The sequence below is a fragment of the Nonomuraea sp. AD125B genome (assembly GCF_041402765.1).
Classification (GTDB): domain Bacteria; phylum Actinomycetota; class Actinomycetes; order Streptosporangiales; family Streptosporangiaceae; genus Nonomuraea; species Nonomuraea bangladeshensis.
In genome coordinates this window covers 168,687-224,799 of the sequence record NZ_JBGLOU010000017.1, presented here as the reverse complement: position 1 = coordinate 224,799, position 56,113 = coordinate 168,687, and the positions used below count along the sequence as shown (strand labels likewise).

48 protein-coding genes and 3 tRNA genes (2 of these 51 only partly in view) are annotated in these 56,113 nt (G+C 73.1%); 30 read left to right on the top strand and 21 right to left on the bottom strand.

Annotated elements, in window-relative coordinates:
* Window positions 1-6,495: the 3' portion of a CHAT domain-containing protein gene (locus tag ACBR40_RS37495; RefSeq protein WP_371251772.1), read on the top strand. The gene continues 90 nt to the left of window position 1, outside the view; only the last 6,495 of its 6,585 coding nucleotides appear in the window; the start codon falls outside the window, past its left edge; the stop codon is at window positions 6,493-6,495.
* 176 nt (window positions 6,496-6,671) lie between these two features.
* Here the strand turns inward: ACBR40_RS37495 and ACBR40_RS37490 are convergent, their stop codons facing one another.
* From ACBR40_RS37490 to ACBR40_RS37480, 3 genes are all read right to left on the bottom strand, one after another.
* Complete coding sequence (locus tag ACBR40_RS37490; protein WP_344218273.1) at window positions 6,672-7,097, bottom strand: hypothetical protein; 426 nt, start codon at window positions 7,095-7,097, stop codon at window positions 6,672-6,674.
* A 144-nt stretch (window positions 7,098-7,241) separates the two neighbouring features.
* Window positions 7,242-7,790, bottom strand: a complete 549-nt coding sequence (locus tag ACBR40_RS37485; RefSeq protein WP_344218271.1) for a GNAT family protein — start codon at window positions 7,788-7,790, stop codon at window positions 7,242-7,244.
* A 43-nt stretch (window positions 7,791-7,833) separates the two neighbouring features.
* Window positions 7,834-8,541, bottom strand: a complete 708-nt coding sequence (locus tag ACBR40_RS37480) for a hypothetical protein (protein ID WP_364444929.1) — start codon at window positions 8,539-8,541, stop codon at window positions 7,834-7,836.
* 219 nt (window positions 8,542-8,760) lie between these two features.
* Between ACBR40_RS37480 and ACBR40_RS37475 the strand changes: the two genes are divergently transcribed.
* On the top strand, window positions 8,761-10,095 hold the full coding sequence (locus ACBR40_RS37475; protein ID WP_371251771.1) for an MFS transporter: 1,335 nt from the start codon (window positions 8,761-8,763) through the stop codon (window positions 10,093-10,095).
* A gap of 92 nt (window positions 10,096-10,187) precedes the next feature.
* Here the strand turns inward: ACBR40_RS37475 and ACBR40_RS37470 are convergent, their stop codons facing one another.
* A complete protein-coding gene (locus ACBR40_RS37470) occupies window positions 10,188-11,507 on the bottom strand; it encodes an MFS transporter (protein WP_344218265.1) in 1,320 nt (439 codons plus the stop codon).
* An 81-nt stretch (window positions 11,508-11,588) separates the two neighbouring features.
* Here ACBR40_RS37470 and ACBR40_RS37465 point away from each other — a divergent pair, with 81 nt between their 5' ends.
* From ACBR40_RS37465 to ACBR40_RS37430, 8 genes are all read left to right on the top strand, one after another.
* Window positions 11,589-12,275: a GntR family transcriptional regulator gene (locus ACBR40_RS37465; protein WP_371251770.1), complete on the top strand. Its 687-nt coding sequence runs from the start codon at window positions 11,589-11,591 to the stop codon at window positions 12,273-12,275.
* 10 nt (window positions 12,276-12,285) lie between these two features.
* On the top strand, window positions 12,286-12,645 hold the full coding sequence (locus ACBR40_RS37460; RefSeq protein WP_344218261.1) for a DUF2203 domain-containing protein: 360 nt from the start codon (window positions 12,286-12,288) through the stop codon (window positions 12,643-12,645).
* Between the two features lie 80 nt (window positions 12,646-12,725).
* Window positions 12,726-13,478: an SDR family NAD(P)-dependent oxidoreductase gene (locus ACBR40_RS37455; protein ID WP_371251769.1), complete on the top strand. Its 753-nt coding sequence runs from the start codon at window positions 12,726-12,728 to the stop codon at window positions 13,476-13,478.
* A 52-nt stretch (window positions 13,479-13,530) separates the two neighbouring features.
* Window positions 13,531-13,872: a metalloregulator ArsR/SmtB family transcription factor gene (locus ACBR40_RS37450; RefSeq protein WP_329574625.1), complete on the top strand. Its 342-nt coding sequence runs from the start codon at window positions 13,531-13,533 to the stop codon at window positions 13,870-13,872.
* Window positions 13,865-14,338, top strand: coding sequence for an SRPBCC family protein (locus ACBR40_RS37445; RefSeq protein ID WP_371251768.1), 474 nt, complete (start codon window positions 13,865-13,867; stop codon window positions 14,336-14,338). The genes ACBR40_RS37450 and ACBR40_RS37445 overlap by 8 nt, the downstream gene beginning before the upstream one ends.
* 81 nt (window positions 14,339-14,419) lie before the next feature.
* Window positions 14,420-15,424, top strand: coding sequence for a hypothetical protein (locus ACBR40_RS37440; RefSeq protein ID WP_371251767.1), 1,005 nt, complete (start codon window positions 14,420-14,422; stop codon window positions 15,422-15,424).
* A 5-nt stretch (window positions 15,425-15,429) separates the two neighbouring features.
* Entirely contained in the window at window positions 15,430-16,398 is a 969-nt protein-coding gene (locus tag ACBR40_RS37435; protein WP_371251766.1) for a hypothetical protein, read from the top strand.
* 88 nt (window positions 16,399-16,486) lie between these two features.
* Entirely contained in the window at window positions 16,487-17,041 is a 555-nt protein-coding gene (locus tag ACBR40_RS37430; protein WP_371251765.1) for a CGNR zinc finger domain-containing protein, read from the top strand.
* Here the strand turns inward: ACBR40_RS37430 and ACBR40_RS37425 are convergent.
* Entirely contained in the window at window positions 17,024-18,226 is a 1,203-nt protein-coding gene (locus tag ACBR40_RS37425; RefSeq protein ID WP_371251764.1) for an MFS transporter, read from the bottom strand. The genes ACBR40_RS37430 and ACBR40_RS37425 overlap by 18 nt on opposite strands.
* A 78-nt stretch (window positions 18,227-18,304) precedes the next feature.
* Between ACBR40_RS37425 and ACBR40_RS37420 the strand changes: the two genes are divergently transcribed.
* Entirely contained in the window at window positions 18,305-18,934 is a 630-nt protein-coding gene (locus ACBR40_RS37420) for an alpha-ketoglutarate-dependent dioxygenase AlkB (RefSeq protein ID WP_364444943.1), read from the top strand.
* Window positions 18,935-18,944: 10 nt separating this feature from the next.
* On the opposite strand, the gene ACBR40_RS37415 is transcribed toward ACBR40_RS37420, so the two are convergent.
* From ACBR40_RS37415 to ACBR40_RS37395, 5 genes are all read right to left on the bottom strand, one after another.
* The gene (locus ACBR40_RS37415; protein ID WP_344218243.1) at window positions 18,945-20,012 is read right to left on the bottom strand and encodes an oxidoreductase; all 1,068 of its coding nucleotides are present in this window, start codon (window positions 20,010-20,012) and stop codon (window positions 18,945-18,947) included.
* 49 nt (window positions 20,013-20,061) lie between these two features.
* Complete coding sequence (locus tag ACBR40_RS37410; protein ID WP_371251763.1) at window positions 20,062-20,955, bottom strand: D-alanyl-D-alanine carboxypeptidase family protein; 894 nt, start codon at window positions 20,953-20,955, stop codon at window positions 20,062-20,064.
* 108 nt (window positions 20,956-21,063) lie between these two features.
* Complete coding sequence (locus ACBR40_RS37405) at window positions 21,064-21,897, bottom strand: carbohydrate ABC transporter permease (protein WP_344218239.1); 834 nt, start codon at window positions 21,895-21,897, stop codon at window positions 21,064-21,066.
* A complete protein-coding gene (locus tag ACBR40_RS37400; RefSeq protein WP_344218237.1) occupies window positions 21,894-22,811 on the bottom strand; it encodes a sugar ABC transporter permease in 918 nt (305 codons plus the stop codon). Before ACBR40_RS37400 ends, ACBR40_RS37405 begins: the two co-directional genes overlap by 4 nt.
* A complete protein-coding gene (locus tag ACBR40_RS37395; protein WP_371251762.1) occupies window positions 22,811-24,145 on the bottom strand; it encodes an extracellular solute-binding protein in 1,335 nt (444 codons plus the stop codon). Before ACBR40_RS37395 ends, ACBR40_RS37400 begins: the two co-directional genes overlap by 1 nt.
* Before the next feature lie 229 nt (window positions 24,146-24,374).
* Between ACBR40_RS37395 and ACBR40_RS37390 the strand changes: the two genes are divergently transcribed.
* Complete coding sequence (locus tag ACBR40_RS37390) at window positions 24,375-25,865, top strand: alpha-N-arabinofuranosidase (protein ID WP_371251761.1); 1,491 nt, start codon at window positions 24,375-24,377, stop codon at window positions 25,863-25,865.
* On the opposite strand, the gene ACBR40_RS37385 is transcribed toward ACBR40_RS37390, so the two are convergent.
* From ACBR40_RS37385 to ACBR40_RS37365, 5 genes are all read right to left on the bottom strand, one after another.
* The gene (locus ACBR40_RS37385; RefSeq protein WP_344218231.1) at window positions 25,852-26,880 is read right to left on the bottom strand and encodes a LacI family DNA-binding transcriptional regulator; all 1,029 of its coding nucleotides are present in this window, start codon (window positions 26,878-26,880) and stop codon (window positions 25,852-25,854) included. The two genes, ACBR40_RS37390 and ACBR40_RS37385, sit on opposite strands and share 14 nt — an antisense overlap.
* 141 nt (window positions 26,881-27,021) lie before the next feature.
* Window positions 27,022-27,096 (bottom strand) — tRNA-Val (locus tag ACBR40_RS37380).
* 5 nt (window positions 27,097-27,101) lie between these two features.
* A tRNA-Cys gene (locus ACBR40_RS37375) sits at window positions 27,102-27,172 on the bottom strand.
* A 19-nt stretch (window positions 27,173-27,191) separates the two neighbouring features.
* A tRNA-Gly gene (locus ACBR40_RS37370) sits at window positions 27,192-27,263 on the bottom strand.
* Between the two features lie 42 nt (window positions 27,264-27,305).
* A complete protein-coding gene (locus ACBR40_RS37365) occupies window positions 27,306-27,941 on the bottom strand; it encodes an ACT domain-containing protein (RefSeq protein ID WP_344218229.1) in 636 nt (211 codons plus the stop codon).
* An 81-nt stretch (window positions 27,942-28,022) separates the two neighbouring features.
* Here ACBR40_RS37365 and dusB point away from each other — a divergent pair, with 81 nt between their 5' ends.
* Window positions 28,023-29,132: a tRNA dihydrouridine synthase DusB gene (gene dusB, locus ACBR40_RS37360; protein ID WP_371251760.1), complete on the top strand. Its 1,110-nt coding sequence runs from the start codon at window positions 28,023-28,025 to the stop codon at window positions 29,130-29,132.
* 13 nt (window positions 29,133-29,145) lie between these two features.
* Here dusB and ACBR40_RS37355 read toward each other — a convergent pair whose 3' ends face one another.
* Window positions 29,146-30,300: an ROK family protein gene (locus ACBR40_RS37355; RefSeq protein ID WP_371251759.1), complete on the bottom strand. Its 1,155-nt coding sequence runs from the start codon at window positions 30,298-30,300 to the stop codon at window positions 29,146-29,148.
* Between the two features lie 128 nt (window positions 30,301-30,428).
* On the opposite strand from ACBR40_RS37355, the gene ACBR40_RS37350 reads away from it, so the two are divergent.
* From ACBR40_RS37350 to ACBR40_RS37320, 7 genes are read left to right on the top strand one after another with little or no spacing between them, the layout of a single operon-like run.
* Window positions 30,429-31,742: a glycoside hydrolase family 36 protein gene (locus tag ACBR40_RS37350; protein WP_371251758.1), complete on the top strand. Its 1,314-nt coding sequence runs from the start codon at window positions 30,429-30,431 to the stop codon at window positions 31,740-31,742.
* Window positions 31,739-32,620: a sugar ABC transporter permease gene (locus tag ACBR40_RS37345; RefSeq protein WP_344218221.1), complete on the top strand. Its 882-nt coding sequence runs from the start codon at window positions 31,739-31,741 to the stop codon at window positions 32,618-32,620. Before ACBR40_RS37350 ends, ACBR40_RS37345 begins: the two co-directional genes overlap by 4 nt.
* Before the next feature lie 6 nt (window positions 32,621-32,626).
* On the top strand, window positions 32,627-33,436 hold the full coding sequence (locus ACBR40_RS37340; protein WP_364444954.1) for a carbohydrate ABC transporter permease: 810 nt from the start codon (window positions 32,627-32,629) through the stop codon (window positions 33,434-33,436).
* Between the two features lie 25 nt (window positions 33,437-33,461).
* Window positions 33,462-34,760 carry a sugar ABC transporter substrate-binding protein gene (locus tag ACBR40_RS37335; RefSeq protein WP_371251757.1) on the top strand — a complete coding sequence of 433 codons (1,299 nt, stop codon included), beginning with the start codon at window positions 33,462-33,464 and terminating at the stop codon, window positions 34,758-34,760.
* Window positions 34,761-34,769: 9 nt separating this feature from the next.
* Window positions 34,770-36,314, top strand: coding sequence for an alkaline phosphatase (locus ACBR40_RS37330; protein ID WP_371251756.1), 1,545 nt, complete (start codon window positions 34,770-34,772; stop codon window positions 36,312-36,314).
* Window positions 36,315-36,326: 12 nt separating this feature from the next.
* A complete protein-coding gene (locus ACBR40_RS37325; protein WP_371251755.1) occupies window positions 36,327-38,267 on the top strand; it encodes an NPCBM/NEW2 domain-containing protein in 1,941 nt (646 codons plus the stop codon).
* Window positions 38,268-38,281: 14 nt separating this feature from the next.
* Window positions 38,282-39,889, top strand: a complete 1,608-nt coding sequence (locus ACBR40_RS37320; RefSeq protein WP_371251754.1) for a beta-N-acetylhexosaminidase — start codon at window positions 38,282-38,284, stop codon at window positions 39,887-39,889.
* On the opposite strand, the gene ACBR40_RS37315 is transcribed toward ACBR40_RS37320, so the two are convergent.
* The 3 genes from ACBR40_RS37315 to ACBR40_RS37305 all read right to left on the bottom strand — a co-directional run bounded on the left by ACBR40_RS37315 (window position 39,874) and on the right by ACBR40_RS37305 (window position 44,360).
* A complete protein-coding gene (locus tag ACBR40_RS37315) occupies window positions 39,874-40,368 on the bottom strand; it encodes a DUF2087 domain-containing protein (protein ID WP_371251753.1) in 495 nt (164 codons plus the stop codon). The genes ACBR40_RS37320 and ACBR40_RS37315 overlap by 16 nt on opposite strands.
* A gap of 142 nt (window positions 40,369-40,510) precedes the next feature.
* On the bottom strand, window positions 40,511-43,018 hold the full coding sequence (locus ACBR40_RS37310) for a DUF3516 domain-containing protein (RefSeq protein WP_344218380.1): 2,508 nt from the start codon (window positions 43,016-43,018) through the stop codon (window positions 40,511-40,513).
* 58 nt (window positions 43,019-43,076) lie between these two features.
* Window positions 43,077-44,360 (bottom strand): acyltransferase, encoded by a 1,284-nt coding sequence (locus tag ACBR40_RS37305; protein WP_371251752.1) that lies wholly within the window; start codon window positions 44,358-44,360, stop codon window positions 43,077-43,079.
* Between the two features lie 198 nt (window positions 44,361-44,558).
* Between ACBR40_RS37305 and ACBR40_RS37300 the strand changes: the two genes are divergently transcribed.
* The gene (locus tag ACBR40_RS37300; protein ID WP_344218205.1) at window positions 44,559-45,794 is read left to right on the top strand and encodes a sensor domain-containing protein; all 1,236 of its coding nucleotides are present in this window, start codon (window positions 44,559-44,561) and stop codon (window positions 45,792-45,794) included.
* The gene (locus ACBR40_RS37295; protein ID WP_091082631.1) at window positions 45,785-46,432 is read left to right on the top strand and encodes a response regulator transcription factor; all 648 of its coding nucleotides are present in this window, start codon (window positions 45,785-45,787) and stop codon (window positions 46,430-46,432) included. Before ACBR40_RS37300 ends, ACBR40_RS37295 begins: the two co-directional genes overlap by 10 nt.
* A gap of 152 nt (window positions 46,433-46,584) precedes the next feature.
* On the opposite strand, the gene mihF is transcribed toward ACBR40_RS37295, so the two are convergent.
* Window positions 46,585-46,890, bottom strand: a complete 306-nt coding sequence (gene mihF / locus ACBR40_RS37290; RefSeq protein ID WP_020547234.1) for an integration host factor, actinobacterial type — start codon at window positions 46,888-46,890, stop codon at window positions 46,585-46,587.
* Between the two features lie 621 nt (window positions 46,891-47,511).
* Window positions 47,512-48,699, bottom strand: a complete 1,188-nt coding sequence (locus ACBR40_RS37285; protein ID WP_371251751.1) for an ROK family protein — start codon at window positions 48,697-48,699, stop codon at window positions 47,512-47,514.
* A 62-nt stretch (window positions 48,700-48,761) separates the two neighbouring features.
* Here ACBR40_RS37285 and ACBR40_RS37280 point away from each other — a divergent pair, with 62 nt between their 5' ends.
* The 8 genes from ACBR40_RS37280 to ACBR40_RS37245 all read left to right on the top strand — a co-directional run.
* Window positions 48,762-50,192 (top strand): MFS transporter, encoded by a 1,431-nt coding sequence (locus tag ACBR40_RS37280; RefSeq protein ID WP_371251750.1) that lies wholly within the window; start codon window positions 48,762-48,764, stop codon window positions 50,190-50,192.
* 38 nt (window positions 50,193-50,230) lie between these two features.
* Complete coding sequence (locus ACBR40_RS37275) at window positions 50,231-50,563, top strand: helix-turn-helix transcriptional regulator (RefSeq protein ID WP_344218197.1); 333 nt, start codon at window positions 50,231-50,233, stop codon at window positions 50,561-50,563.
* Window positions 50,560-51,483 carry a hypothetical protein gene (locus tag ACBR40_RS37270; protein ID WP_371251749.1) on the top strand — a complete coding sequence of 308 codons (924 nt, stop codon included), beginning with the start codon at window positions 50,560-50,562 and terminating at the stop codon, window positions 51,481-51,483. The genes ACBR40_RS37275 and ACBR40_RS37270 overlap by 4 nt, the downstream gene beginning before the upstream one ends.
* 149 nt (window positions 51,484-51,632) lie before the next feature.
* Window positions 51,633-52,709 carry a LacI family DNA-binding transcriptional regulator gene (locus ACBR40_RS37265; RefSeq protein ID WP_371251748.1) on the top strand — a complete coding sequence of 359 codons (1,077 nt, stop codon included), beginning with the start codon at window positions 51,633-51,635 and terminating at the stop codon, window positions 52,707-52,709.
* Window positions 52,706-53,620 (top strand): sugar ABC transporter permease, encoded by a 915-nt coding sequence (locus ACBR40_RS37260; RefSeq protein WP_364444975.1) that lies wholly within the window; start codon window positions 52,706-52,708, stop codon window positions 53,618-53,620. Before ACBR40_RS37265 ends, ACBR40_RS37260 begins: the two co-directional genes overlap by 4 nt.
* Complete coding sequence (locus ACBR40_RS37255; RefSeq protein ID WP_344218189.1) at window positions 53,617-54,435, top strand: carbohydrate ABC transporter permease; 819 nt, start codon at window positions 53,617-53,619, stop codon at window positions 54,433-54,435. Before ACBR40_RS37260 ends, ACBR40_RS37255 begins: the two co-directional genes overlap by 4 nt.
* Window positions 54,436-54,444: 9 nt before the next feature.
* Window positions 54,445-55,761, top strand: a complete 1,317-nt coding sequence (locus ACBR40_RS37250; protein WP_344218187.1) for a sugar ABC transporter substrate-binding protein — start codon at window positions 54,445-54,447, stop codon at window positions 55,759-55,761.
* Window positions 55,758-56,113, top strand: the 5' end (the start) of a protein-coding gene (locus tag ACBR40_RS37245; protein ID WP_371251747.1) for an ADP-ribosylglycohydrolase family protein. The gene runs 643 nt beyond the window's last position; only the first 356 of its 999 coding nucleotides appear in the window; its start codon is at window positions 55,758-55,760; its stop codon lies off the right edge, out of view. Before ACBR40_RS37250 ends, ACBR40_RS37245 begins: the two co-directional genes overlap by 4 nt.

The window sequence follows — 56,113 nt, the reverse complement described above, 5'->3', positions numbered from 1 at the left end:
ATCGAGGCCGAGCAGGCGATGCTGGCCTGCGCCGGCGACCGCTCCGACGCCGCCACCTGGCGGCTGATCGGCGTGCTCCACCTCGCCCGGTACCGCCTCGACCCGCGTACCAACCAGGACGCCGCCGTCGCGGGCGCCTTCTTCGCCGCCGTGGCCGTGCTCGACCCCGCGCGGCTGCCGGAGAAGCTGCGCGGGGCCCACGTGCCGTCCGCCGACGCGGCCGGCACCTGGGCGGGGCTGGTCGAGGAGGTGTTCAGGCACGTGGACCCGGCGGCGTACCGGCACGTCGGGCTGCTCGTGCACGCCCTCGTCGGGCGGGCCGCCGCCCAGCTCACCGCCGACGCCGCCGACCGGCTCGGCGAGCTGCTGCTCCAGCAGGCCATGCGCTCCGCCGACCCGTCCTGGGCGCCCGGCGCGCTGGCCCTGCTCGGCGGCGGGCTCGTCCGGCTGCACGGGCGGACGGGGGAGCGGGAACTGCTCGACGACGCCGTGCACGTGCTGTTCCGGGCCGCGCTCGCCGCCCCCGGCGAGGCCGCCCACCTGGCGGAGCTGGCCGCCGCGCTCGCCCTGGCCGTGCCCGACGACGAGGACCTGGTACGGGCGTACCTGTCGGCCGCCGAGTCCGAGCCCGGCACCCGCGAACGCTCCCGCGCGCTGCTCAGCCTCGTCGGCCTCGCCCAGGCCCGCGCCGCCCGCTCCTGCCTGGACGACGACCTGCTCGCCTTCATCCGGGTGGGGCAGTGCGCGCTCGACTTCTGGCACGAGCGGTGGGCGCATCCCGGGGTGCTGGGGCCGTACGCGGTGGGGCTGGTCGAGTGGTACGTGGTGACGGGGGACGAACGGTCGCTGGAGGCCGGCCACGAGATGTTCCAGGCCCTCGGGCTCCCCGCTCCCGCTGCGGACTTCCCACCCGGCACCGCGACCTGGGACGGCCCCGCCTCCTCGGCCGATCCCGACGCCACGGTCGGCCCCGACACCACAGGCGTGCCCGCCGCACCCGGTACTCCCGCCAAACGGGAGGCCGGCCAGGGCGGGGCGCTGCCGCCCATTGTCAGGGAAGCCGACCAGGACGGGGGCCTGCCGCCCGTCGCCGGGGACGTCCACCGAGGGGAGGCCCCGCAGCCTGTCATCCGGGACGCCGGCCAGGGCGGAGCCTTGCCGCCCGTCCCCTCATCGAACGCTTCTCCCGCGACCCCCCTACCCCTCACCGGCGAGCGGGTCGCCTACCGCGCCACCTTCGAGCTGGCCCGGCGGCTCTCCGCGGACCCGCTCGCCCGCCTCGCCCTGCTCGGTGAGCGGCGCCGGCGCCGCTACGAGGCGACCGGCGCGCAGCAGGACCTCGACGTCGCCGTCGAAACCCTCCGCGAGGCCACCCGGGAGGTCCCGCCCGGCCACCCCGACCGCCCGAGGCTCCTCACCGACCTCGCCGCCACCATCCTCGAACGCACCCTGACCACAGGCGGCGACCCCGCCGCCCCGGTCACCGCCGCCCGTACCGCCCTGGCCGCCCACGCCGTGGACGACCCGGCCCGCCCCGACGCGCTGCTCCTGCTCGCCCGCGCCCTGCGCCTCCGGCTCACCCCGTCCACCGCCGCCGAGGCGATCGCCGCCCTGCGCGAGTCCCTGGCCACCGGCGACCGGCTGACGGCGCGGCTGGAGGCGTACACGCTGCTCTCCGAGCTGCTCCGCTGGCGCGCCACCCACCAGGACACCGCGCCGCACCGTGCCGAGGACCTCGACGGCGCGGTGCTGACCGCCCGCCAGGCCGCCGAGCTGGCCGTGAAGAGCTCCCGCGACCAGACCCCCGCCCACCGCCTGCTCTCCCGGGCCCTGCTCGCCCGCTTCTCCCACGGCGGCGACCCGCGCGACCTCGGCGAGGCCCTGGCCCTCGCCAGGGACGGCGCCCCCGACCTGCTGGCGCAGCTCGACGTCCTGCTCACCGACCCCGCCCGGCTGCCCGTCGACGAACACCTCGCCAGGGCCGCCGCCGACCTCGCCGTTCAGACGTCCGACGAGTCCCTGACGCTCAAACTCCTCGCGTACGCCGAACGCCGCCCCACGGCGAGCGCCCCCGGCCCGCACGGGGACGCCGGCCGTGGCGCGTTCCTCCTGGAGACCGGGCTCCGGCTGGCCGACGCCGGCCGCCGCCGCACCGCCGGCGCCGTGCTCGCCCGCGCCGCCGCCGCCTTCGACGAGGAGGGCGACCGGGCCCGTACCGCGCATGCCCTGTCCCTCCAGGGCGTCAACCACGACCACCTGAACGACCCCGCCCGCGCCGCCGAGGCGTTCGACCGCGCCGCCGCCGTCCACCGCACGCTCGGCGACCTCCCGGCCGAGGCGGAGCAACTGGGCCACCTGGGCGACGTCCTGCTGCGCGCGGGCGACCCCGAGGGGGCCGTCGAGCAGCACCTGCGGGCGATCGCCCTGTGCGCGGGAGCCGGGCTGAGCGCCGGCGAGGCGGCCCACCAGCTGCGCGCCGCCGAGGCGTACCTGGCCGCCGCGGACCCCGCCGCCGCCCTGGCCTGCGCGGCCCGCGCCCGCGAGCTGTACCTGGCGTTGGGGGAGCCGAGGGAGGCGGCCCTGGTGCTGGTCCCGGCCGCTCGCGCCGCCGTCGACCAGGGCGACCTCACCGCCGCCGGGGAACGCATCGCCGCCTGCGCCATCGAGCTGGAGGCGGCCGGCGCCTGGGAGGACGCCTGCCGCGCGCTGGACGCGCACGCCGTCCTGCTGTCCGTACGCGGCCACCACGAGCGGGCCGCCGCCTGCGAGGCCCGCCTGATCGAGGTCGTACGACGCCGGGGCAGTCGGCGCGAGCCCGCCGACGAGTGGTACCGCGTCGCCCAGCGCCGCCGCGCCACCGGCGACCCGGTGGCGGCGCGGGCGGCGTTCGAGCTGGCCGAGCAGGAGTACCAGGCGATCGGGCACCTCGACGGCTCGGCCGCCGTCCGCTACAACCTCGGCGCGCTCGCCTACGGGCAGGGGGAGGCCGGGCGGGCGCTGGAGGAGTTCGGGGCGGCGGCCGAGGCGTTCGCCCGGCTGCGCGCCCCCGGCAAGGAAGCCACCGCCCTGACCATGCGCGCCGCCGCCCTGTCCGCCCTCGACCTGCCCGAGGACGCGGCCACGGAGCTGGACCGCGCCCTCGACCTGGCCGCCGCCGACGGCGACCTGAACGCCCTCTTCCTCGCCACCCTGCACCGGGCGGTTTTGGACGAACGCCTGGGGGAGTTCCTGGCCGCCGGGGAACGCCTGCGCGCCGCCCTCGGCCTGGCCGCCGCCGACCCGCTGAAGGAAGCCGTCGTACGAGACCGCCTGGCCTCGCTCGCCGCCCGCCTCGGCGACCTGCCCGCCCAGATCGACGCCCTGGAACAGGCGGTCACCGGCTTCCGCACCGCCGCCCAGCCCCGCCTCGCCGCCCTCGCCTCCCTCCGGCTCGGCTTCGCCTTGGAGGAACGCGGCGAACACCGCCGCGCCCGCACGGCCTTGGAATCCGGCCTCACCGCCCTCACCCCCTCTCTCCAACCCTCCTCCGGAGCGCCTTCCGACCCGTCGCCTCCCGCGCCACCGCCTCTCACCGCATCGCCGCCCGGACAGGAGCCCACCTCTCTGCCGTCTGCCTCATCGCCCTCGGGGCAGGAGGCCCGGTGGGCGGGGGCGGCGCCGTTCGAGATCGTGGCGGCCCTGGCGGCGTCGGGCGGACTGGACGCGGACGTCCTCGCCCGGGTGGCCGCCGTCCAGCTCGCTCTCGGCGACCTCGCGCACGGCCGGGCCACCCTGGCCGAGGCCGTCACCACGCTCCGGGCCGGCCGCGACCGCGTGCAGGCGATCGGCCCGGCCGCCGCCGAACGCCTGGAGACGTGGTTGCGCCTGGAGGAGGCCGAGTCCACGGGCGATCTCCCACTGGCCCGCGCCATGGCCGAGCAGGCCCTGGCCCAGGCCCGCCCCGAAGCTCCCGCTGGCGACCTCCGGCGGCATGAGGGCAGGCTGGGCCGCCCGCCCGGCTGGGGCGACGACGACCACGGTGCCGCCGCCCCGCTCCTTCCGCAGGATCGTTCCCACCTTCTCGCCAAGCTGTCCCCGTACTGCCTGGCTCTCGGCGACCTCACCGCCGCCTACAGCTACGCCGCCGAGGGCTGCGAGCTGCGCGACGCCCGTAGGATCGAGCACCTGCGCAACCTGGGGGCCGCCGCGCACGCCCTCGGCCGTCCCGACGAGGCCATCGGCCATCTGACCCGCGCCGTACAACTGGCCCGCGACGACGCCGGCCCGGCCCTCCCCGCGCCCCTGGTCCACGCCCTGACCGCGCTGGCCCGCGCCCTCGCCGACCAGGCCCGCTGGACGGACGCCGCCCGCGCGTACGACGAGGGTCTGACGCTCACGACGGCTCCGGTCTGGCGCGCCCTTCGCGCTCCTCTGTTGTCCGGCCGCGCCTCCCTGCACCTCGAGCTCGGCGAGCTGGACGCCGCGGCCGCCCGCTACCGGGACGCCATCACGCTCCGCGAGGAGCTGACCGAGCGGACGGGCCTCGGGGACGACTGCGCCGACCTGGCCCTCGTACACGTCCTGTGTGGCGAGCCGGCCCAGGCCGGTCCTCTGCTGGAACGCGCGCTGGCCGTCCACCGCGAGACGGGCGACGACCGGGGCACGGTCCTGACCCTGATCGCCCTCGGCACCCTGCCGTCGGCGTCGGCGTCGTCCTCTGGTCCCGCTGCGGCGTCCTCACCGGCTGCCGCCGACCAGCTGGAGGAGGCGGCCGAGCTGGCGCGACGGATCGGGTTCGGCGGCGGGGAGGGGCTCGCGCTGGCCGCTCTCGGCGCGCTGGACCTCGCCGCCGGCGACCCGGGCCGGGCGCACGAGCGGCTGTCCCGGTCCGTCGAACTGCTGGAGGACCTGGGGCACGACCCGGCGTTGGTCTTCGCCCTCGAACGCCGAGCGGACGCGGCCACCCGGCTCGGCGACCTCGCCGCCGCCCTCACGGACGCCGAACACGCCTCCGACCTCGCCACCCTGCCGCCCACCAGCACCCACCTCGCCCCTTCCGCCGGCCCAGTACCTGGCACGCCCGACCTGCTCCCCTTCAGTGGCTCGGTGCCTGCCACGCCCCACCCCGCCCTCGCCGCGACCCACTCCACCCCCTTCGCCGGCTCACCGCGTTCTGGCCGGGACGGGCAGGGGGGCGTGCTCGACCGTGCCGTCTCCCTCGCCGTACGCCTGGGTCGTGGCGGGGCGGCGTGGGCGCGGGCCGAGCAGGTCAAGGCCCGGTCGCTGGCCGTGCAACTGGGCGACGGGCGGTGGCCGGCGCCGCCCGGCGTCCCCCCGGAGTCGCTGGAGCGCGAGGAGCGTGACCTCGGCCGGGCCCGCGCCCTGATGGCGGCGGCCGGGCGTGCCCGGGACCCCGACCGGGCCGCCACGCTCGTGCGTCGCGCCCACGCCGTACGTGAGGAGCTGGAGACGACGTCGTGGCGGCACCTGGAGCCCCTCGCTCCCGGGCACGTGGCCGCGCGGCGGGCCGCCCCGCTGACGGGGGCCGAGCTGGACGCGCTGGTCGCGCGGGGCGAGCCGGCCGGGCTTCTCGGGTTCCACATGGGCGCGGGCGGCGTCACCGTGCTCGCGCACCGCACCGGCTGGGCCGAGCCGCGCGCGTTCGGGTCCGCCGTCGAGGCGTCGCTGCTGGCCGAGTTCGTGGCCGGGATCGACGGCGGGCGTCCCGGGCTGCTCGACCTCGCCGCCCGCAGGCGCCGGCTCGACCTGTGGCGCCGCCTGGCGGATCTGCTGCTGGGGGACGCGCTCCGGGAGCTCGGCGACGACCTGTCCATGCTGCACCTGCTGCCGCACCGCGAGCTGCACCGCGTGCCGCTGCACGCCCTCGCCCCCGGCGGCGGCCCACCGCTGATCGAGCGCTGCCCGGTGACGTACGCCCCTTCCGCCGCCGTCCTGGCCCGGCTGGCCCGCGACGTCCCGGTCCGCGCGGGCGGTCCGTCGTTGGTGATGGCTCACGGCACGGACGCGGACGCCGGGACCGCCGCCCTGCTCGGCGCCGAGCCGCGCACCGGCCGCGCCGCCACCTCCGCTCACCTTGCCGGGAGCTGGGACGTCGTGGACCTGGCCGCCGCCGTGGTGAGCGATCCGCGCGACCCGCTGGGCGCGGGTGTGCGGCTGGCCGACGGGGTGCTGACCGCCAGGCGGCTCATGAGCCTGCGTGTACGGGCCCGCCTCGTCGTCCTCACCGGCTGCGAGGGCGGCCCCGGCGCGGGTGACGGGCTTGCGGCGCTCGGGCAGGCGTTCCTGCACGCGGGCGCCCGCGCCGTGCTCCTCACCCTGTGGCCGCCCGCCGCCGAGATCACGCGAGCGCTCCTACGCGACCTGCACGCCCGTACGGGAGCGGGCGCCGACCCGGCCCAGGCGCTGCGCGATGGGGTGCTGGCGCTACGCGAACTGTACGGGGCCACCGAGCCCGAGCTGTGGGCGCCGTACGTGCTGCTCGGCCTGCCCCACTGACGCGCACGCACCTGCTCCTGGCTGCGATGACGCGTGCAGTCGGCCTGTTGCCGGCCCGCATGCGCGGCGGGCTGCGTGACCTTCCCGCAGACGCCTCGGCACGCCCGACTCAACCGGTGTTGACGCGCATGCGTGGCTCAGCCTGGGCCGACCTGTGGGCGCGTTGCCCGGCCCACCTACAGGTGGGAAAGCGTTGAGGTCGCAGTGTGGAGTGGGAGGGCGGTGTCGGGGGTGCGTTCGCGGACGTCCTGGTCGCGAATGGCGAAGACGGCCGGTGCGACGCCGACGTCGCCGTAGCGGGCGGTCACGGCGGCGCCGACCGCGCGCCGGACGTCGCCGACCACCTCGCGCACGGTGTGGCCGGGCCCGGTGGCGGTGAGGTGGCCCAGCATGCCGGCGAAGCGGAGCTCGCCCTCGGCGGCGGGCCGCTGCTCGGGCAGCACGGGGCGGTCGAGCCAGAACACCCGGCCGGCGAGGGATCCCGGGTAGCCGTCGCCCAGCTCACGCACCGTCTCGGCGAGCAGCTCGCCGAACCCGGCCAGGTCGGCGTCAGGCGGCAGGTCCGTGGTGACGAACAACGGCACGATCAGCGAGTCGAGCATCAGGCCATCCCTCCGTGAGGAGGCTCATCGTAGGATGCCGCACCGACAATTCCGCGGGGACTTGACCGGTGCCGGGAAAGGGCCAGGGAATGGACGGGCCTTCCTTGACAGAAGGCGAAACAACAGGCCGCTCTCGAAAAGCCGCTAGCGTTCGGTCCATTCGTCTTCCAGCACCGAGTGCACGACGGAATCCCGCCACCCGGCGGGCGTACGCATATGGTGCCGGATGCGGCCCTCCTCAACCATGCCGGCGGTCAGCATGGCGAGCTGCGCGGGCAGGTTGGAGGGGGAGCGGGCGCCCCAGATGCGGTGCAGCCCGAGCTGCTTGAACCCGAACGACAGCAGCAGCCGCACCAGGTCGGTGCCGATGCCGCGCCCCCACTGGTGCGGGTGGAGGCCGAAGCCGATCTCGGCGCTGTGCGGGTGCTCGGGCTCGATGCGCAGCCGGGCCACGCCGATCACGTCGCGGTGCTCGGCGTCCACCACGGCGAGCACGTACAGCAGGCGTGGCTCGGCGCGGGCGGCCTCCATCGCCTGCCCGACGAGATCGGCGACCTCCCGCGGCGAACGGGGCGCGAACGGCATGTGCTGGGTGGCGGCGGGGTCGCCGTAGACGGCGTGCAAGGCGGGGACGTCGGCCTCCGTGACATCACGAAGGCCGAGTCGCAAACCGTTGCATACCACGCGCCGCATGCGCAGACGGTAACGCGATTCCCGCGATCTTCACAAGCCCTTGTCAAGTGGCGAGTTGACTACCGTAAGCTCGGGCGACAAGTTCGGCGACCGCGCCGTGCGCGCCGAGCGGCTCGGCGTGCCCGGCGTCGATCTGCTCGGCGGCGCGTTCGACGATCCCGGCGGGCGCCTCGTGGCCGATCATGCAGGGAGCGATCGCCAGCCGCTCGGCGCCGGCCGCGCGCAGCCGCTGGGCGGCCACGCTCACGCCGGGCTCGGTGTCGAGCGAGGCGGCGACGACCGGGAGGGTGAGCCGGGAGGCCAGCAGCACCGCGGTGGCCTGCACGGCCCGCACCGCGCGCTCGCCGCCGACGGTGCCGAGGATGACGGCGTCGACGGGGCTGGAGATGTTGAGCAGGCGCACCCGGTCGGCGCGGGCGAGCCCGCGCTCGGCCAGCCGGATGTGCAGGGCCTCGGCCAGCAGCGGGTGGGGGCCGAGCGCGTCGGTCACCACGGCGCCGCTGCCGGTGGCGGCGACGGCCTTGCCGATCTCGGCCATGACGACGGGGTCTTCCCAGGTGAGCAGCGGCACCACGACGGCCTCGCGTCCGCCGGGCAGCGCGTCCGCCAGGTCGGCGACGCTCGTCAGCCGTACCTCGATCTGCGGGTTGTCGACGCGCACGACGGCGGCGATCTCCTCCGCCACGCCGGAGGTGTCGCCGGGGGTGGCGAGCACGAGCATGGGCGCGTCCGGCGGCAGGGACGTGGGCACGGGACGGCGGTGGCGACCGCCGCCCGGGCGAGGGGAACGTTCACGTACAGGCAGGCTCACAGGCGCGCAGTTTATGCCTATTCCATGCGCCGTGTTCCGTGAATAGATGGCGATTCCGTCACGACGCCGGGGCAGTGATCGAGATCACATCGTGATCGCGCCGCTCGTTGACTTGGGCGGGCGAAACGGAAGGCTGGAAACCACCGCCGGAGGCCGGGAATGAAGCCGTTCCGTGTCCGTCACAAGCCGTTCTACGTCCGCGAGCTGAGTGTCTATCCGGTGGGCCGCCGCCGGATCTTCCTGCTGTCCGTCGCGGTGCTGGCGAGCCTGGTCGCCAACTTCGAGACGACGATCGCCACCATCCTGCCGCTGCTCATGCAGGACCTGGACATGTCGCTGACCGTCTACGGCCAGATCGCCGCGCTGTCGGTGCTGGTGGGCGGACTGTCGGCGGGGTTCGGCGGCATCCTGTCCGACCGGTGGGGCCGGGTCACGATCCTGGTGCCTACCCTGACGATCACGGCCGCCTGCAACTTCCTGCTCGCCACCGTTGACAGCGTCGCCGGGCTGTTCTGGGTGCGCTGCCTCATGCTGTTCATCGAGGGCGCGGGCATCACGATCACCGCCTCCCTGGTACGCGACTTCTCGCCCCGCATGGGACGGGCCCAGGCGTTCGCGTTCTGGACGTGGGGACCGGTCGGGGCGTCCTTCCTGGCCTCCGCCATCGCGGGTTTCACGCTCCCGCTGTTCGGCAACTCCTGGCGCTCGCAGGCGATCATCATGGGCGTCGTGTCGCTGAGCCTGTGCGCGGTCATCATCTGGAAGATCGCCGAGCCGTCGGCGGCGCTGCGGGCCGAGGTGATGCACCACGAGGCCCAGGCCAGAACCCAGGCCGAGGAGGGGGACCCCGCCTACCGCGCCCGCCTCGCCGAGCTGTTCCGCCATCCGCACCTGTGGGCGCACGTCCTCGGCAACACGGGCTGGCAGGTCCTCTACTGGACGTTCGCGATCTTCGGGCAGACGATACTCAGCGGCGGCTTCGGCATGGACCCGGCCGCCGCCAACCGCGTCGTCGCGTTCGGCATCGTGCTCAACGCCGTCGCGGTGGTCGTCGTCGGCCGGCTGTCCGACCGGCTGCAGCTGCGCAAGCCGTTCATCGCCGCCGGGACCGTGCTGACCGTGGCGGCGCTCGGCTACTTCATCGCGCTGATCGGGCCCGGCGTCCCCGCCGGCCAGGTCACCGCCGTCTACGCGCTGCTCTACCTGTTCATGGGCATCGCGTACGTGCCGTGGATGGCCAACTTCTCCGAGAACGCCGAGGACGTCGAGTCCCGGCTGCAGGGCTCCGCGCTCGGCATCTGGGGCATGGTCGTCCGCGTCATGATCGTGGCGTTGCTGGTGGTCTCGCCGATGGTGGTCGAGGCGTCCGGCTGGCAGACCTGGCTCGGGGCGGCGCTCGCCGGGCAGGTGCTGTTCCTGGCGTCGATGGCGGCGTTCAAGGGACGGTGGCGGGCCCGCCGGCCGGTGGACGTGCCCGCCGTCCCGCCCCCGTAAGGGCTCCGCCCTGGCCGCCCGCGCGGGCGGCGTTGGCAGCCGCCGCCCGCGCTCTCGCGGCAGAAGGCAGAAGACAGAAGGAAGAAGGAAGGTCAGGCGAGCGGTCCCACCGGCCGGGAGCCGGGCTCCGGCGCGGCGGCGAGGTCCAGGTCGCGGGTCTCCGGCGCGATGGCCAGGCCCACGGCGGTGACCGCCAGGGCGGCGACCACGTACAACGACACCGCCACCGTGCTCCCGTACGCCTCGAAGAGCTGCAGCGCGATGATCGGCGCCAGCGCGCCGCCGACGATCCCGGCCACCTGGTAGCCCATGGACGCACCGCTGTAGCGCAGCCGGGTGCTGAACAGCTCGGCGATGAAGGCCGCCTGCGGCCCGTACATGGCGGCGTGCGTCACCAGCGCCACCACCGCGGCCAGCGCGATCAGCGGGAACGATTTCGTGTCCAGCAGCGGGAAGAACGCGAAGGCCCACACCGCCGCCGCGACGACGCCCGCGAGGTACACCGGCCGCCGCCCCAGCCGGTCCGACAGCGCGCCGAACAGCGGGATCAGCGCGAGCTGCAGCGCCGAGCCGATGAGCACGGCGTTCAGCGCGTACGAGCGCGGCAGGCCGAGCTGCCCGGTCAGGTAGACGATGATGTACGCGGTGAAGGTGTAGAACGCCACGTCCACCCCGATGCGGGCGGTGAAGGCCGACAGCAGCGCGCGCGGGTGCGTGCGCAGCACCTCGACCAGCGGCATCCGCGCCTTGGCCCCGCTCTGCTCGACCTCGGCGAACAGCGGCGACTCGGTGACCTTCAGCCGCACCCACAGGCCGACGAACACCAGCGCCCCTGACAGCAGGAACGGCACCCGCCACCCCCACGACAGGAACGCCGCGTCCGACTGGACGAAGGACAGCAGCGTCAGCAGGCCGGTGGCGAGGACGTACCCGGCGGGGACGCCGACCTGCGGCCAGCTCGCGTTGAAGCCGCGCCGCCGCCCGTCGCCGTGCTCCAGCGACATGATCACCGCGCCGCCCCACTCGCCGCCGAGCCCGAGGCCCTGGACGAAGCGCAGCAGCGCCAGCAGAATCGGCGCCGCGATCCCCACGCTCGCGTACCCGGGGAGCACGCCGATGAGGAACGTCGAGACGCCCATCACCAGCAACGTCACGACCAGCACGGTCTTGCGGCCCACCCGGTCGCCGAAGTGACCGAAGACGACCCCGCCGAGCGGCCGGGCCACGAAGGCCACCGCGTTGGTGGTCAGCGAGGCCAGCGTCGCGTTGAACGGATCGAGGGACGGGAAGAACAGCTGCGGGAAGACCAGCGTCGCGGCCGTGGTGTAGAGGAAGAAGTCGTACCACTCCAGCGAGGTGCCGATCAGGCTGGCGAGGATCACCCGCCGGGTCTGTTGCGTGGAGCCTGCCATCCGTTGCTCCTTCATCAGGGGGATGATTTCAACGTAAGGATCGTTCAACAATTCGACAAGAGTTTTGTCCCATGATTTCCTGTGAAGGTGGACGACCTCGTCGCCGATCTCTCCCAGGACCGGCCGCGCCTGGGGCGCAGCAGCACGGCCGAGCGGGTGGCCGACATCCTGCGCGAGCGCATCAGCGAGGGCTTCTTCCAGCCGGGCCAGCGGCTCTCCGAGGAGGCCATCTCCGAGGCCCTGCGGGTCTCGCGCAACACGCTGCGCGAGGCGTTCCGGCTGCTCGGGCACGAGCGGCTGCTCGATCACCAGCTCAACCGCGGCGTGTTCGTCCGCCTCCCGTCCGTCGAGGACGTGCTCGACCTCTACCGGGTGCGGCGCGTGCTGGAGGGCTCGGCCGTGCGCCGGCCGCCGTCGCCGCAGACCCTCGCGCTGGTCAAGGAGGCCGTGCGCGACGCCGAGCGGGCCGCCGCCGAGGACGACTGGCAGCGGGTCGGCACCGCCAACATCCGCTTCCACCAGGCCCTCGTCTCGCTCAACGACAGCCCCAGGATCGACGAGCTCATGCGCCAGCTCCTGGCCGAGCTGCGGCTGGTCTTCCACGTGATGGACAACCCGCGGGCCTTCCACGAGCCGTTCGTCGAGCGCAACCGGGTGCTGCTCGGGCTCGTCGAGTCCGGGCGGCGCGAGGAGGCCGCCGCCTATCTCGACGACTACCTCGACCACGCGGAGAAGCTGCTCGTCCACGCCTACGAGCCCAACCGGTAACGTGGGCGCGATGAACCGCCTCTTCACCGTCGACGAGGCCCGCGCCCTGCTGCCGGAGATCATCGACGACGCCGGGCTGATCGTCGCCGCCCGCGCCGACCTCGCCGAGATCGCCCACGACCGGCAGACGCTCGGCCACTCCGCGCTCGGCGGCATCCCCGAGATCAAGGCGCTGGAGGCCCGCATCGAGGACGTCCTCGGCGGATGGGCCGAGCGGGGCATCGAGGTGAAGGGCGTCGCGCCCGTCCTGGTGGACTTCCCCGCGGTGCTCGACGGCGTGTCCGTACGCCTCTGCTGGATCGAGGGCGAGCCCGAGCTGGCCTGGTACCACCGCACCGACCTGGGGTTCGCCGGCCGCCGCCCGCTCTGATCTCCTGCCCGTCTTGACGGCGGCGCCGTGCGCGTGCCTATATTCAACCTGACGGTTGATTAACCGAAAGGTTGAATACCATGCTCCTTCAGGACAAGACCGCGATCGTGTACGGCGGCGGCGGACCGATCGGCGGCGCCGCCGCCCGCGCCTTCGCCCGCGAGGGCGCGAGGGTCGTGCTGGCCGGCCGCACCCGGGCCGCGCTCGACCCGGTGGCCGCCGCCATCGGCGCAGCCGGCGGCACGGCCGAGGTCGCCGAGGTGGACGCGCTCGACGAGGCCGCCGTGGACGCGCTCGTGGACGGGGTCGCCGCCCGGCACGGCCGCGTCGACGTCTCGTTCAACGCCATCGGCGTCGGGGACGTGCAGAAGCCGCTGCTGGAGATCACCGCCGAGGAGTTCGCCCGCCCGATCGTCACCGCCGTACGGACGCAGTTCCTCACCATCAGGGCCGCCGTCCGGCACATGATCCCGCAGAAGTCCGGGGTGATCCTCATGTTCGGCGGCGGCGGGCCGCAGACGCTGCCGGGGCTCGGCGGGTTCAAGGTCGCGCTCGACGCCATGGAGGGCGTACGGAGGCAGTGGGCGTGCGAGGCCGGCCCGCACGGCGTCCGCGTGGTCACGATGGTGACCGGCGGCGTGCCCGAGAGCATCCCGGACGGCTTCGACCCCAAGGGGGAGATCACCGCGTCCCTCGTCGAGGCCACCCTGCTCGGGCGGGCGGCGACGCTCGCCGACGTGGGGGACGTGGCCGCGTTCGTCGCCTCCGACCGCGCCAGGACCATGACCTCGGCCACCGTGAACATCTCCTGCGGCGCGATCGTGGACCACTGACGCCGGGGATCACCGACACCGGGGACCATCGACACCGTGGATCATTGATCTCGTGCCCGACGACCCGCTCAGCCTGACCTTCGCCGCCCTGGCCGACCCGACCCGGCGCGCCATCCTCGCCCGCCTGGCCGAGGGGGAGGCGACGGTCAACGAGCTCGCCGAGCCGTTCGACATGAGCCTCCAGGCCGTCTCCAAGCACCTCAAGGTGCTGGAGCGGGCCGGGCTGATCAGCCGGGGCCGCGACGCCCAGTGGCGTCCGTGCCGGCTGGAGACCGCGCCGCTGGACGGCGCATCGGAATGGATCCGCCGCTACCGCGACCGGTGGGACGACCGCTTCGACCGCCTCGACCGCGAGATCCGGCGCATGCGACCAGGGAGTGACACCGATGGGTGAGACCGCGTTCGTCATCGAGCCCGGACGGCACGACATCGTCATGATCCGCCACTTCGCCGCACCCAGGGAGGTCGTCTTCCGCGCCGTCACCGATCCGGAGCTGGTGCCCCGGTGGTGGGGGCCGCACTCCCTGGCCACGCGGGTGGACCGCATGGAGGTCCGGCCCGGCGGCCACTGGCGCTACGTCAACATCGACGCCGAGGGCCGCGAGTACGCCTTCCGCGGCGTCTACCACGACGTGGTGACGCCCGAGCGGTACGTACGGACCTGGCAGTACGAAGGCACGCCCGAGGACGTCGCCCTGGAGACGGTCACGCTGACGGAGGCGGACGGCGGCACCCGCTACGTCGCCCAGACCGTGCACCAGTCCGTCGAGGCCCGCGACGCCGTCGTGCGCGCCGACGCCGCGCGGGGCGGGCGCGAGTCCATGGACCGCCTCGCCGAGCTCCTGCCCGCCCTCCTGTGAACGGCCTGGTGCCGTGGCCGATCCGTGACGAACCCGCCGCCCTCCCGCACTGTCTAAGCGGGTGAGCGAAAGGACCACCCTATGAGGCACCCTTCGGCCACCGCCGCCCTCCTGACCGCGGCGGTCCTCGGCGGAGCGGGTCTCGCGCCCGCCGCCGCCCACGCCGGTGCGGGGCCGGCGCCCGTGCGCGCCGCCTGGCTCCCGTCCTGCGTCGATCGCGAACACGACAACGACGGAGATCCCTGCGGCCCCTGGCGGCTGCTCCTGCGCGACGGCAGGCGGCTGACCGTCCGCGACGCCGCCATCGGCAAGATCGACGCCGCGGGCGTCGAGAGCCGCATCCAGAGCACGTTCGTCGTCAGCGCCGACGGCCGCGTGATCGCCTACGAACGCGCCCGCGACCACCGCCTCGTCGTCCGCCGCGTCGGCGGCCCGGCCACGGTGCTGCCCGCCGGGCTCCGGCCCAAGGGCGTCGGCACCGACGACCTGCAGCTCGAGCTGTCGCCCACCGGCGACAAGCTGCTCATTGACTACGAGGACCAGCCTTCCCGCCTGCCCACCAAGGTGGTCACCGTCGCGACCGGCGCGGTCGCCGAGCTGCCCGCCCGCGACGACGCGCTCGGCTTCAGCGGCGACGGCGGCGCGGTGCTGGCCTTCCGCTACCGCGCCGACCACACCACGGCGCTGCGGGCGTACCCGCTCGGCGGCGGGTCCCCGGTCGCCGGCACCCCGCCCCAGGCCGTCGCCAACGCCATGCTCCACGCCCTCGCCCCGGACGGCAGGACGGTCGCCTACCTCGTGACCGGCGACGAGACCGCGAAGCGGCCCGACCGGGTGCGCCTGTACGACCTCGACACCGGCGACGTCTCCCCGGCCCTGGACCTGCCGCTGGCGCGCGGCGAGTCGCCGTACGCGCTCCACTACGTCCCCGACGGGACGCTGCGCGTGCTCACCCAGCGCGGCGACGACGGGAAACCGGCGGTGATACGGGTGCTGACCGCCGACCCGCGCGCCGGCGAGGCCCGGCAGATCGACCGCTACACCATCAGCAAGAACGCGTACGCCTACTTCGCGGCGGGGGAGTGACCGGCATGAGAACGACGATCCTCGCGGCCCTCACGGCGGCGGCCCTCGCCTGGCCCGCCGCCCTCCCGGCGCACGCGGCTCCCCACCACGGGGCCGACAGCATCAGGTACGCCTCCATCAAGAGCTGCGCCACCCGCGACGGGGAGGCCCGGCCGTGCGGCGACTGGCGGCTCGTCCTGCACAGCGGCAAGGTCACCACCCTGCCGGACGCCCAGGGGGTCGCCCGCGACGCCAAGGGCAGGGAGCTGACCTACTTCCCCGCCCCGATCGCGGTGAGCGGCGACGGCCGGAAGGTCGCGTACTTCACCAAGGCGAACCGGCTCGCCGTACGCACCCTGGGCGGCGGCGTCCGGCTGCTGCCCGCCACGGCGCTGCCCCGCGTGCGCCAGGACGCGCTGCTGCTGCGGCTCTCGGACGACGGCGCCCGGCTGGCCGTCTCCATCGACGGCGACAAGCCGCGGAGCACCCGTGTCTTCGACACCGCCACCGGCGCCCGCGTCGGAACCGTCCCCGCCGGCCGGAACGTGCTGGGCTTCAGCTACGACGGCGACGAGCTGCTCGCGACCGCCGACGGCGAGGACAACGCCACCGACCTGGTCGTCCACGACGAGACCGGCGAGGAGCTGCTGCGCGCCACGCCGCCCCAGGTCGTCGCCGCGAACGGGCCGCAGGCGCTGGCCGCCGACGGGCGGACCGTCGCCGCCGTGGTGCAGGGCGGCAAGCCGGAGCTGGTGACGTACGACATGGAGACCGACCAGGTCGTCGAGCGCAGGCGGATCGGCCTGCCCCGGGCGCCCGTCCAGATGGTGGACTGGACGGGCGCCGCCCAGGTGACGGCACACCTGGCCGCCTCAGGCTCCAAGGGCACCACGATGACCATCGTCAGGATCGACACCGAGACGGGCGCGGTCACCGTCAGGGACCGCTACACCGTGCTGAAGGACAGCTTCGTCTTCGCCGCGTGCGGCGGTTGACCGGCTGAGCCGGACGGGCGGGTGGGTCTACGCTGCTGCTGTGCGGGCTGACTCGACCAAGGTTCACTCGGCCAAGGTTCACTCGACCGTGGTTCACTCGACCAGGGCGATGGCCGCGCGGGCCGTCGACCTCTGCGTGGCGCTGCTGCACCGGCAGGCGTCGGTCGAGTCCGTGTCGCGCGTCCTGCGCGAGCACGGCGAGACCGGAGACCTCGACCTCGGCGAGGCGGACGTCGCCGCCATGCGCGCGGCGGCGGCCCGCCTGCGCGAGGTGCTGGCCGCCCCCGACACCGGCCGGGCGGCCGCGCTGCTCAACCGGCTGCTCGCCGACGCGGCCCGCGCGCCCCGGCTGACCGACCACGGGGGCTCGACGAGCTGGCACGTGCACGTGGACGACGCCGACGACGCGCCCTGGGCCGAGTGGTTCCTGGCGTCGTCGGCGATGGCGTTCGCCGTGCTCCTGGCCGATCATCAGCGGGTGCCGGGCGGGCTGTGCGCGTCGGCGGGCTGCCGGCGGCCGTACCTCGACCTGGGCGGGGGCAGCCCGCGCCGCTTCTGCAGCGCCCGCTGCGCGACCCGCGAGCGCGTCGCCGCCCACCGCTCGCGCGCGGCCTCCTCAGAAGTGTCAGACGTCCCGGACTGACCGCCGGCGGCCTGCCGTCAGCACGGCCACCGCCACCGCCTGGGCCGCCGCGCCCGCCAGAAGGGCCGCCACCACCGAGTACGCGGCCAGCGGCCCGGCCACCGCGGACCCGACCGCGAACGAGGTGATCTTCAGGCTGGCGCCCGTGGTGAACACCTGGGCGCGCAGCCGCGTGGGGGCCTCGCGGTGGCGTACCGAGAACAGGGCGGTGAGCTGCGGCCCTTCGCCCAGGCCCACGACGCCCGCCGCCACCACCGCGACCCAGTAGGCCCCGGACACCCCCGCTGCGGCGGCCAGCATCATCCCCACGCCCGCCACCGCCGTCCCCCATACCAGCAGGGCGTCCCAGCGTCGCGGCCCGCGCGCCCTGGCGACGAGCGCGTTCGCGGCCAGGCCGCACGCGGCGGTCACGGCGAGCAGCAGCGCGCCCAGGCCGGTCGAGCCGGTGAGCCGTTCGCCGAGGACCGGGGCCGACACGACCAGCATCGCCGTCCCCGCGCACGAGATCATCGACCCGGCCGTGGCCCGCAGCAGCACCGGGTTGCCCAGGATCGCGCCGAACCCCTCCCGCAACTCCTCGCCGACGCCGCGCCGCGCCTTCACCCCCGCCGAGGCGGGCAGAGTCCAGGCCGCGGGCAGGGCGGCGACCAGCAGGACGACGCAGACGAGGACGGCGACCGGCCCCCCGGCGATCATCCCCGCGAGCGCCGGCCCCGCCAGCCCCGCCACGTTGTACGTCATCGCGTCCAGCGCGTTGGCCCGCCCCAGCCGGTCCGCATCGGAGCCGGACGGGTCGCCCGCCCGTCCGGACCGGGCCGCTACGGCGACGGCGGGGATCTGGGACGTCCAGCCGCCGGTCAGGGCGGGCCCCACGAGCCCGGCCGCGACCGCCACCGCGACCAGCGCGGCCTCCGGCAGCCGTCCCAGCCCGGAGACGATGACCAGCAGCCCGCCCGCGTACGCCACGAGGCACCCGGCGAGCAGCCGTCCCCGCCGCCGCGCCCGGTCCAGCAGCACCCCGAGCAGCGGCCCGCCCGCCGCGGCGGACACCGTCAGCCCGGCCAGCAGCCAGGACGCCACCACCGGCGACCCGGTCACGGCCAGCCCGGCGATCAGCAGCGCGGGGCCCGACATCTCGTCCGCGGTGCGGGCCGTCGCCGCCCCCGCCAGGTAACGCCATAACACGAAGGAGACGTTACACCGGAAACCGCACCCGCAAGATCACTCGAAAACGTGTTTGAAGGATCGCGTAGACTGGACAGCATGACAGTCGCGTTCCAAGCATCTTTGCTGGGCCTCGACGAGGAGCTGGGGCTCGGGCCGCTCGGCGCGTCGGTGCGCCGCACGCACCTCGACCACGGCGCCTGGATCGACCTCCGGCCCGGCTGGCTGACGGGCGCAGACACGCTGTTCGAGCGCCTGGCCGCCGAGGTGCCGTGGCGCGCCGAGCGGCGGCGCATGTACGACCGGTTCGTGGACGTCCCCCGCCTGCTGAAGTTCTACGGCGAGGACGAGCCGCTGCCCGACCCGATCCTCGACGAGGCCCGGCGCGCGCTCGACGCCCACTACGGCGCCGAGCTGGGCGAGCCGTTCCGCACGGCGGGGCTCTGCTTCTACCGCGACGGGCGCGACAGCGTGGCCTGGCACGGCGACACCATCGGCAGGGGCTCCACCGAGGACACCATGGTCGCCATCCTCTCGGTCGGCGACCCGCGCCCGCTGCTGCTCCGCCCCAGGGGCGGCGGGCCGTCGATCCGCCACGAGCTCGGGCACGGCGACCTCATCGTCATGGGCGGGAGCTGCCAGCGCACCTGGGAGCACGCCATCCCCAAGACGTCCCGGCCCGCGGGGCCGCGCATCAGCGTCCAGTTCCGCCCGCGCGGCGTCCGCTGACCCCTGTTCATCACTCCAGGCGCAGGCGGGCGAGGCGGCCCTGCTCGCCGGAGGCCCAGCAGGAGCCGTCCCGCGCGCACGACACCGTGTCGAACGAGCCGTCGTCGAACGTCCGCCACGTCCGCCCGCCGTTCCACGTCACGTCACTGCCGCCCGGCCCCACCGCGACCGCCGCGAGCGACGGGAACGGCAGCCACGTCACCCCCGACCGGTAGCCCGGCGGCGGCGTCGCGGCCGGCCGCCAGGTGACGCCGCCGTCCCTGGTGACCGCGGCGGCGCTGGGCGACCGCTGATCCGGCCGGTAGTCGCCGCCGACCGCGAGGCCGTGCCGCGGATCACGGAAGGCGAGCCCGAACACGCCCCGCGCCGGGTCCCCGGCCGGCAGGGGCGTGTTGGCGACGGTCCACGTACGGCCGCGGTCGGCCGAGTGGAACACCCGCGCCCGTTCGGCCCCGCCGGCGGCCAGCCAGGCGTCCCGGCCGCCCGCCGTCACCAGGCACTGCCCGCTCGCCGCGAACCCGGCCTCGCCCGGCAGCGCCTCCGGCATGCCCTCGGCGGGCAGCACCCGCCAGCTCCGGCCGCCGTCCTGGGTGGCCAGAATGCGGAACCTGCCGTCCACGGGGTCGCTCATCGCCAGGCCGTGCCGGTCGTCGAAGAAGGCCAGGCAGTCGTAGAAGGCGCGCGGCTCGTCGTTCCTGAACGTCTCCGCCCACGTACGTCCGCCGTCCTCGGTGCGGTAGACGCGCGAGTCCGTGCCCTCGCCGATGGACAACGCCACCGCCTGGCGGGCGTCGAACGCCTCGATGTCGCGGAACTGCAGCTCGGACGTGCCGGGCGGGGGGACGTTCTGCCAGCTCCGGCCGCCGTCCGTGGTGCGCAGCACGGTGCCTTCCGAGCCGGACGCCCAGGCCACGTGGCGGCTGACGGGGGACAGGCCGCGCAGGCGCGCGCTCACCCCGGTCTCCTTCAGCTCCCAGCCGAGCCGCGGCATCTCGTCGGCCGCGGGGGAGAAGGAGGGGAAGCCCGTCGTGATGACGGTGGCCGCTGACAGCATGCCCAACGCGATGTGAAGCATCATGTCGGGAAAACTAATCCAAAAGGATCATCCAGTCCATGCGGCCTACAGGTCAGGCCGCGGTACGGTCAGCCCCCCAAGAGTGCCCCCAGGAGAGCAGGGATTCCGCGGTCGAGAAGCGCCGGGAGGAGACGGATTCGCCGAGGATCACGCCCACGAGCGTGCGCCCGTCCCGCTCGCCCGCGAAGGCCAGGCAGTACCCGGCGGCGCGGGTGAAGCCCGTCTTCAGCCCGATCGCGCCCGGCGTGCCCAGCAGCCGGTTGGTGTTGCGCCAGCCGTACGCGCGGTGCTCGGCGGTGGCGTCCAGCTCGTGGTAGCGGGTGCCGGCGGCCTGCTTGATCAGCGGGTTGCGCAGCGCCTCGGCGGCCAGGACGGCCTGGTCGCGGGCCGTGGAGTAACCGTTGCCCCGGGGGCTGGGCAGGCCGTCGGCGTTGACGTACTCGGTGTCGTTCATGCCGAGCTCGCGGGCGGTCGCGTTCATCCTGGCGACGAAGCCGCTCACGCCCGGCCCGTACGTACGCGCCAGCGCGTGCGCCGCGTCGGCCCCGGACGGCAGCATGAGGCCGTAGAGCAGCTCGCCCACGGTGAGGCGGTCGCCGGCCCGCAGGTCGGCGGTGGTGCCGCCGCCGTCCTCCGCGTACGCGACGTCGGCACGCGTGATCTCGACCACGTCCGTCGGCTTGGCGAGCTTCAGCACCACGTAGGCGGTCATCGTCTTGGTGAGGCTGGCGACCGGCATCCGCTCCCCGCCGTGGTCGTCGAGGAGCGGCTTGCCGGTGGAGGCGTCGAGCAGGTACGCCGCCCGCCCGTACAGCACGGGAGCGTCGAGTGCCGCGTGCGCGGCGGTGAGAGGGGCGGGGACGGCCGCGTGCGCGGGGGCCACGACCCCCGTGGCCAGGGCCAGGGCGCCGGCCACGGCGGCCAGGCGGGCTTTCCGGTTACGCATTACCCCAGGTTGCCGCCTGCTTTGAGGTGAATTTGACAACGATTCGGACACGCAGTCCGGAACCGCCGACAGCGTCGGCGTTCCCGTACGGGTAGATCTTTCTCCCGGTCACTGCCCGGCGAGGCCGGTGTGCGCGACGCCGCGCACGATCTGCCGCTGGAACAGCACGAACACCACCAGCAGCGGCAGCCCCGCGAGCACCACCGACGCCATGATCTGCGCGTACCGGAGGCCGAAGGTGCCCTGCACCACGTTGGCGAGCCCCACGGGCAGCGTCATGGTGTTCGGGTCGGTGGAGACCAGGAAGGGCCACAGGAAGTTGTTCCACGTCGTGATGAAGGTGAAGATCGACACCGCGGCGAGCACCGGCCGCGACAGCGGCAGCACGATCGTGAAGAACACCCGCCAGCGCCCCGCCCCGTCCACGAACGCGGCCTGCTCCAGCTCCGGCGGCACGTCCTGGAAGAACTTGAACAGGACGTACACGATGAGCGGCGCGGCCACCTGCGGCAGGATGATCGCCCACCAGGTGTCCACCAGGCCGAGCGCCACCATCTCGGCGAACAGCGGCGCCATCAGCACCTGCGGCGGCACCATGATCCCGGCCAGGATCAGCGCCAGCAGCGCCCGCCGGCCGCGGAAGTGCGTGCGCGCGAAGCCGTAGGCGGCCATCGCCGACAGCAGCACGGTCAGGAACGTGACGAGCACCGCCGTGACCGTGGAGTTGATCGCCCAGGTGAGGATGTCGCCGGTGCCGAGCACCAGCCGGTAGGCGTCCAGCGTGAGCTCGCTGCCGAACCACTGGAGCGGCAGCTTGGTCGTCTCCGTCTCCGGCTTGAGCGAGGTCGCCACCGCCCAGGCGATGGGCGCGAGCCACAAGGCCGCCAGCACCAGCGCCACCAGCAGCAGCACGAGCTGACCGGGGCGGAACCGCTTGGTCATGAGTCCTCCGCGCGCTTGCGGAACAGCCGCAGCTGTGCCAGGGAGACGACGACGATGATGGCGAACAGGATGTACGAGACCGCCGAGGCGTAGCCGATCCGGTAGCCGGTGAAGCCGACGTCGTAGGCGTACTCGATGATGGGCCGGGTGGCGTCCTGGGGGCCGCCGGCGGTCATGAGGTAGATCTGGTCGAAGACCTTCAGCGAGGCCAGCAGCTGCAGCACCACGATGAGCGCGGTGGTGCGGCCGAGCATCGGCAGCGTGATCGAGCGCAGCCGGGCCCAGGCGCCGGCGCCGTCGAGGGCGGCGGCCTCGTACAGGTGGTGGGGGATCGACTGGAGCGCGGCCAGGTAGAGCAGGAAGTTGAAGCCGACCGTCCACCAGACCGTGGTCAGCACCATGGACCACATGGCGACGGACGGATCGCCCAGCCACAGCACGTCGAGGCCGAGCGTGCCGTTGATCAGGCCGTAGTCCGGCGGGTAGATCATCTGCAGCCACAGCAGCGACACCACGGCCGACGGCAGCAGGAACGGCCCGAAGAACGACAGCCGCCACAGCCACTGCACGAACCGCAGGTGGTGCACCAGCAGCGCGAGGACCAGCCCGAGCAGCACCAGCGGCACCGTGCTGAGCGCGGTGAAGACGAGGGTGTTCCACAGCGAGCGCCACATGCGCGGGTCGCCGAACGCCTCGGCGTAGTTGGCGAAGCCGACGAAGGTGTCGTTGGTGCCGGCGATGTTGACGCTGGACAGGCTCATCCGCACGCCCAGCACCACGGGCCAGACCAGGAACGCCACATAGACGGCCAGGAAGGGCAGGACGAACAGCAGCCCGTGCTGCGTCCAGGCGTGCCTGACCTTGGCCTTGGCGGCGGGCGGGGCGGCCGCGGGGGCCGCGACGACGGTCGTCATCAGCGCTCCTGCCTTGGGAAGGGGTTCGGGGCGGCGAGCAGCCGGGTCAGCGACGCCTTGGCGGCGGCCAGGCCGTCCTCCGGCGAACGCTCCCCGCTGATCACCGGCGAGAACGCCTCGCCGAACTCGATCCACATCCGCGACGCCGAGCCGGCGAACCACACCTGCGGGTCGAGCGCGACCTCGGTGACGACGGAGCGGTATTCCGACTGCGGCTGCAGCGCGAGGTAGTCGGGCTGCTCCAGCGCCGGCAGGTACGCGGGCACGTGACCCGCCACCGCCCACTGGGCGCTGTTCTTCACGATGTGGGCGATGAAGCGGTAGGTGGCCCGCTCCACCTCGGGATCGCGGTCACGCTGGTGCGGCAGCACGAACGAGTGACAGTCGGCCTGCGCCGCGCCGGTGCCGAAGACGCTGGGGAAGCGGGACATGCTGAACGGCGTCCCGCGCTCCTTGAGCCCGGTCACCTCCCAGTCGCCGTTCCAGAGGAACGCGGCCTCGCCGTTGGTGAACTTCGCGACCGAGGCGCCGTAGTCGGTGCGCCAGTCACACAGCCCTTCCTTGCCGAGCCGGGCCATGAGGCGCAGCGCGGCGAGGGCCTTGGCGTCGTCGATGGCGATGGCGGAGCCGTCAGGCGACAGCAGCGTGCCACCCGACTGCGGGTAGAGCGATCCCCAGACCCGCCAGGGGCCGACCGTGCCGAGGCCGAGCGCGTCGAAGGCGAGCGGCGGCCGGCCGCCCATCGCGTCCTTGGCCTTGCGCAGCATGGCGATCAGGCCGTCCTCGCCCTGGGCGGGCCGCAGCTTGCCGCCCGAGTCGAGCAGGCCGGCCTTGGCGCAGATGTCGGTGTTGTAGTACTGCACCATGGGGTGGGCGTCGAACGGGATCGCGTACAGCACGCCGTCGAGGTGGGCGCGCTCCCAGATCGGCGGGGAGAAGTCCGCGCCGCGCAGGCCCGCCTCCTCCAGCAGCCGCACGTTGATCGGGTCGAGGATGGCGCCCGCGCCGATGCCGGCCAGCCGGGCCAGGTGGAAGGTGGCGAGGTCGGGGGAGCGGCCGCCCGAGCCGGCCATCGCGACCTTCGTGTAGTACGGCTCGCCCCAGGCCAGCACGTTCTCCTCGACGAAGACGTCCGGGTTGGCCTGGCCGAACGCCTGGACCATCCGGTTCATGATGATGCCGTCACTGGCACCGAGGAAGTGCCAGTACTGGACGCGGGTGCGGGACGAGCCGAGCCCCACGGGGAGGGCACAGCTCGCGGCGGCGGCGCCGGCGAGCGCGAGGCTGCCGCCGAGCAGGCTCCGGCGGGTGAGGGGGGAGGGAGGACCTTGCACGGTGGCCTCTTCCTTCACCGGGCTGCCGCCCGGCGGTTGATCGAGGTCGTTCTAGGTGTTACGGCGGAGTTACCCGAGTGTTAGCGGTAACAACAAAGCGTGTCAAGGCCCATGTAGCAACCGTTTTCCACGGCCGGGCCCGCTCGCTCCGAGCCCTTGACCGGCCACCCTGATAGCGCTAACAATGCCTCCGTGACGTAACGCCCGCGAAACCTGAGGAGCCCCCTTCGTGCACCAGGCCGCACTCACGCTCGATCCCGCCTTCCGCGTGGCCCCGGTCCAGCGGCGCACCTTCGGCACGTTCGTCGAACACCTGGGCCGCTGCGTCTACACCGGCATCTACGAACCCGGCCATCCCACCGCCGACGAGGACGGCTTCCGGGCCGACGTCCTGGAGCTGACCCGCGAGCTCGGCGTCTCCACGGTGCGCTACCCCGGCGGCAACTTCGTCTCCGGCTACCGCTGGGAGGACGGCGTCGGCCCGAAGGAGCTCCGGCCGCGCCGGCTCGACCTGGCCTGGCACAGCACCGAGACCAACGAGGTCGGGGTGGACGAGTTCGTCCGCTGGTGCCGCAAGGCCGGGGTGGAGCCGATGATGGCGGTCAACCTCGGCACCCGCGGCATCGAGGCCGCGCTGGACCTGCTGGAGTACTGCAACCACCCCTCCGGCACCGCGCTCTCCGACCGGCGGATCGCGGGCGGGGCCAAGGAGCCGCACGACGTACGGATGTGGTGCCTCGGCAACGAGATGGACGGCCCCTGGCAGACCGGCCACAAGACCGCCGCCGAGTACGGCCGGCTGGCCGCCGAGACCGCCCGCGCCATGCGGATGATCGACCCCAAGCTGGAGCTGGTCGCCTGCGGCAGCTCCAGCTCGTCGATGCCGACCTTCGGCGCGTGGGAGGCCGAGGTGCTCGCCCACACCTACGACGTCGTCGACTACATCTCCTGCCACGCCTACTACGAGGAGAAGGACGGCGACCTCGGCAGCTTCCTCGCCTGCGCCACCGACATGGAGTTCTTCATCCGCTCGGTGGCCGCCACCGCCGACCACGTCGGCGCGAAGCTGAAGTCGCGCAAGCGGATCGACATCTCCTTCGACGAGTGGAACGTGTGGTACCTGTCCCGCTTCCAGAACGCCGACCCCCCGTCGGACTGGCCGGTCGCGCCGCGCCTGCTGGAGGACCACTACCACCTGGCCGACGCGGTCGCCGTGGGCGGCCTGCTGATCACGCTGCTGCGGCACAGCGACCGGGTGCGCGCCGCGTCGCTGGCGCAACTGGTCAACGTCATCGCCCCGATCATGACCGAGCCGGGCGGGCGGGCCTGGAAGCAGACCACGTTCCACCCGTTCGCCCAGGCCAGCAGGTACGCGAGCGGCGACGTGCTGCGCGTGGAGCCGGTCTGCCCGAGCTACGAGACGGCCGCGTACGGACAGGTGCCGCTGCTGCACGCGGTCGCCACCCACGACGAGCGCTCCACCACCGTCTTCGCCATCAACCGCGCCACCGACCGGCCGATGGAGCTGCGCATCGACGCCCGCGCCCTCGGCGGGGCGCGCGTCGTGGAGGCGAGCACGCTGAGCGGCCCGGACGTCTATGCCCGCAACACCGCCGACGACCCCGGCCGCGTCGCGCCCCGCCCCAACCCGGACGTGCGGCACGACCCGGAGACCGTGGTGCTGCCCCCGGTCTCCTGGAACGTCATCAGGCTCGGTTGAGCCCCGGCGCGGCGCCGGTGCTCTCGCGCACGACCAGCTCCGGCTCCACCAGGCGCCGGGCCTCGGGCTCGGTGCCCGCCATGCGGTCGAGCAGCATGTGGAAGGCGTGCCGGCCCACCTCGCCGAAGTCCTGCCTGACGGTGGTGAGCGGCGGCCAGAAGTACGCGGCCTCGGGGATGTCGTCGAACCCGACCACGCTGACGTCCTCGGGCACCCGCCGCCCCGCCTCGCGCAGCGCCCGCAGCACCCCGAGCGCCATCTGGTCGTTGGCCACGAACACCGCGCTGACCTCGGGATCGGCGGCCAGCCGGCGGCCGAGCTGGTATCCCGAGCGCGAGCTCCAGTCACCGCGCAGCACGTCGGGCACCGGCCGCCCGGCGGCCTCCAGCACCCCGCGCCAGCCCTGGATGCGGCCGTTGGCGTCGAGCCAGTCGGCCGGGCCGCCGACGTGCCAGACGCTCTGATGGCCGAGGCTGAGCAGGTGACGGGTGGCCCTGATGGCCCCGGCGCGCTGGTCGACCTTGGCCACCGGCACGGGGATGTCGTCACCGGCGTCCACCGCGACCACCGGCATCTCCGGCGGCAGGTGGCGCAGCCCGTCGGCGGCCGACTCGTGCGGCGCCACGATGATCACCCCGTCCACCGCCTGCGCGCGCAGCCGCTCGACGCCCTCGCGGATGGAGGTGCGGTGCAGCGAGCTCAGGCTGGCGATGCTGACGTTGTAGCCGGCGTGCCTGGCGGCCTGCTCGACGCTGTAGAGCGTGGAGGCGGGACCGTAGAGCGTGGTGTCGATGCTGACCACGCCGAGCACCCCGGACCGCCCGGTCACGAGCTGGCGCGCGGCGTGATTGGGCCGGTAGTCGAGCTCCTTGACGGCGGCGAGCACCCGTTCCCTGGTCTCGGCCCTGACCCGCTCGGGCGCGTTGAGCACCCGCGAGACGGTCATCGTGGAAACCCCCGCGAGAACGGCCACGTCCATGAGCACCGCAGGCCGCCCCGTCTTGGCTTTGACCACAGCTCACCCCCTGCCAGGTAAACGCTAACAGGCGAAAGGGGCAGACGCGCGCATCATTTCAGGGCAGATGTTCAGCACGGGCAGGGGCCGGAGGACGCGAAAAAGCCCCGGCCTGGGCGACCGGGGCTCTCGGCGGGGTGGTGGTGGACGATACTGGGATTGAACCAGTGACCTCTTCCGTGTCAGGGAAGCGCTCTCCCGCTGAGCTAATCGTCCTTGTGAGGTGGCGACGGGATTTGAACCCGTGTGGACGGCTTTGCAGGCCGCTGCCTCGCCTCTCGGCCACGCCACCGCGTCAACATCCCACTCCGAGCGGAAGACGGGATTCGAACCCGCGACCCTCACCTTGGCAAGGTGATGCTCTACCACTGAGCCACTTCCGCGTTGCTGCTTTCACAACTCTAGCGGGTTTTCGGCGTTGATGCTTACTTGCGGAGCTGCCGGGCCACGCTCCGCTCGGTCGCGGGCAGGCTGAGGAAGATCTCCAGGATGCGGGTGAGGCGGTGGACCTCGATGCGGTGGAAGGCCGGGCCCTCGGAGCGGGCCAGGACGAGGGTCAGCGCCAGCGGCGGCAGCGGGGCGTGGATGATGTGCAGCCCGTCGGCCAGGGTCGTGGCGGCCGGGCGGGACGGCGCCTCGGCCGGGAGGTCGAGCTCCTGCGGGGCCCGCCAGCTCGCGTAGACCACCCGGCCGGCGGCGGCCGTGGCCGCCCAGTCGGCGCTGAACAGCACCGGCAGCGAGTCGACGAGCGTGGTCAGCGCGCGGTCGCCCGCCGTGGTGATGTATTTGAGGATCTCCAGCTCCGGGTAGGTGCCGGGCGCCTCGCGGGTGGTCCAGATCGCCTCGACGGCGACGCCTTCGACGCCCTCCAGGCTGGTGACGAGGTCCTGGCGGGACGTGCTCTCCGGGCAGAAGATCGTGAGGTCGTCGAGTGCGCTGCCCTCGCCCCGGTCGAGGACGATCACCTGGGTGATGTCGGCCCCCGCCGCACCCAGGACCTTGGTGACCTGCGCCAGGGAGCCCGGCTTGTCGGGCAGCCGCACGCGTACGCGAAGAAGCATCCATCCCCCCTCACCGAGATGCCGATCACAGCCTATCGGCCGAATACCGGTCACAGGCTGACCTGCGCTACAACTGGGCGGATGAAGATTGGGCCTCTCGGAGTGTGGCCGCCGGTGGTGCTGGCGCCGATGGCGGGCATCACGAACGCGCCGTTCCGGGTGCTGTGCAGGGAGCAGGGCGCCGGGCTGTTCGTGTGCGAGATGATCACCACGCGCGGGCTGGTGGAGCGCAACCCCAAGACCATGCGGATGATCCGGTTCGACGACTCCGAGCGGCCGCGCAGCATCCAGCTCTACGGGGTGGACCCCGACATCGTGGGCCGGGCGGTCCGCATGATCGCCGAGGAGGATCTCGCCGATCACGTCGATCTCAACTTCGGCTGCCCGGTGCCCAAGGTGACCAGGCGCGGGGGCGGGTCGGCGCTGCCGTACAAACGGGGCCTGCTGCGCCGCATCCTGCGGGCCGCGGTCGCGAACGCCGGGGCGCTGCCCGTGACGATGAAGATGCGCAAGGGCATCGACGACGACCACCTGACCTACCTCGACGCGGGGCGCATCGCGGCCGAGGAGGGCGTCGCGGCGATCGCGCTGCACGCCCGCACGGCCCGGCAGCACTACGGCGGGGTCGCCGACTGGGCGGCCATCGCCCGGCTGAAGGAGGCCGTGCCGGAGATCCCCGTGCTGGGCAACGGCGACATCTGGTGCGCCGACGACGCGCTGCGCATGGTGGCCGAGACCGGCTGCGACGGCGTGGTGGTGGGGCGCGGCTGCCTGGGCCGCCCGTGGTTGTTCAAGGACCTGGAGAACGCCTTCAACGGCAGCTCCGAGCGGGTCCGCCCCACGCTCGGCGAGGTGGCCGGGATGATGATGCGGCACGCCGAGGGGCTGGCCGGCTGCTTCGACATCGAGCGCTACGCCGTCGCCGACTTCCGCAAGCACGTCGGCTGGTACCTGAAGGGCTTCACGGTCGGCGCCGAACTGCGGCGCGAGCTGGCCACCGCCGAGTCGCTCGACGGGCTGCGGGCCGGCCTCGCCAAGCTGGAGCACGACCAGCCGTGGCCGCCCCACACCGACACCCCGCGCGGCAAGTCGGGCGAGCGGGACAAGGTGCTGCTGCCGGACGGCTGGCTGGACGACCCGTGGGACGTGGCGGTGCCGCAGGACGCCGAGTCCGAGGTGTCCGGCGGCTGAGCCCGCGGGGAGGTCAGCGGGCGACCGGGAGCGGGCCGCGGTCCGGGGGGAAGAGCTGGTCGTCGAGGTGGGCGACGGCGTACTCGATGGCGCCCACCACCACGCACTCGTCCCCGAGCGTCGAGGCCCGCACCTCCGGCATCCGCATGCAGCGGGTCTCCAGCCGCCGCCGCAGCGGCTCCAGGAGCACGTCGGACGAGCGCGAGAACCCGCCGCCGAGCACCACCATCTGCGGGTCCAGGATGAGCACCATGGCGGCGGTGCCCACGGCGAGGTCGTCGACGTAGCGCTCGACGCACTCCATCGCGACCGGGTCGCCGTTGCGGGCGGCGGCGAGGGTGTGGCCGGCCGCGTCCTCCGGCGCGACGCCCTCGGGCACGCACGCGCAGGTGTTGAGATGCTCGGGCGCGTCGAACCAGCGGGACTCGGGCAGCATCGCGACCTCCCCGGCCGCCGCGCCGAACCCCCGGTGCACCTTGCCGTCGATCACCAGGCCCGCGCCCATGCGCCGCCCGACGTGCAGGAACACCACGTCCCTGGCGCCCCGGGCCACGCCGCGCCTGGTCTCGGCCATGGCGGCCAGGCGGCTGTCGTTCTCGATGAGCACCGGGCAGGGGAACATCTCGCGCAGCCGTCCCGCGAGGTCGAGGTCGCGCCAGGCGGGGACGGCCGCCGAGTAGATGACCCGGCCCTCCACGTCGATGACGCCGATGGTGCCGACGGCGACCATCCAGAGGTCGGAGACGGAGGTGCGGCTCAGCGTCAGGCACCCCTCGACGGCCCGCTCGATAGCAGCGAGGCGCTCCTCCAGCGGGGCGTCGGGCAGCACCGGCTGCCGGGTCTCGGCCAGGATCTCCCCGTCCAGGTCGGACAGGGCGGCGCGGATGTTGTGACCCCCTATGTCGACGCCCACCAGGTAGCCGCTGTCGGCGCGGAAGCGGTAGCGGCGGGCGGGCCGGCCCATCGTGCCGGGGCTCGGCGGCACCTCCTCCACCCAGCCGAGCCCCATCAGCTCGTCGGCGACCTCCTTCATGGACGGCCGCGACAGGCCCGTACGCTCGGCGAGCGCCGACAGGGTGAGCGGGCCCGCCCGGCGCAGCGCGCGGATGGCGGTCAGCGAGTTGAGCTGGCGCAGCCGGGACAGGTCGCCGCCGCGTAGGTCCGCCATTCGCCGTGTCCTTAGGTAGGTCTCCTGTTTATGTCTCGCATTATGCCAGGGATCAGGGGGTGTACGAGCGCGACCCACCCGTGCTACTAATGAAGCGCTCCTTCGTAAGTAGACAGGAAAGAGGACTGATGTCGTTCGTTGACATCGGCGAGGTCGCGTACGTCCCCGGCTCGGCCCGGGTGTTCGAGCACGGCTGGCAGTCGTGGAGCCCCACGGGCGCCTATCGCCTGGACGAGACCCCGCCCCGCCCCGCGAGCGGGACGATACAGATCCTCTGCTACCGCCCCGGCACGCCGGTCCCCGAGCGCGCGTTCCAGGGGGAGGGCCTGCTCGCCGTCGAGACCGGCGACGGCTCCGTGGAGCTGTGGTCCGCCGCCGGCCCCCACGAGGTGCCCTCGATCCGGGCCCGCGAGGAGGGCGGCCGCCTGGTGATCTCGGCCGACGCCCCGGCCCGCCACCACCGCGCCGAGGGCGACCTCGGCACGGCACTGCGCCGGTGGGCGGAGACGATGGCCGACGCCGCGTCAGCGCCGCGCACCTTCCCCGCCGTCCCGCCCATGTGGTGCACCTGGTACGGCTACTGGGACAAGGTCGTCGAGGCCGACGTCCTGGAGAACCTGGAGCTGGCCACCCGCCACGGCCTGCCCGCCGACATGTTCCTCATCGACGACGGCTACGAGGCCGGCATCGGCGACTGGCTGGACCCCCGTCCCGGCTTCGGCTCGCTCGCCCGCGCCGTGGACGCCGTCACCGGCACCGGCCGCCGCGCCGGCATCTGGACCGCCCCCTTCCTGGTCGGCCACGACAGCCGCCTGTACCGGGAGCACCCCGAGTGGCTGGTCGGCGGCGCGTACGCGGGCCGCATGTGGAACCAGGACCTCGCCGTCCTCGACGTCACCCACCCGGACGCCGCCGAGCACCTGACGAATGTCTTCCGCACGTTCGCCGGCATGGGGATCACCCACTTCAAGCTCGACTACCTGTACGCCGGCGCGCTCGCCGGCCGCCGCCACGAGGACCTCGACCCGATCGCCGCCTACCGGCGCGGCCTGGAGCTGGTCCGGCGCGGCGCCGGCGAGGAGGCCACGCTGCACGGCTGCGGCGCCCCCATGCTGCCCAGCATCGGCCTGGTGGACGTCATGCGGGTCAGCCCCGACATCGCGCTCACCCTGCGGCCGAGGTCCGGGGACATCAGCCAGCCCTCGCAGCTCGGCGCCCGCCTCACCGGCGCGGCCCGGGAGTTCCTGCACGCCCGGTGGTGGGTCAACGACCCGGACTGCATCGTCGTCCGCCCCGAGATGGAGGCGCGGGAGGAGTGGGCGGCGCACGTCGGCGCGACCGGCGGGCTGCGCGGCTCCAGCGACCCGATCGCCGCCCTGGACGCCTGGGGCATGGAGACCACCCGGCGGCTGCTGGTCCCCACCGCGACGGAACCGTCGTGAGCCGAGGCCGCAGGGGCGGCTGGCACGCCTACCTCTTCATCGGGCCCAGCCTCTTCGGCGTGGTGGCGTTCCTGCTGCTGCCGATGGTCATCGTGCTCGTGCTGAGCCTGTTCGACTGGGAGCTGCTGTCGGCACCCGAGTTCGCCGGCCTGGACAACTACCGCCGCCTGGCCGCCGACGGCGGCACCTGGCACTCGCTCCTCGTCACCGTCGGCTACGTGCTGCTGTCGATCCCGCTGCAGACCGTCCTCGCCCTCGCGCTGGCGGTGCTGCTCGACCGGCGGGTGAAGGGCCTGCGGCTCTACCGCTCGCTGTTCGTGGTGCCGTGGATGGCGACGCCGATCGTCCTCGGCCTCGTCTGGCAGTGGATCTTCGATCCGCGCGACGGCGCTTTGAACAGCGCGCTGGCCCTGGTGGGCGTGACCGGCCCCGACTGGCTGTCCGACCCGTCCTGGGCGCTGCCGGCCGTCGCACTGGTCAGCGTCTGGCAGCACACCGGCTACAACATGCTGTTCTTCCTGGCCGGGCTGCAGGGCATCCCGCGCGAGCTGCACGACGCCGCCGCCGTGGACGGCGCGGGGCCGCGCGAGCGCTTCTGGCGGGTGACGCTGCCGCTGCTCAACCCCACGATGTTCTTCGTCACGGTCACCAACCTGATCGGCGCCTTCCAGGTGTTCGACACGGTGTACGCGATGACGGACGGCGGGCCCAGCCACAGCACCGAGGTGCTGAACTTCCGCATCTTCCAGACCGCGTTCAAGGAGTTCGACTTCGGCTACGCGGCCACGCTGTCGACGCTGCTGTTCGCGGTCATCTTCGCGGTGACGCTGGCGCAGGTCCGGTTCTTCGGCAAGCGCACCACCTACGACCTGAGCTGAGGAGCCATGGCCAAGCGCGTCCTCCTGTACGCCGTGCTCACGATCGGCGCTTTCGTGTCGGTGTTCCCGTACCTGCTGGTGGTGCTGACCGCGTTCAAGACGCAGGCGCAGCTCAGCTCGACCGAGCCGTGGCTGCCGGGGCTGCCGCCGACGGCGGGCAACCTCGCCACGATGCTGGCCGGCGACTTTCCCCGCTACGTGCTCAACACGGCGCTGATGACGGCGCTGCTCACGGCCGGGCAGCTGGTGTTCACCACGTTCGCCGCCTACGCCTTCGCCCGGCTGCGCTTCCGGGGCAGGGACGTGCTGTTCTGGCTGTACGTGGCCACCATGATGGTGCCGAGCGCCGTCACCATGATCCCGCTCTTCCTCATCATGCGGGAGCTGGGCCTGGTCAACACCTGGTACGGCCTGCTCGCCCCCTACATCCTCGGCACCCCGTACGGGATCTTCCTGATGCGGCAGTTCTTCAAGAGCCTGCCCGCCGGGCTGGAGGAGGCGGCCCGCATCGACGGGGCCGGGCAGCTGACGATCCTGCTGCGCGTGCTGCTGCCGCTGTGCCGGCCCGCGCTCGGCACGCTCGCCATCATCACCGTCATCTCGTCGTGGAACAGCTTCCTGTGGCCGCTGATCATCACCAGCGGCGACGACACCCGCGTGATCACCGTCGCCATCGCCACGCTCAAGTCCGGCATCGGCGTCGACTACCACCTCATGATGGCCGGCAGCCTGATCGCCCTGGTGCCGATGGTGGCCGTCTTCATCTTCTTCCAGAAACACATCGTCAGGTCGGTGGTCCTCACCGGCCTCAAATGAGAACCCGAACAGAAGAGGTCAGCGAATGATGCCAACCCCCCGGATTCGCTGGGCCGGGGCGCTGCTCGGCGCCGCCATGCTCGTCCTGCCCGCCTGCTCCTCCTCAGGGGACTCCGGCAAGGTCACCCTGACCTACCGGCTCTGGGACGAGCAGCAGAAGGCCGGCTACGACCAGGTCATGGCGGCCTTCGAGAAGGCCAATCCCGGCATCGACGTCACCGTCGAGCTCCTGCCCTACGACCAGTACTGGACCAAGCTCACCGCCGACGCGGTCGCCGGCACCGCCCCGGACGTGTTCTGGATGACGCCCACCCAGTTCCCGGAGTTCGTCACCAAGGGCGTGCTCGCCCCGGTGCAGGTGGACGCCGCGAAATACCACAAGACCGTCGTCGGCTCCTTCACCTACAAGGACAAGCTGTACGGCGTGCCGAAGGACTGGGGCGTCGTCGGCCTGCTCTACAACAAGGACCTGTTCGCCAAGGCGGGCGTGGAGATGCCGGACAAGCTCACGTGGGCCGCCGACGGCAGCGGCACGCTGCTCGACACGGCGCGCAAGCTCACCGTGGACGAGGCCGGCAAGCACCCCGGCGAGTCCGGCTTCGACCCCGCCAAGGTCAAGACGTACGGCTTCGCCTCCTGGAACCACTACCAGACCCAGTGGATGAACTGGGTCGTCTCCAACGGCGGCAAGCTCGTCGACCAGCCCTTCGGCAAGTACGCCTTCAACGAGCCCGCCGCCGTCCAGGCCCTGCAGTTCGGCGTGGACCTGGTCAACAAGCACCACGTCTCGCCGCCCGCGACCCGGACCAACCCGCCCACCGGCAAGGTCACCGACATGTTCAAGGCCGGCGAGGTCGCGATGTTCCCCGCCAACAACGCGCTGCTGCCGTTCGTGGCGCCCGAGTCGACGTTCGAGGTCGGCGTCGCTCTCATGCCCGAGGGCCCGGCCGGGCGCGCGGTCAACCTCAACGGCCTGGCCGAGGCCGTCTACGCCAAGAGCGAGCACCCCGAGGAGGCCATGAAGCTGGCGCGGTATCTCGGCACGGCGGAGGCGCAGAAGATCATGGCCGACGGGGGCTACGCCTTCCCCGCGCTCGACGGCCTGTCGCAGGGCTACGTGGACTACTGGAAGTCGAAGAACGTGGACGTCTCGCCGTTCGTCGAGGAGGCGGCCGGCACCACCTTCCCGCTGCCGATCACGACCGGCTTCACCGGCTTCGAGACGAAGCTTAACCAGCTCTTCAACGAGATGTACCTCGGAAAACTCTCTCCGCAACAGGCCGCCGACCAGGCTGTCGCAGAAGGCAACGCCACCGTCAAGTAAGGATCCCCCATGATCACCCGGCGTTCTCTGTTCGCCGGGGGCGCGAGCCTGGGCCTGACCGCCGCACTGGGCGTCCAACCCGTGCGCGCGGCGGCCCGCCGCGCCCCTCTCTCCGACCCCTTCCAGCTCGGGATCGCCTCCGGCGAGCCTGCCTCCGACGGCGTGGTCCTGTGGACGCGCCTCGCCATGGACCCGGTGGCGCTCGACGGGCTCGGCGGCATGCCGAACCGGGCCGTGCCCGTCCAGTGGGAGCTGGCCAAGGACGACGGCTTCCGCCGCGTCGTGCGCCGCGGCACCGAGGTCGCCCGCCCCGAGGCGGCCCACAGCGTGCACGTCGAACTCGACGGCCTCGACCCCGGCGCGGAGTACTTCTACCGCTTCCGCGCCGAGGGCGAGATCAGCCCGGCCGGCCGCACGCTGACCGCCCCCGCGGCCGGCAGCCGGAGCCGCGCGCTCAACCTGTCGTTCACCTCGTGCGCCGACTACCAGGCCGGCTGGTTCACGCCGTACCGGCGGATGGCCGAGGACCAGCCCGACCTCATCGCCTTCCTCGGCGACTACATCTACGAGTACGGCGACTACAAGTACCCCGTACGCGACCAGGCCGGCGGCGAATGCCTCGACCTGGCCGGCTACCGGCTGCGCCACGCCCAGCACAAGGCCGACCCCGAGTCGCAGCTCGCCCACGCCATCGCGCCCTGGGTCGTGGTGTGGGACGACCACGACATCGAGAACGCCTGGGCCGGCGACGTGCCCGAGCAGCCGGACCCGCCGTTCATGAAGCGCCGGGCCGACGCCTTCCAGGCGTACTACGAGAACATGCCGCTGCGCCGCGCCCAGAAGCCCAACGGGTCCTCGCTGCGGCTGCACCGCAGCATCCGCTGGGGCGAGGTGGCCAACCTGCACCTGCTCGACACCCGGCAGTACCGCGACCTGTACGCCTGCACCGGCAGGAGCGGCACCGTCGGCGCCGACTGCCTGGAGCGGTTCGAGCCCAACAGGACCATGCTCGGCCAGGAGCAGGAGGCGTGGCTCGACGCGCGGCTCAAGGGCTCGCGCGCCACCTGGGACCTGCTCGGCCAGCAGGTCTTCTTCATGGAGATGGACTGGACGAACGGCGCGGGCAAGGGCTACTCCAACGAGGGCTGGGACGGCTACGTCGCCTCCCGCAACCGGCTGACCGCCGCCATCGACGCCTACCGGCGCAACGCCGTCGTCCTCACCGGCGACGTGCACTCCCACTGGGCGGGCGAGGTCAAGCGCGACCACGCCGACCCCGAGTCGAAGTCCGTCGCCGTCGAGCTGGTCACCACCTCGGTCACCAGCGCGGGCAACGGCCTGGACGAGTACCCCGACACGCAGAACCTGCTGGCGGAGAACCCGCACGTGAAGTTCTTCAACGGCCGCCGCGGCTACGTCCGCACCCGGATCACCCAGCAGGAGATGAAGGTCGACTTCCGTTCCCTGTCCCGGGTCACCGAGCCCTACGCCCCGGCCTACACCTCCGGCTCCTTCGTCATCGAGCCGGGCCGCCCCCAGCTCAACCCCGCCTGACAGGAACCTCCCATGCGCACCTTCACGGCCGTCGCCGCGGCGGCCCTCCTCGCCCTGCCCCTCGTCCCGTTATCGTCCGCCGGCGCAGCCGACGTGGTACGCCCGCCGATGGGCTGGAGCAGCCGGACGCTCGGCTGCGCGGTCACCGAGGCGGCGGTGCTCAAGGCGGCCGACGCCCTCGCGCCGCTCGCCCCGCTCGGCTACCGGTACGTCATCATCGACGACTGCTGGCTCGCCCCGCAGCGGTCCGGCGGCGCCCTCGTCCCCGACCCGGCCCGCTTCCCCGGCGGCATCGCCGCGCTGGCCGACGGCCTGCACGCCAAGGGGCTGAAGCTGGGCCTCTCCCTGTCGGCGGGCACCAAGGCGTGCGCCGGCGGGGGCCCCGGCTCGTACAAGAGCGAGGCCGCCGACGCGGCCAGGCTCAAGGAGTGGGGGGTGGACCACGTCACGTACGCCTGGTGCAACATCCCCACCGCCGACTTCCCCGGCCAGAACGTCCAGCAGATCGCCCAGACCCTCTACCCGCGCATGCGCGAGGCCCTGGGCGACGGCGTCGTGTTCGCCATGAACAACGAGGACGGCAGCACCGTCCCGTGGCTGTGGGGCAAGGAGGCCAAGGCCACCACCTGGCGCACCAACGTCTACAACCGCCCCATCCCGGACGCCTACCCGAACATGGTCGACATCTGGGAGACCAACCAGCTCAGGGCCGAGTACGCGGGCGGCGGCAGCTACGCCGACCCCGACCTCATCCAGGCCGGCCGCGGCGGCATGACCGACACCGAGTACCGCGCCCAGTTCACGCTCTGGGCCATGGGCGCGGCCCCGCTCGTCCTCCAGGCCGACCCGGCCGCCGCGCCGCCCGCGATCGTCGCCGACCCCGAGGTGATCGCCGTGGACCAGGACGAGCTGGGCGCGCACGGCCGGCTCGTCAAGAGCGACGGCTGGTACCACGTGCTGGCCAAGCCGCTCGCGGGCGGCGACCGGGCGGTGGCGTTGTTCAACGAGAGCGACCGGGCCGCCACGATCTCCTGGTCGCTCGGCTCCGGCCGCTTCCGCGTCGAGGAGCTGTGGACCGGCGCGGTCGCGACCACGACGGGCGCGCTGTCGGCCCAGGTGCCCGCGCACGCCGCGCTGCTCTACCGGGTCAGCGCGCGCAACGATCCCGCGCCGCCGCTGGTGACGTTCGAGGCGGACCCGGCGAAGGTCCTCGGCGAGGACCGGCCCACCACGCTGGAGCCCGGCAGGACGGGCGAGATCGTCACCCGCGTCACCAACACCGGGGCCACCGCGCGGCTGCGCGACGTCGAGGTGACCGCCTCCGGGCCGCAGGGCTGGAAGGTCGCCGCCCGCACCCCGGTCAGGACCGGCCGGCTCGACGGCGGCGACGCCTTCGCCGTCACCTGGGCGGTCACCCCGCCGGAGGGGACCGCGCCGGGCACGTACGAGCTGGCCTTCGAGGCGGCCGGGCAGCGCGCGACCGCCGTCGTGGCCGTCGCCACCGGCCCCGGCGCGGGCCGCACCTATCTCAGCGACCTCACCTGGACCAGGGCGACCAACCACTTCGGGCCGGTCGAGAAGGACATGAGCAACGGCGAGCGCGCCGCGGGCGACGGCCGCCCGCTCACCATCGAGGGCGTGCGCTTCGCCAAGGGACTCGGCGCGCACGCGCCCGCCGACATCGAGTTCTACGCCGGCGGGCGCTGCACGTCCGTCTCGTTCCAGGCCGGGATCGACGACGAGGTGGGCGCGGCCGGCTCCGCCGGGTTCGAGGTCTGGGCCGACGGCGGCCGGGTCGCCTCTTCCGGCCTGCTGACCGGCGCCATGCCGGCCCGCGCGGTCACCGCGGACGTCACCGGCGCCCGCCACGTCCGGCTGGTCGCGACCAACGGCGGCGACAACGCCACCTCCGACCACGTCGACTTCGCCGACGCCGTCATCACCTGCGAGTAGGGAGTCAGCTGTTCATGATCGTTCCCAAGCCCGTCACGTACGAGCCCAGGCCGGGCCCGTTCATCCTCGACGGCCGGACCTCGCTCACCGCCGATCCGGCGCTGGCCGGGCCGGCCGCCTGGCTGCGCGGCGAGCTCGCCCCCGTCACGGGCGGCGAGCTGCTGCCGGGGCCGGGCTCGGGAACGATCAGGCTCGGCCTCGGCGACCTGCCGCCGGAGGGCTACCGGCTGACCGTCGGCCCGGGGGAGGCCGAGATCGTGGCGGGCGGCCCCGCCGGGGCCTTCTACGGGGCGCAGACCTTCCGGCAGCTCCTGCCGCCCGCCGTCTTCCGGCGGGCCGCCGCCGGGCCCTTCGAGGCGCCCGGCGCGTACGTCGAGGACGCCCCCCGCTTCGCCTGGCGCGGCTGCCTGCTGGACGTCGCCCGGCACTTCATGACCAAGCACGAGGTGCTGCGCTTCATCGACCTGCTGGCCCTGCACAAGCTGAACGTGCTCCACCTGCACCTCACCGACGACCAGGGCTGGCGCGTCGAGATCCGCCGCCACCCCCGGCTCACCGAGACCGGCTCCTGGCGCAGGGAGAGCCAGAGCGGCTGGAACGGCGCCATGGACGGCCGCCCGCACGGCGGCTACTACACCCAGGACGACATCAGGGAGATCGTCGCCTACGCCGCCAGGCGGCACATCATGGTCGTCCCCGAGATCGACCTGCCCGGCCACACCCAGGCCGCCATCGCCGCCTACCCGGAGCTGGGCAACCTCGGCACGCCGCTGGAGGTGCGCACGACCTGGGGCGTCGGCGTGAACGTGCTCAACGCCGAGGAGTCCACCATCGCCTTCTTCCAGGAGGTGCTGGAGGAGGTGCTGGAGCTGTTCCCCGGCCCGTACGTGTCCATCGGCGGCGACGAGTGCCGCAAGGACCAGTGGCGGGAGAGCCCGTCGGCCCGCCGCCGCATGGAGGAGCTGGGGCTGCGCGACGAGGAGGAGCTGCAGAGCTGGATCGTCCACCGCTTCGAGGAATGGCTGAGCGCCCGCGGCCGCCGCCTGGTCGGCTGGGACGAGATCCTGGAGGGCGGGCCGCCCCCCGGCGCGGTGGTCGCGTCCTGGCGGGGCGACCTCGGCGCGGTGATCGCCGCCGAACGCGGCCACGACGTCGTCAACTGCGCCAACACCAGCCTCTACCTGGACTACCGGCAGGCGGAGGGGGAGGAGGAGCCGGCCCCGTTCGGCCCCGTGCTGACGCTGGAGGACGTCTACGCCTTCGAGCCCGTGCCCGAGGCGCTGCGCGGCCGGCCCGCCGCCGACCGCGTGCTCGGCGCGCAGTGCGGGGTGTGGACCGAGCTGATCGACTCCGCCCGCCGCGTGGACTACATGGCCTTCCCGCGGCTCGCGGCCTTCGCCGAGACCGTGTGGAGCCCGGAGGGGCGCGACCTCGCCGACTTCAGTGACCGGCTGGCCGCCCACCTGCCGCGGCTGGACGCGATCGGCGTGGAGTACCGGCGGGCGGACGGGCCGTTGCCCTGGCAGCGGCGGCCCGGCGTGCCCGGCCGCCCCGAGGACGCCGAGCGGTGGCGGGCCAAGCTCGCCGCGTGGACCGCGAACCTGCCTCAGATCTCGACGTGACCGCCGCTGCGCCAGTAGACGTTGTCCTCCCGCGACAGCAGCCCCTCGTCCACCAGGTAGCGGCGCAGGGCCGCGTGGTCGTCGTGGAAGGCCCGCAGCGCGACGTTGACGTCCTTCTCCGTGTAACGCCTGCCCGGCTCGAAGACCAGGGCGATGTACCGCAGCACGACCAGCCTCTTGTCGCGGCGCATCGCCAGGGTCGTCAGCCGCCCGTCGACCAGGAACGTGCGCAGCACCCGCTCCTCGTCGCTCAGCGCCTCGGCGGGCGCGGCCCGGTCCCGCAGCAGCTCCCTGAACCGCTCGGGCGCCGCCCGCCACTTCCCGCTCTCGTCGCGCGCGGCCAGCCCGCCCGCCTCCAGCCTGTGCAGCGTCTTCGGCGGCAGCCCGTCGCTCTCGCCGAGCACCAGGGAGGCGAAGGCGCGCAAGGTGTCGTCCTGGGAGAGCAGCCCGAGGACGCGTCTGATCTCTTCGTCACTCATCTGATCATTGTGTCGGGTGGAATGTCACGATCTTAAGACAGTGTCATGACACGACCCCTACGTCCTCCGTCAGACACTGAATCGACAGGCGTGTGCCGGGACGCCCTTGCCAGTCCGTTCCGGCACACGGCTTGTCATCTCCCTACAGCCGGTTGAGCCCCTGCACGTGCAGCACGGCCCGGCCCTCCTCGTCGGAGGCGGCGAGGTCCACCTGGGCGTCGATGCCCCAGTCGCCGTCGCCCGCCGGATCCTTGATCGTCTGGCGCACCTTCCAGAGCCCCTGCTCCTCCTCGATGCGCAGCAGCGCGGGCCCGCGCGCGTCGGCGTCGGTGCCGATCTCCTCGTGGTCGGCGTAGTAGGCGTCCAGCGCCGCGCCCCAGTCGACGTCGGGAGCCAGCTCCGCCAGCTCCTCCTCCTTCTCCAGCGCGCACAGCTCGACCAGCCGGAACATGGCGTTGCGGACCAGCACCCTGAAGGCCCTCGGGTTGCCGGTGACCGGCCGCACCCGCGCCTCCAGCTCCTGCTGCCGCTCCAGCGCCTCGGCCGGGTTGGCCAGCTTCTCCCACTCGTCGATGAGCGAGGAGTCGACCTGCCGGACCAGCTCGCCCAGCCACTCGATGAGGTCGACCAGGTCGTCGGTCTTGAGGTGCTCGGGCACCGTGCGCGACAGCGTGCGGTAGGCGTCGGCGAGGTAACGCAGCACCGTGCCCTCGGAGCGGGACAGCTCGTAGAACTGGATGTAGTCGCCGAAGGTCATCGCGCGCTCGAACATGTCGCGCACCACCGACTTCGGGCTCACCGTGTGGTCGGCGACCCACGGATGGCCGCGCCGGTAGGTCTCGTACGCGCCGAGCAGCAGGTCCTCCAGCGGCATCGGGTACATGACCTCGGTGAGGCGCTCCATGCGCTCTTCGTACTCGATGCCGTCGGCCTTCATCTGCGCGACGGCCTCGCCCTTCGCCTTCTTGAGCTGCGCCGACAGGATCTGGCGCGGGTCGTCGAGGATCGACTCGACGATCGAGACCAGGTCCAGCGCGTACGACGGCGACTCGCGGTCCAGCAGGTCGAAGGCCGCCAGCGCGAACGTCGACAGCGCCTGGTTGAGCGCGAAGTCCTCCTGCAGCTCGATCGTGAGGCGAGCCCGGCGGCCCTGCTCGTCCGGCTCGGCGAACTGCTCGACGATGCCGCCGGCGAGCAGCGAGCGGTAGATGGCGATGGCCTGGCTGATGTGCCGGCGCTGCCACTTGCGGTCCTCGTGGTTGTCGGTCAGCAGGTGCTTCATCGCCTGGAAGCAGTCGCCCGGCCGGTTGATGACGGCCAGCAGCATCGCGTTGGTGACCTTGAAACGCGACTGGAGCGGCTCGGGCTCGGCCTCCTGCAGCTTCTGGAAGGTCTCCTCGCTCCAGCCGACGAAACCCTCCGGCGGCTTCTTGCGGGCGTAGCCGCGCCGCCGCTTGGGATCGTCGCCGATCTTGGCGAGCGCGCGGGCGTTGTCGATCTCGTGCTCGGGGGCCTGGCAGGCGACGTAGCCGATGGTGTCGAAGCCCGCCCGGCCGGCGCGGCCGGCGATCTGGTGGAACTCGCGGGCGCGCAGCCTGCGGACCTTGTTGCCGTCGTACTTCGACAGCGCGGTGAACAGCACCGTGCGGATCGGGACGTTGACGCCGACGCCGAGGGTGTCGGTGCCGCAGATGACCTTGAGCAGGCCCGCCTGCGCCAGGCGCTCGACCAGGCGGCGGTATTTCGGCAGCATGCCCGCGTGGTGCACGCCGATGCCGTGGCGCACCAGCCGCGACAGCGCCCGGCCGAAGCGGGTGGTGAAGCGGAAGCCGCCGATCATCGCGGCGATGGCCTCCTTCTCGGCCTTCGTCGCCATGTTGATCGACATCAGCGACTGCGCCCGCTCCATGGCCGCGGCCTGCGTGAAGTGCACGACGTAGACCGGCGCCTGGCCGGTCGAGAGCATCTCCTCCAGCGTCTCGTGCAGCGGCGTCATCCGGTAGGAGTAGATCAGCGGGACCGGCCGCTCGGCGTGCTTGACCACGGCCGTCGGCCGGCCGGTGCGCCGGGTGAGGTCGCGCTCGAACATCGTGACGTCGCCGAGCGTCGCCGACATCAGCACGAACTGCACGTGCGGCAGCTCCAGCAGCGGCACCTGCCAGGCCCAGCCGCGGTCGGGCTCGGCGTAGAAGTGGAACTCGTCCATGACGACCTGGCCGATGTCGGCCTGAGCGCCGTCGCGCAGCGCCACGTTGGCCAGGATCTCGGCGGTGCAGCAGATGATCGGCGCGCCCGGGTTGACGCTGGCGTCGCCGGTCATCATGCCGACGTTCTCGGTGCCGAAGACGGCGCACAGGTCGAAGAACTTCTCCGACACCAGCGCCTTGATCGGCGCGGTGTAGAAGGTGCGCTGGTCGCGGGTCAGGGCCGTGAAGTGGGCTCCGGCGGCCACGAGCGACTTGCCCGAGCCCGTCGGCGTGGCCAGGATGAGGTTGCTGCCCGAGACGACCTCGATGAGCGCCTCTTCCTGGGCCGGATAGAGGGTGAGCCCACGTTCGGTGTTCCAGGCGGCGAACGCGTCGAAGATGGCGTCCGGCTCGGCGTCGATCTCTTCTGGCAGGCGGTCCACGAGTAGGCTCACAGCATCTATCCTGCCGAAGTTTGCCCGGTGCTCGAACCGCCCCCCGCCATCCGGGGTCGACCCCGGCCTAGGAGCGGGTCCGCGGCACGGTCACGAGCAGCCCGCCGAGGATCGCCAGCATCGCCAGGAACGCCCACGGGCCGGGCGCGAACCCGACGCAGGTCAGCGTGAGAACCCCGGCCCCGATCAGCGCCGCCGCGGCCGTCATCGCGCGCATGCCGGCCTTGCCGTACGGCAGCGCGGGCGGCGTCTCGAACCGGGCGAAGATCCGCGTCAGCGGCCACATCACCAGGCACAGCAGCCCGAACCAGAGCGGCCAGCCCGCCAGCCAGAACGCGCCACCCGGCGCCGGCGTGTCCACCCGCAGCAGCACCACGACCACGCCGGTGACCGCGAACAGCGCCGGCATGTGCCACAGGTACACCGTCATGATCCGCGGACTGGCCCATGCCAGCAGCCGGCCGAGCGGCAGCCGGACCAGCGCCGGGCGCAGCAGCACCGCCAGCCCGATCTGCCCGAGGCCCACGGCCAGCATGGCGAGCGTGGGCGGGGCCATGTTCGACACCTCGGCGCCGGGCAGGCCGATCATGCTGCCCGGGTAGGGGCCGAAGGCCACCAGCAGCGCCGCCGCGCCGAACCCGCCCGCCGCGAGCGCCCACGGCCGGCGCAGCCGCCCCTCGGCGTAGAAGAAGCCGAGCTGGTGCACCGCCAGCCAGACGAACACCACGTTGAGGTAGCCGAGGGCGTCGATGCCGGTCGTGAAGCGTACGACGTCCGTGAGCACCGCCCCGGCCGCCAGCGCGGCCGGCACCGCCACGCCGAAGCGGGAGTGCAGGCGCAGCGCGTACGGGGTGACCACCACCGCGATGAGGTAGACCGCGAGGAACCACAGGAGCTGTCCCGTGAGCTGCGCCCCGACCCGGAGCGGCTGCTCGGGCACGCCGAGCGTGAGCAGCACCTGGGGGAGCGGGATCCACACCGCCGCCAGCGGCAGCAGCGGCCAGGCCAGCCGCCGCAGCCGCACCGCCAGCCAGCGCGGCGTCCCCTCACGGGAGCGGGCGAAGCCGATCGCGTTCGCCGCCCCGCCCGCGAAGAACACCAGCGGCATCACCTGGCTGAGCCACGTCACCACCCACACCCCGGGCGTGGCCAGCGCGTTGCCCGTGGTCAGCCGCGCGCCGTCGTACGACAGCACAGGGATCGTCCAGTGCTGGAACACGATCAGCGCCATGCCGAGCACCCGCAGCAGATCGACGAACGGGTCCCGCCCCTTCGGAGGGCTTGCGGGAGCGCCCACGGACGGGCGCGGTGGCGCGGCGGGGGCGGCCGGGCGGTCCAGCAGGACGGTCATGGGGAGCCTCGATTCAGGGGGGAGCCGTTGGCTCAAGGCTCCCGCCGCGGACCGGTCCGGCACATTGCCGCGAGCCGCCGTTCCCGGGTCGCGATCACACCACTGCCGGGGGTAGGGGCAGCCCTACCCCCTCACACCGGACCGCCTGCTCGTCACGCCCGTGCCCGAGGTTCTAGCGTGATGGACATGCGCTCCCTGATGAGGCGTGTCCTTCTGGACACCCGCTACACGTTCGTCGGCTTCCCCACGGCCGTCATCGGCTTCTGCCTCCTGATCGCCGGCTTCTCGGCCGGCGTCGGCACCGCGGTCGTGTGGGTCGGCGTGCCGCTGCTGGCCGGCACGCTGCTGATGGCGCGGGGTTTCGCCGACGCGGAGCGCGGCTGGCTGTCCGACGTGCTCGACCGCCCGCCGGTGCGGCCCCGGTACAAGCCCGCCCCGGCCGGCGCGGGCAGCTTCCGCCGCCTGGTCAACCCGCTCACCAGCGGGCAGTCCTGGCTGGACCTGCTGCACGGCGTGATCAACTTTCCGATCGCGATCGTGTCGTTCGTGCTGACCCTGGTGGCCTGGGCGGTGCCGCTGGCCGCGCTGACGTACCCGATCTACGGGGTGGTCACCTCGCGCATCCCCGGCAACGTCGAGCTGCCCGAGCTGCTCGGCCTCGGCGACGGCTACCTCGTCAACTCGGCCTTCTACGTCGTGCTCGGCCTGGCCTTCGCGATGCTCACGCCGGTCCTCGTGCGCGGCGCCGCGCTGCTGCGGGCCTCGCTCGGCCGGGCGCTGCTGACCGGCGTGGCCGAGCTGCAGGAGCGCATCAGCGACCTCACCGAGGGCCGCGCCGCCGCCGTCTCCGCCGAGGCGAACGCCCTGCGCAAGCTGGAGCGCGACATCCACGACGGGCCGCAGCAGCGGCTGGTCTCGCTGGCCATGGAGCTGTCGCGGGCCCAGCGCCAGCTCGCCAGGGACCCGGAGGCGGCCTCGGCCACCATCACGTCCGCGATCTCCGCCACCCGCGAGACGCTGGACGAGCTGCGCGCGCTCTCGCGCGGCATCGCCCCGCCCATCCTGTCCGACCGGGGCCTCGCGCCCGCGCTCGCCGCCCTCGCCGGGCGCGCCACCCTGCCCGTGGACCTCGACGTGCAGGTGGTCGAGCGCTACCCGGCGGCCATCGAGAACGCCCTCTACTTCGTCTGCGCGGAAAGCCTCACCAACGTGGCCAAGCACAGCCGCGCCACCGTCTGCACGATCCAGCTCCAGCGCCTCGGCGACGCCCTCATGCTCACGATCGGGGATGATGGGGTCGGCGGCGCGAACGTCGCCAAGGGACACGGTCTCGCCGGGCTGGCCGACCGGCTCCGCGCCGTCGACGGGGAGCTGACCGTACAGTCGCCGGACGGCGGGCCGACGTTGATCGTGGCGGAGGTGCCGTGCGGGTAGTCGTGGCCGATGACGCGGTTCTGATCAGGGAGGGCCTGGTCAGGCTGCTGGAGGAGTTCGGCTTCGAGGTGGTCGCCACCGTCGGTGACGGTGACACGCTGGTCGAGGCGATCGCCGAGCACAAGCCCGACGTGTCGGTGGTCGACGTGCGGATGCCGCCGTCGTTCACCGACGAGGGGCTGCGCGCGGCGGTCGAGGCACGACGCAGGGTGCCGGGCGCTCCCGTGCTCATCCTGTCGCAGTACGTCGAGGTCTCCTACGCGGACGACCTGCTCGCCGACGCCCGTGGCGCCGTCGGCTATCTGCTGAAGGACCGGGTCGTCGACGTGGACGAGTTTCTGGAGGGCCTGCGGCGGGTCGCCGCGGGCGGGACCGTGTTCGATCCACAGGTGGTGTCCCAGTTGATGGTACGCAGACGCAAGGACGACCCGCTGGCGCAGCTCACGCCCCGCGAGCGGGAGGTGCTCGGGCTGATGGCCGAGGGGAAGTCGAATCCGGCCATCGGGCGGCAGCTCGTCATCAGCGACGGGGCGGTGGAGAAGCACATCAGGAGCATCTTCAGCAAGCTCGGCCTCTACGCGGAGGACGCCGACCAGCACCGCCGGGTGCTCGCCGTCCTGGCTTACCTGCGCTCCTGACAGGCGTGCCGCCCGTCTCCGGCCCCTCTGCCCCCCGGCCGGCCCGCCGGTGAAGAGCGGGGCGGCTCGCCGCTCTTCCGGCCCCTCCGCGACCTGGTCGAAGGGTCGTTGGCCGGTCCGCGCGACGCCCCGCGCGGACCTGGCCGCCCTACCTAGCCGAGCGCCTCGACCAGCTTCTTGCGCTGCTGGGCGCCCAGACCGCCGAGGCGGCGCTTCTCGTCGACGCCCGCCTCCTCCATGAGCGCGGTGGCCTTGGCCGGGCCGACGCCCTTGACGGCCCGCAGGGCCTGGGACACCTTGATCTTCTTCGCGATGTCGTCGTCACGCTCCAGGAGCTGGGAGAAGGTCAGCTCGCCGGCCTTGACCTTGGCCAGCAGGGCCGTACGGGCGGCGCGGGCCTCGGCGGCCTTCGCCAGAGCCGCCTGCCGCTGCTCGGGGGTGAGAGTGGGAAGTGCCATCTCTGTTCTCTCCTCGGGGAGTTTGGGTTCGGGTCTTTGTTACCCGTGGTGCAGTGGCTAATCATTGCGGATGCCGGGGGTTCTTGTTTGCGGAAAGCTCCCGCTCAGCGCCATCTTCGGGCTGTGTCGTCGCTCAGGAGGGGGCGCTGGGCGTCCGCTCCGGCCGCCCGGCCGCCCGCCAGGCGATCTTGCCCGCCGCCCCCTCGTACCCGGCTGGTGGCGACCTTCCGGGGGGCTGCCGGGCTCGCCCGCCGGTGGGGCGGCGGTGAAGTGGCTGCGCGGGGCGGCGAAGCGGAGAGCTGCGCCCGTCCCCGGGACCTGTCCGAGGGTTCGCAGAACCCCGATGACCTGCGGCGATGTGGCCGCTCGGTCGGTCGGCCCGGCTCGGCGGCGAGCGGCTGGGTCGGGCGCGGCCTCCTGTCCGGTGGCGGGGGAGTGGCGGCGCGATCGGCGACGGCCGGAGCCCGGACCATGATTGTTCCGCTCCCCGGCCTTCTCCGGGCCGCGCCCGCTTCCCGCAAGATCACCTGATGGGGGCTGGAAGACGGGCCCTACGGTGTCTTTTCCGCCTTTGACGTGGAATTCATCACATTCGGCGGATCGGGCGTGTCGCAGGGCTGGTCAGGGTGGACTCGCGCGCCACCCGCCGAGTCCTTCCGGCGTCAGGAAGGCGTCGAAGACCGACTCCATCGCGCCGAGGAGCGCGCCGCGCCAGCCCAGGGCCGAGCTCTCGATGCGGGGCGGGGCCTCGCGGCGGATCGCCATCAGGTACGGCTCCGCCGCCGCCCGCAGCGTCTCACCCGCCCGCTCGTACAGCTCGACGCCGTGGCCCGAGAGCGTGACGGCCTCGGGGTCGTGCGCGTTCACCAGGGCGGCGATGCCGCGGCCCAGGGCACGGGCGTTGGCGGCCACCGCCTTGCTGCTCGTCGCCAGCACCCGCTCGGCCTGCTCGCGGCCCCGTCCGCCGCCGTGGGCCAGGCCGGCGTGGCGCAGGAGCGCGTTCGCGCCGACCTCCGTGCTCCAGCAGCCGAGCGCGCCGCACGGGCAGGGCCGCTCGCCGCCCGTGAGCGGCATGTGGCCGAACTCCGCGCCGGAGCCCGCGGCGCCGCCCAGCGGACGCCCGTCCACGACCAGCACGCCGCCCAGGTCGAAGTCCACATGCAGGTGCAACCCCACCCGCACCCCCCGCAACCGCCCCCGCCGCGCCTCCGCCAACGCCGCGAACGCGGTGTCATTCCCCACGAACAACGGCACCCCCCGTCCCCCGCCCCCCGTGGGGTCGTGGCTACGGGCGAGGAGGCGGGGGACGTCGACGGCGTGCCAGGACAGGTGGGCGATGTCGACGAGGCCGCCGTGGCGGACCGGGCCGGCCAGTGCCACGCCTACTCCGACCACGCGGTGGCCGAGGCGCTGGCGTTCGGCGGCCAGGGCCTCGCCGAGGGTGCCGAGTGCGCCCTCCGGGGTGCCGTCGTGGGGCCGTACGGCGAGGACCGTGACTCGGCCGCCCAGTTCGCAGGCCGCCAGTTCCCAGGCGTCCTCGCGCACGTCGGCGGCCAGCGCCACGGGGCCGTGCGGATGGGGGCCCGGCACCTGGGTGGGGCGGCCCCTGGCGTGTTCCCTGGCGGGCTCCTCGTGGAGCAGCTCGTCCTCCAGCAGGCCGGCGACGAGCACGGACGCGGTTCCACGGGCCAGGCCCAGGTCGCGGGTGAGCTGGGAGCGGGTGAGGGCGGCCCCGCCCTCGTGCACGGCGCGCAGCAGCCGGGCCCGGTTGTGGGCGCGCAGCTCACCGCTCGTCGTCGCCCCGTTCATGCCGTCGCCCCGTTCATGCCGTCGCCCGTCACGCCCTGGCTCCGTTCACGCGGTCTCCCGTCATGCTGCGGTCTCCCGTCATGCCGTCGTCCGTCACGCCCTGGCCCCATTCGTGCCGTCGCCCGCTCGTGTCGTCGTCCGTTGGCGCCGTGGCTTGGTTCGCCCCTGGCTTCGGTCGTCTTGTGGCGGCGTTCATGGCGTGGCTCCGTTCGCCTGTGGCTTCGTTGACGGGGACAGTTTATGCTCTAGGCGTGAACAAAAGCCTCATTGATGCTAGGCGTGCTCGTGTCGGAGTATTCGGATTCTTCGTTTTCGCTGGATTTGTGATGGGCCTGTGGGCGGCCGGGCTGCCCTCGCTCAACGACCGGCTCGATCTCGGCCCCCGCCTGCTCGGCACCGTCCTGCTGCTGATCTCGGGCGGCGCGCTGGTGTCGATGCTGGCCGCCGGGCCGCTCGTCGACCGGTACGGCAGCCGCCGCGTCTGCTGGATCGCCGGCCCCCTGTCCGCCCTGGCGCTGCTCGGCCCCGCGCTGGCCCCGTCGTACGCGACGCTGGCCGCGCTCGCCGTGGTGTTCGGGATCGGGCTCGGCGCCTGCGAGGTCGCCATGAACGCCCATTCCGTCGAGGTCGAGCGTGCCTACGGGCGGCCGATCATCTCGGCCTTCCATGGCACGTGGAGCCTCGGCGGGGCCGCGGGCGGCGCGCTGACCGCGCTGTTCCTGCGGGCCGGGGTGGACCCGCAGCTCGTGCTGGTGGTCGCGGCCGTGGTCGTGGCGCTGCTGTACCTGCCGGCGGCGCGGCTGCTGCTGCCGTCCGCCCCGGCGAGCCCCGAACCGGCGGCTCCCGGCGAGGCGAAGGGCGGGACCGGCGGCTCGCTCACGTGGGGGCTCATCGCGCTGCTCGGTCTCGCCGCCTTCGCCGGCCACCTGAGCGAGGGGGCGGCCATCGACTGGGCCGCGCTGCACGCCCGCTGGGTCCTCGGCACCGACCCGGCGGCGGCGCCGCTGGCGTACACGATCTTCTCCGTCGCGATGACCACCGTGCGGCTGCTGGGCGACCCGATCCGGGCCAGGCTCGGCTCGGTGCGTACGATCCAGCTCGCGGGGCTCCTCGCCACCGCCGGGTACGCGCTCGTCCTGCTCTCCCCGCTCGTCCCGGTGGGCCTGCGGGTGGCGTGCGCGTGGACCGGCTGGGCGCTGGCCGGCGTCGGGCTGGCGACCGTGGTGCCGGTGCTGTTCAGCGCCGTCGGCGCGGCCGGGGAGCGGGTCGGGCGGGCGCTCGCCATGGTCACCGCCTTCGGCTACAGCGGCCTGCTGCTCGGGCCCGCCGTGCTGGGCTACGTGGCGGACGCGGCCTCGCTGCCGGTCGCGCTGATCATCCCGGCGGCGCTGGCCGCCGTCGTCACCCTCGCCGGCGCCCCTGCCATCCGCTCCCTCCTGCGCGTCTCGCCCCCGGCGTCCACCGCCCCCGTCCCGGAGCCCGCCCGGGACTGACGCCTCGAATATGTAGATGATCGGTATATATTGATCACATGCGACAGATGCAGGAGCCGACCTTCCTGATCCTCACCGCGTTGGCCGCCGGCCCCCAGCACGGGTACGGCGTCATCACCGACGTGGAACGCATCTCGGAAGGCCAGGTCCGGCTCCGCGCCGGCACCCTGTACGCCGCCTTCGACCGCCTCCAGGAGGAGGGCCTGATCGCCGAGGACCGGGAGGAGATCGTCGACGGCCGGGTGCGCCGCTACTACCGGCTGACCGGCGACGGCGCCACAAGGCTGGCGGCCGAGGCCGAGCGGATGCGCAGGCACGCCAGGGCGGCCACGGCCCGCCTGCGCGCGCTCGGGGCGGGAGGAACGGCATGAGCTCCCTCGAAAGCCGCTACCGCCGCCTCCTCGCCGCCTACCCGCGCGACCACCGGGCGCGGCACGAGGAGGAGATGCTCGGCGTGCTCCTCGCGGGGGCGCGGCCCGGTCAGACCCGTCCCCGTCCGGCCGACGTGGCCGACCTGCTCTGGGGTGCGCTGCGCGTCCACGGGCGGCGGGCCTTCGGCCCGGCCTCCGCGCCGGCCTGGCGCGGCGGGCCGGCGCTCGCCGTGGCGCTGTGGCCGTTCCTGATGCTGGCCGGCGCGCTGGCGACCAGGTTGCTCCAGACGGCCGAGAGTGTGGGCAACGTGGGGGTCGCCGCGGTGGCGCGGCCGTCCTGGGTCCTGCTCCTGGCCGAGCCGATCGTCGCCGCGGCGCTGCCGGCGCTGGCCGTGCTGCTCGGCCGGCGGTGGATCGCGGTGCTCGGCGTGGTCGCGTTCGTGCTGTACCAGGCCCGCCATCCCTACCTCCTGGAGCTGGACGCGCTGCTGTTCCCGAACCACGGCCCGGTCCTGCTGGCCCAGCTCGCGGCCGTCGCCATCGCGTTCGTGCCCGCCGCGCACCGCGCGATCGCGGTCGTCCCCTGGCGTGTGTTCCTGCTGTGGGGGCCGCTCGCCGTGGCGGGGCTGGCCATGAGCAAGGCGATCGTGCGCTGGGTGGACGTGATCGCCCATCACGACCTGGTGACCTGGAAGCCCGTGCCCTGGCTGGTCGTGGTGGGGCTGGCGGCGGGGTGGGCGTGCGGGTCGGCCGTGGGGCGGCGGGCGGCGCTGGTGCTGTTCCTGCCGGCGGCGGCCCTGGGGGACCTCGGGGACCTGCCGTCGGTGCCCGCCGCCACGGCGCTCGCCCAGATCGGGTGCGCGGCCCTGGCCTTCGCCGCCACGGCCGCCCTGGCCCTGAGGAGAGGGGCCGGTCGCTGAGCCGCCGCTCGGTTTGCGTTCCACCCCTCTGACCTGGTGTTATTCGATCGTGACTTGACCTGCGAGTTACGTACGGGTTTCATGTCCCCCACGCCGTAAACGTTTACAGAAGCAAGATCGTAAACGTTTACACCGATGGAAGGACTACCTTGGCCGACGGACCCACGATCAACACGATCGCCGCGCGCGCCGGTGTCTCGATCGCCTCCGTCTCGCGGGTGCTGAACGGCCTGCCGACCAGGCAGGAGACGGTGCGCAAGGTGATGGCGGCCGCCGACGAGCTGGGCTACGTGCGCAACGCCGTGGCCAGGTCGCTCAAGTCCCGCCGCACCCATCAGGTCGCCTTCGCCATGGCCGACGTCGGCAACCCCGCCTACCTGGCGATGCTGCGCGAGATCCAGCCCGTGCTGAAGGCCGCGGGCTACCGGCTCGTGCTGCACTCCACCGACGCCGTCGCCGCCGACGAGATCGACGTGCTGCGCAGCCTCGGCGAGCGGTACGTGGACGGCCTCATCATGAGCCCCCTGCGGGTCACCGACGCCCACCTGGAGACGCTGGCCGCCGCCCGCGCGCCGGTCGTGATCATCGGCCAGGTGCCCGACGGCACGCCCGTGGACAACGTACGGGCCGACTCCCGCACCGGCGTCCGGCTCGCGATCGACCACCTGCACGCGCTCGGCCGCCGCCGCGTCGCCATGGTCAACGGCCCGCTCGACACCGTGCCCGGCGCCGCCCGCGGGGCCGGCTACCGGGAGGCGCTGGAGGCGGTCGGCCTGCCGTACGACGAGGACCTGGTGCAGATCGCCGACTTCTACCGGCCCGAGGGGCGGCGCGCGGTCGCCGAGCTGCTGGCCCGCCGCCCCGACGTGGACGCGCTCATGTGCGCCAACGACCTCATCGCGCTCGGCGCGCTCGACGTGCTGCGCGACGCGGGCCGCCGGGTGCCGGAGGACGTGGCCGTGGCCGGCATGGACGACACCGACCTCGCCGCCGCCTCCTGGCCCTCGCTCACCAGCGTCTCTCTCGGCTCGGCCGAACGCGGCCGGGTCGCCGCCGAGCTGCTGCTGGAACGGCTGAACGGCGGCGAGCGCGAGCCCCGGCGGGTCACCGTGCCGCCCCGGCTCGTGGTGCGCGCCTCCACGGCGGGCGAAGGACACTGCGGCGACGGACACAGCGGCGAGGGACACGGCACCGAGGGACACGGCACTGAGGGGAGCGGCGCGTGACCGCCACCGCGACCAGGCCCGCGCCGCCGCGCCGGCCGCACGCCCGCCCCCGCGGCCTGTCCCGCCAGACCCGCGAGATGTGGCTGCTCATGCTGCCCGCGCTGGTGCCGGTGCTGCTGTTCAGCGTCGGCCCGCTGCTGTACGGCATCGCGCTCGCCTTCACCGACGCCCGCAACACCCGCAACCACGAGACGAGCTTCGTCGGCCTGGAGAACCTGTTCGAGCTGCTGACCGCCGAGGACTTCTGGTCATCCTTCAGGATCGGCGCGATCTGGTCCGTCTCGGTGACCGTGCTGCAGTTCCTGGCCGCGCTCGGCCTGGCGCTGCTGCTCAACGAGAACCTGCGCTTCCGCGGCGTGGCCAGGGTGCTGGCCGTGGTGCCGTGGGCGATGCCCCCGGTCGTCATCGGCCTGATGTGGAAGCTCGTCTACCACCCGGACGCCGGCATACTCAACGCCCTGCTCGGCACGCACGTCAACTGGCTGGCCGACTTCTCGCTCGCGCTGCCGGCGATCATCGTGGTCGGCGTCTGGACCGGCATGCCGCAGACCACGGTCGTGCTGCTGGCCGGCCTCCAGGGCATCCCGCGCGAGCTGTACGAGGCCGGCGAGGTGGACGGCGCGAGCCGCTGGCGGCGCTTCTGGAACATCACGCTGCCGCAGCTCCGCCCGGTGATCGTGGCGATCACCTCGCTCGACTTCGTGTGGAACATCAACCAGTTCGGCCTGGTCTACGTGCTCACCCAGGGCGGGCCGGGCGGCCAGACGCGGCTGCCCATGCTGTTCGCCTACGAGGAGGCGTTCCGCTACCGCTTCGCCGGCTACGCCTCGATGCTCGGCCTGGCCATGGCGATCGTGGTGCTCGCGGTGCTCGGGCTGTACCTGTGGCGCCAGATGAGGGAGACCCGATGAGACGCTTCTCGCAGTACGCCGCGCTCGCCGCGTACGTCGTCTTCCTGGCCTTCCCGCTGCTCTGGCTGCTGTCGACGGCGCTGAAGACGCCGCAGGAGATGGCGCTGGCCGATCCCACGTGGATCCCGCGCGAGCCGACGCTGTCCAACTTCACCGACGCCTTCGGCGAGCAGGACCTGGTGGGCGCGGCGGTGCGCAGCCTCGGCGTGGCGCTGGCCGCCAGCGTCGTCACGGTGCTGATCTCGCTGCCGGCCGCCTACGCGATGGCCCGTTACCGCGGCCTGGTCAACAAGATCGCGATCGGCTGGGTGCTGGTCAGTCAGGTGTTCCCGTTCATCCTGATCATCATCCCGCTCTTCATGATCCTGCGGGACCTGGACCTGGTGAACACGCTGCCCGGCCTGGTGGTCGTGCACGTGACGTTCACGCTGCCGTTCGCGTTGTGGATGCTGCAGGGCTACGTCCGCGCGGTGCCGCGTGAGCTGGAGGAGGCCGCGGCCGTGGACGGCGCGAGCCGGCTGCGCTCGATCGCCTCGGTCGTCGCGCCGCTGCTCGCGCCGGGCGTGGTGGCCACGCTGCTGTTCGCGTTCATCTCGTCATGGAACGAGTTCATGTTCGCCCTCGTCATCCTGCAGAACCCCGACGTCATGACGCTTCCCCTCACGCTGGTGCGCTTCACCGGCCCCGAGGGGGTGGCCAGGCTCGGCCCGCTGGCCGCGGCGTCGCTCATGGCGACGATCCCGAGCTTGATCTTCTTCTCAATCATCCAGCGGCGACTGAAGTCCGGCCTGATGGCCGGCGCCGTGAAGGGCTAGGAGGCTCACATGCGTATCAGGTCCGCTCTGGCGGCGGCCGCCATCGTGGCGCTCGCCGGCGCGTGCGGCAGCGGAGGCGGCGACGGCGGCAGTTCCTCGTCGTCGTCCTCCTCCGGCGAGCCGGTCAAGATCAATTTCCTCAGCCTGGCCTGGCAGAAGGAATCCGTCGCCGCGAACAAGCAGATCGTGGACGAGTGGAACAAGGCCAACCCCAACATCCAGGTCACCTACGTCCAGGGCAGCTGGGACAACGTCAACGACCAGCTCGTCACCCAGTTCGCCGGCGGCACCGCGCCCGACGTCATCCACAACGACTCGCCCGCGCTGTCCGGGTTCGCCGCCGACGGCTACCTGCTCGACCTCAAGGACAAGGTGCCCGCCGAGCTGAAGAGCGACATCCCGCAGTCCGCCTGGGACACCGTCACCTTCGACGACGGCAAGGGCGGCCAGGGCGTGTACGGCGTGCCGTTCCTGCAGGAGTCGCAGGTCATCATCGCCAACAAGAAGCTGCTCGACGCGGCCAAGGTGCGCGTCCCCACCGCCGACAACCCGTGGACGTGGGACGAGTTCTCCGAGGCCGCCAAGAAGATGACCAAGGACGGCACCTTCGGCGTCGCCTGGGCCATGAAGTCGCCGGTCAACAAGACGCTCAACCTGGCGCTGAACTTCGGCGGCACGTTCTTCCAGACCGCCGACGGCAAGACCACGGTCAAGGTCGGCCCCGAGGAGCGCGAGGTGCTCCAGCGCATCCACGACCAGCTCCACAAGGACAAGTCCGCCGACCCCGCCGCGCTCGGCCAGGGCACCGCCGACCCGCTGCCCGCCTTCTACAAGGGCAAGTTCGCGCTGCTGCCGGCCGGCGTGTTCCTGCGCCAGCAGGTGGCCGAGCAGGCGCCCGACGGCTTCGAGTGGGTCACCCTGCCCGGCCCGAAGGGCACCACCGCCCAGCAGGGCGCGGTCTCGCAGACGCTGTCCATCGCCCAGGACAGCAAGCACCCCGAGGAGGCGATGAAGTTCATGGCCTTCTTCCTCAACGGCCCCAACCAGGCCAAGCTCGCCAAGGGGGACTGGCTGCTGCCGACCTCCCAGGCGGCCGCCTCCGACCCGGCGATCACCACCGAGGAGAACGGCTGGGACGTGGCCACCGCCTCCGTCAAGAACCTCGTCGTCGCGCCGTTCCTCAAGGTGAACGGCTTCGACGAGTGGAAGAGCAAGGTCGCCACGCCGGTGCTGCAGGAGTACTTCGCCGGCAAGATCACCCTCGACGACGCGGCCAAGCGGCTCGTGGACGAGGGCAACAAGGTCCTGGAGCGGTACCAGCGGTGACCTCCTACCGGGAACGGGCCCGGGGGTGTCTGCTCGGCCTCGCGGCCGGCGACGCCCTCGGGGCCCCCGCCGAGAACCTGACGCCGGCCGAGATCCGGCGGCGGTGGGGCCGGCTCACCGAGATCGAGGGCGGCGGCACCGACGACACCGAGTACGCCATCTTCGCCGCCTCGCTGCTCAGGCGGCACGGCCACGGGCTGACCCCCGAGCTGGTCGCGCGGGCGTACCGGGAAGAGATCATCCCCAGGGTGGACGGGCCGATGCGCGGCGCCGGGTTCTCGGAGCTGGGCACCGTCGAAGCGCTTCGACGCGGGCTGGAGCCGCCGCTCACCGGGCTGGTCCACTCCCACGG

What these genes read in the sequence shown, in the direction of transcription:
- ACBR40_RS37445 (WP_371251768.1), top strand. Translation starts at nt 13,865, where the DNA reads ATGGGTGAGACCGCGTTCGTCATCGAGCCCGGACGGCACGACATCGTC.
- ACBR40_RS37300 (WP_344218205.1), top strand. Translation starts at nt 44,559, where the DNA reads ATGAGGCGTGTCCTTCTGGACACCCGCTACACGTTCGTCGGCTTCCCC.
- ACBR40_RS37305 (WP_371251752.1), bottom strand. Translation starts at nt 44,360, where the DNA reads ATGACCGTCCTGCTGGACCGCCCGGCCGCCCCCGCCGCGCCACCGCGC.
- ACBR40_RS37415 (WP_344218243.1), bottom strand. Translation starts at nt 20,012, where the DNA reads ATGATGCTTCACATCGCGTTGGGCATGCTGTCAGCGGCCACCGTCATC.
- ACBR40_RS37315 (WP_371251753.1), bottom strand. Translation starts at nt 40,368, where the DNA reads ATGAGTGACGAAGAGATCAGACGCGTCCTCGGGCTGCTCTCCCAGGAC.
- ACBR40_RS37435 (WP_371251766.1), top strand. Translation starts at nt 15,430, where the DNA reads ATGAGAACGACGATCCTCGCGGCCCTCACGGCGGCGGCCCTCGCCTGG.
- ACBR40_RS37285 (WP_371251751.1), bottom strand. Translation starts at nt 48,699, where the DNA reads ATGAACGGGGCGACGACGAGCGGTGAGCTGCGCGCCCACAACCGGGCC.
- ACBR40_RS37460 (WP_344218261.1), top strand. Translation starts at nt 12,286, where the DNA reads ATGAACCGCCTCTTCACCGTCGACGAGGCCCGCGCCCTGCTGCCGGAG.
- ACBR40_RS37275 (WP_344218197.1), top strand. Translation starts at nt 50,231, where the DNA reads ATGCGACAGATGCAGGAGCCGACCTTCCTGATCCTCACCGCGTTGGCC.
- ACBR40_RS37490 (WP_344218273.1), bottom strand. Translation starts at nt 7,097, where the DNA reads ATGCTCGACTCGCTGATCGTGCCGTTGTTCGTCACCACGGACCTGCCG.
- dusB (WP_371251760.1), top strand. Translation starts at nt 28,023, where the DNA reads ATGAAGATTGGGCCTCTCGGAGTGTGGCCGCCGGTGGTGCTGGCGCCG.
- ACBR40_RS37330 (WP_371251756.1), top strand. Translation starts at nt 34,770, where the DNA reads ATGATCACCCGGCGTTCTCTGTTCGCCGGGGGCGCGAGCCTGGGCCTG.
- ACBR40_RS37455 (WP_371251769.1), top strand. Translation starts at nt 12,726, where the DNA reads ATGCTCCTTCAGGACAAGACCGCGATCGTGTACGGCGGCGGCGGACCG.
- ACBR40_RS37440 (WP_371251767.1), top strand. Translation starts at nt 14,420, where the DNA reads ATGAGGCACCCTTCGGCCACCGCCGCCCTCCTGACCGCGGCGGTCCTC.
- ACBR40_RS37320 (WP_371251754.1), top strand. Translation starts at nt 38,282, where the DNA reads ATGATCGTTCCCAAGCCCGTCACGTACGAGCCCAGGCCGGGCCCGTTC.
- ACBR40_RS37400 (WP_344218237.1), bottom strand. Translation starts at nt 22,811, where the DNA reads ATGACGACCGTCGTCGCGGCCCCCGCGGCCGCCCCGCCCGCCGCCAAG.
- ACBR40_RS37340 (WP_364444954.1), top strand. Translation starts at nt 32,627, where the DNA reads ATGGCCAAGCGCGTCCTCCTGTACGCCGTGCTCACGATCGGCGCTTTC.
- ACBR40_RS37485 (WP_344218271.1), bottom strand. Translation starts at nt 7,790, where the DNA reads ATGCGGCGCGTGGTATGCAACGGTTTGCGACTCGGCCTTCGTGATGTC.
- ACBR40_RS37420 (WP_364444943.1), top strand. Translation starts at nt 18,305, where the DNA reads ATGACAGTCGCGTTCCAAGCATCTTTGCTGGGCCTCGACGAGGAGCTG.
- ACBR40_RS37405 (WP_344218239.1), bottom strand. Translation starts at nt 21,897, where the DNA reads ATGACCAAGCGGTTCCGCCCCGGTCAGCTCGTGCTGCTGCTGGTGGCG.
- ACBR40_RS37335 (WP_371251757.1), top strand. Translation starts at nt 33,462, where the DNA reads ATGATGCCAACCCCCCGGATTCGCTGGGCCGGGGCGCTGCTCGGCGCC.
- ACBR40_RS37410 (WP_371251763.1), bottom strand. Translation starts at nt 20,955, where the DNA reads ATGCGTAACCGGAAAGCCCGCCTGGCCGCCGTGGCCGGCGCCCTGGCC.
- ACBR40_RS37255 (WP_344218189.1), top strand. Translation starts at nt 53,617, where the DNA reads ATGAGACGCTTCTCGCAGTACGCCGCGCTCGCCGCGTACGTCGTCTTC.
- mihF (WP_020547234.1), bottom strand. Translation starts at nt 46,890, where the DNA reads ATGGCACTTCCCACTCTCACCCCCGAGCAGCGGCAGGCGGCTCTGGCG.
- ACBR40_RS37470 (WP_344218265.1), bottom strand. Translation starts at nt 11,507, where the DNA reads ATGGCAGGCTCCACGCAACAGACCCGGCGGGTGATCCTCGCCAGCCTG.
- ACBR40_RS37325 (WP_371251755.1), top strand. Translation starts at nt 36,327, where the DNA reads ATGCGCACCTTCACGGCCGTCGCCGCGGCGGCCCTCCTCGCCCTGCCC.
- ACBR40_RS37365 (WP_344218229.1), bottom strand. Translation starts at nt 27,941, where the DNA reads ATGCTTCTTCGCGTACGCGTGCGGCTGCCCGACAAGCCGGGCTCCCTG.
- ACBR40_RS37250 (WP_344218187.1), top strand. Translation starts at nt 54,445, where the DNA reads ATGCGTATCAGGTCCGCTCTGGCGGCGGCCGCCATCGTGGCGCTCGCC.
- ACBR40_RS37350 (WP_371251758.1), top strand. Translation starts at nt 30,429, where the DNA reads ATGTCGTTCGTTGACATCGGCGAGGTCGCGTACGTCCCCGGCTCGGCC.
- ACBR40_RS37270 (WP_371251749.1), top strand. Translation starts at nt 50,560, where the DNA reads ATGAGCTCCCTCGAAAGCCGCTACCGCCGCCTCCTCGCCGCCTACCCG.
- ACBR40_RS37280 (WP_371251750.1), top strand. Translation starts at nt 48,762, where the DNA reads ATGCTGCGGTCTCCCGTCATGCCGTCGTCCGTCACGCCCTGGCCCCAT.
- ACBR40_RS37475 (WP_371251771.1), top strand. Translation starts at nt 8,761, where the DNA reads ATGAAGCCGTTCCGTGTCCGTCACAAGCCGTTCTACGTCCGCGAGCTG.
- ACBR40_RS37355 (WP_371251759.1), bottom strand. Translation starts at nt 30,300, where the DNA reads ATGGCGGACCTACGCGGCGGCGACCTGTCCCGGCTGCGCCAGCTCAAC.